The organism is Ideonella flava, assembly GCF_051857595.1.
GTDB lineage: Bacteria > Pseudomonadota > Gammaproteobacteria > Burkholderiales > Burkholderiaceae_C > Ideonella.
On sequence record NZ_JBPZHD010000009.1, the window covers coordinates 227,335 to 285,005 of the forward strand.

Annotated in this window: 51 protein-coding genes, 1 tRNA gene and 1 other RNA gene (2 of these 53 only partly in view); 26 read left to right on the forward strand and 27 right to left on the reverse strand. The window is 65.6% G+C overall.

Going from position 1 to position 57,671, the window contains the following annotated elements; all coding sequences use genetic code 11:
- Positions 1-750: the 3' portion of a hypothetical protein gene (locus tag ACS5PM_RS20655; RefSeq protein ID WP_439389568.1), read on the forward strand. It extends 444 nt beyond the left edge of the window; only the last 750 of its 1,194 coding nucleotides appear in the window; its start codon lies off the left edge, out of view; the stop codon is at positions 748-750.
- A gap of 58 nt (positions 751-808) precedes the next feature.
- Here ACS5PM_RS20655 and ACS5PM_RS20660 read toward each other — a convergent pair whose 3' ends face one another.
- The 3 genes from ACS5PM_RS20660 to ACS5PM_RS20670 form a co-directional block, all read right to left on the reverse strand.
- Positions 809-1,465 (reverse strand): hypothetical protein, encoded by a 657-nt coding sequence (locus ACS5PM_RS20660; protein WP_439389569.1) that lies wholly within the window; start codon positions 1,463-1,465, stop codon positions 809-811.
- Between the two features lie 322 nt (positions 1,466-1,787).
- Positions 1,788-4,931 carry a DEAD/DEAH box helicase gene (locus tag ACS5PM_RS20665; protein WP_439389570.1) on the reverse strand — a complete coding sequence of 1,048 codons (3,144 nt, stop codon included), beginning with the start codon at positions 4,929-4,931 and terminating at the stop codon, positions 1,788-1,790.
- 12 nt (positions 4,932-4,943) lie between these two features.
- Positions 4,944-5,825, reverse strand: a complete 882-nt coding sequence (locus tag ACS5PM_RS20670) for a restriction endonuclease (RefSeq protein WP_439389571.1) — start codon at positions 5,823-5,825, stop codon at positions 4,944-4,946.
- 234 nt (positions 5,826-6,059) lie between these two features.
- On the opposite strand from ACS5PM_RS20670, the gene ACS5PM_RS20675 reads away from it, so the two are divergent.
- The 8 genes from ACS5PM_RS20675 (at position 6,060) to ACS5PM_RS20710 (ending at position 17,282) form a co-directional block, all read left to right on the forward strand.
- On the forward strand, positions 6,060-7,208 hold the full coding sequence (locus ACS5PM_RS20675; RefSeq protein WP_439389573.1) for a hypothetical protein: 1,149 nt from the start codon (positions 6,060-6,062) through the stop codon (positions 7,206-7,208).
- A gap of 194 nt (positions 7,209-7,402) precedes the next feature.
- A complete protein-coding gene (locus ACS5PM_RS20680) occupies positions 7,403-7,753 on the forward strand; it encodes a nucleotide pyrophosphohydrolase (RefSeq protein WP_439389574.1) in 351 nt (116 codons plus the stop codon).
- Between the two features lie 13 nt (positions 7,754-7,766).
- Complete coding sequence (locus ACS5PM_RS20685; protein ID WP_439389575.1) at positions 7,767-10,208, forward strand: DNA/RNA helicase domain-containing protein; 2,442 nt, start codon at positions 7,767-7,769, stop codon at positions 10,206-10,208.
- A 646-nt stretch (positions 10,209-10,854) separates the two neighbouring features.
- A complete protein-coding gene (locus ACS5PM_RS20690) occupies positions 10,855-12,162 on the forward strand; it encodes a phosphoribosyltransferase-like protein (protein WP_439389576.1) in 1,308 nt (435 codons plus the stop codon).
- Between the two features lie 170 nt (positions 12,163-12,332).
- A complete protein-coding gene (locus tag ACS5PM_RS20695) occupies positions 12,333-13,502 on the forward strand; it encodes a reverse transcriptase family protein (protein WP_439389577.1) in 1,170 nt (389 codons plus the stop codon).
- 85 nt (positions 13,503-13,587) lie between these two features.
- Positions 13,588-14,535: a DUF4238 domain-containing protein gene (locus ACS5PM_RS20700; RefSeq protein ID WP_439389578.1), complete on the forward strand. Its 948-nt coding sequence runs from the start codon at positions 13,588-13,590 to the stop codon at positions 14,533-14,535.
- 297 nt (positions 14,536-14,832) lie between these two features.
- Entirely contained in the window at positions 14,833-16,209 is a 1,377-nt protein-coding gene (locus ACS5PM_RS20705; RefSeq protein WP_439389579.1) for an SIR2 family protein, read from the forward strand.
- Positions 16,206-17,282, forward strand: a complete 1,077-nt coding sequence (locus tag ACS5PM_RS20710; RefSeq protein WP_439389580.1) for a phosphomethylpyrimidine synthase ThiC — start codon at positions 16,206-16,208, stop codon at positions 17,280-17,282. Before ACS5PM_RS20705 ends, ACS5PM_RS20710 begins: the two co-directional genes overlap by 4 nt.
- Before the next feature lie 689 nt (positions 17,283-17,971).
- Here ACS5PM_RS20710 and ACS5PM_RS20715 read toward each other — a convergent pair.
- From ACS5PM_RS20715 to ompA, 10 genes are all read right to left on the reverse strand, one after another.
- A complete protein-coding gene (locus tag ACS5PM_RS20715; RefSeq protein ID WP_439389581.1) occupies positions 17,972-20,893 on the reverse strand; it encodes a DUF927 domain-containing protein in 2,922 nt (973 codons plus the stop codon).
- Positions 20,894-21,059: 166 nt separating this feature from the next.
- Positions 21,060-21,311, reverse strand: a complete 252-nt coding sequence (locus ACS5PM_RS20720; protein ID WP_439389582.1) for a hypothetical protein — start codon at positions 21,309-21,311, stop codon at positions 21,060-21,062.
- Positions 21,308-21,598, reverse strand: coding sequence for a hypothetical protein (locus ACS5PM_RS20725; protein WP_439389583.1), 291 nt, complete (start codon positions 21,596-21,598; stop codon positions 21,308-21,310). The genes ACS5PM_RS20720 and ACS5PM_RS20725 overlap by 4 nt, the downstream gene beginning before the upstream one ends.
- A complete protein-coding gene (locus ACS5PM_RS20730) occupies positions 21,595-21,879 on the reverse strand; it encodes a helix-turn-helix transcriptional regulator (RefSeq protein WP_439389584.1) in 285 nt (94 codons plus the stop codon). The genes ACS5PM_RS20725 and ACS5PM_RS20730 overlap by 4 nt, the downstream gene beginning before the upstream one ends.
- A gap of 126 nt (positions 21,880-22,005) precedes the next feature.
- Positions 22,006-22,941: a hypothetical protein gene (locus tag ACS5PM_RS20735; RefSeq protein ID WP_439389585.1), complete on the reverse strand. Its 936-nt coding sequence runs from the start codon at positions 22,939-22,941 to the stop codon at positions 22,006-22,008.
- Positions 22,942-23,500: 559 nt separating this feature from the next.
- Positions 23,501-24,802 carry a tyrosine-type recombinase/integrase gene (locus tag ACS5PM_RS20740; protein ID WP_439389586.1) on the reverse strand — a complete coding sequence of 434 codons (1,302 nt, stop codon included), beginning with the start codon at positions 24,800-24,802 and terminating at the stop codon, positions 23,501-23,503.
- A gap of 171 nt (positions 24,803-24,973) precedes the next feature.
- Positions 24,974-25,345: a transfer-messenger RNA gene (gene ssrA, locus ACS5PM_RS20745) on the reverse strand.
- Positions 25,346-25,360: 15 nt separating this feature from the next.
- Complete coding sequence (locus tag ACS5PM_RS20750; protein WP_439389587.1) at positions 25,361-26,035, reverse strand: HAD-IA family hydrolase; 675 nt, start codon at positions 26,033-26,035, stop codon at positions 25,361-25,363.
- Complete coding sequence (gene ubiG / locus ACS5PM_RS20755) at positions 26,032-26,745, reverse strand: bifunctional 2-polyprenyl-6-hydroxyphenol methylase/3-demethylubiquinol 3-O-methyltransferase UbiG (RefSeq protein ID WP_439389588.1); 714 nt, start codon at positions 26,743-26,745, stop codon at positions 26,032-26,034. The genes ACS5PM_RS20750 and ubiG overlap by 4 nt, the downstream gene beginning before the upstream one ends.
- Positions 26,746-26,818: 73 nt before the next feature.
- On the reverse strand, positions 26,819-27,484 hold the full coding sequence (ompA, locus tag ACS5PM_RS20760) for an outer membrane protein OmpA (protein ID WP_439389748.1): 666 nt from the start codon (positions 27,482-27,484) through the stop codon (positions 26,819-26,821).
- A 284-nt stretch (positions 27,485-27,768) separates the two neighbouring features.
- On the opposite strand from ompA, the gene gyrA reads away from it, so the two are divergent.
- From gyrA to gmhB, 13 genes are all read left to right on the forward strand, one after another.
- On the forward strand, positions 27,769-30,396 hold the full coding sequence (gene gyrA, locus ACS5PM_RS20765) for a DNA gyrase subunit A (protein ID WP_439389589.1): 2,628 nt from the start codon (positions 27,769-27,771) through the stop codon (positions 30,394-30,396).
- Positions 30,393-31,010 (forward strand): DUF2059 domain-containing protein, encoded by a 618-nt coding sequence (locus ACS5PM_RS20770; protein WP_439389590.1) that lies wholly within the window; start codon positions 30,393-30,395, stop codon positions 31,008-31,010. The genes gyrA and ACS5PM_RS20770 overlap by 4 nt, the downstream gene beginning before the upstream one ends.
- Positions 31,011-31,024: 14 nt before the next feature.
- On the forward strand, positions 31,025-32,122 hold the full coding sequence (serC, locus tag ACS5PM_RS20775) for a 3-phosphoserine/phosphohydroxythreonine transaminase (protein ID WP_439389591.1): 1,098 nt from the start codon (positions 31,025-31,027) through the stop codon (positions 32,120-32,122).
- Positions 32,115-33,254, forward strand: a complete 1,140-nt coding sequence (gene pheA / locus ACS5PM_RS20780; RefSeq protein WP_439389592.1) for a prephenate dehydratase — start codon at positions 32,115-32,117, stop codon at positions 33,252-33,254. The genes serC and pheA overlap by 8 nt, the downstream gene beginning before the upstream one ends.
- 8 nt (positions 33,255-33,262) lie before the next feature.
- Positions 33,263-34,144, forward strand: a complete 882-nt coding sequence (locus ACS5PM_RS20785) for a prephenate dehydrogenase (protein WP_439389749.1) — start codon at positions 33,263-33,265, stop codon at positions 34,142-34,144.
- A 25-nt stretch (positions 34,145-34,169) separates the two neighbouring features.
- Positions 34,170-36,185 carry a bifunctional 3-phosphoshikimate 1-carboxyvinyltransferase/cytidylate kinase gene (locus ACS5PM_RS20790; RefSeq protein ID WP_439389593.1) on the forward strand — a complete coding sequence of 672 codons (2,016 nt, stop codon included), beginning with the start codon at positions 34,170-34,172 and terminating at the stop codon, positions 36,183-36,185.
- A 191-nt stretch (positions 36,186-36,376) separates the two neighbouring features.
- Complete coding sequence (rpsA, locus tag ACS5PM_RS20795) at positions 36,377-38,098, forward strand: 30S ribosomal protein S1 (protein ID WP_439389594.1); 1,722 nt, start codon at positions 36,377-36,379, stop codon at positions 38,096-38,098.
- Between the two features lie 120 nt (positions 38,099-38,218).
- Positions 38,219-38,548, forward strand: coding sequence for an integration host factor subunit beta (locus ACS5PM_RS20800; RefSeq protein WP_439389595.1), 330 nt, complete (start codon positions 38,219-38,221; stop codon positions 38,546-38,548).
- 97 nt (positions 38,549-38,645) lie between these two features.
- Positions 38,646-38,954 (forward strand): LapA family protein, encoded by a 309-nt coding sequence (locus ACS5PM_RS20805; RefSeq protein WP_439389596.1) that lies wholly within the window; start codon positions 38,646-38,648, stop codon positions 38,952-38,954.
- Entirely contained in the window at positions 38,944-40,095 is a 1,152-nt protein-coding gene (gene lapB / locus ACS5PM_RS20810) for a lipopolysaccharide assembly protein LapB (protein ID WP_439389597.1), read from the forward strand. Before ACS5PM_RS20805 ends, lapB begins: the two co-directional genes overlap by 11 nt.
- 74 nt (positions 40,096-40,169) lie before the next feature.
- The gene (gene gmhA / locus ACS5PM_RS20815; RefSeq protein WP_439389750.1) at positions 40,170-40,676 is read left to right on the forward strand and encodes a D-sedoheptulose 7-phosphate isomerase; all 507 of its coding nucleotides are present in this window, start codon (positions 40,170-40,172) and stop codon (positions 40,674-40,676) included.
- Positions 40,673-41,617 (forward strand): D-glycero-beta-D-manno-heptose-7-phosphate kinase, encoded by a 945-nt coding sequence (gene rfaE1 / locus ACS5PM_RS20820; RefSeq protein WP_439389598.1) that lies wholly within the window; start codon positions 40,673-40,675, stop codon positions 41,615-41,617. Before gmhA ends, rfaE1 begins: the two co-directional genes overlap by 4 nt.
- Before the next feature lie 5 nt (positions 41,618-41,622).
- Complete coding sequence (gmhB, locus tag ACS5PM_RS20825) at positions 41,623-42,180, forward strand: D-glycero-beta-D-manno-heptose 1,7-bisphosphate 7-phosphatase (RefSeq protein ID WP_439389599.1); 558 nt, start codon at positions 41,623-41,625, stop codon at positions 42,178-42,180.
- Here the strand turns inward: gmhB and pseI are convergent.
- Genes pseI through ACS5PM_RS20865 form a run of 8 tightly spaced genes read right to left on the reverse strand, consistent with a single transcriptional unit; the run spans position 42,177 to position 50,836 of the window.
- Complete coding sequence (gene pseI, locus ACS5PM_RS20830; protein ID WP_439389600.1) at positions 42,177-43,244, reverse strand: pseudaminic acid synthase; 1,068 nt, start codon at positions 43,242-43,244, stop codon at positions 42,177-42,179. The two genes, gmhB and pseI, sit on opposite strands and share 4 nt — an antisense overlap.
- The gene (gene pseG, locus ACS5PM_RS20835; protein WP_439389601.1) at positions 43,241-44,779 is read right to left on the reverse strand and encodes a UDP-2,4-diacetamido-2,4,6-trideoxy-beta-L-altropyranose hydrolase; all 1,539 of its coding nucleotides are present in this window, start codon (positions 44,777-44,779) and stop codon (positions 43,241-43,243) included. Before pseG ends, pseI begins: the two co-directional genes overlap by 4 nt.
- A complete protein-coding gene (gene pseF / locus ACS5PM_RS20840) occupies positions 44,776-45,456 on the reverse strand; it encodes a pseudaminic acid cytidylyltransferase (protein WP_439389602.1) in 681 nt (226 codons plus the stop codon). The genes pseG and pseF overlap by 4 nt, the downstream gene beginning before the upstream one ends.
- A gap of 27 nt (positions 45,457-45,483) precedes the next feature.
- Complete coding sequence (gene pseC, locus ACS5PM_RS20845) at positions 45,484-46,644, reverse strand: UDP-4-amino-4,6-dideoxy-N-acetyl-beta-L-altrosamine transaminase (RefSeq protein ID WP_439389603.1); 1,161 nt, start codon at positions 46,642-46,644, stop codon at positions 45,484-45,486.
- The gene (pseB, locus tag ACS5PM_RS20850; protein WP_439389604.1) at positions 46,641-47,657 is read right to left on the reverse strand and encodes a UDP-N-acetylglucosamine 4,6-dehydratase (inverting); all 1,017 of its coding nucleotides are present in this window, start codon (positions 47,655-47,657) and stop codon (positions 46,641-46,643) included. The genes pseC and pseB overlap by 4 nt, the downstream gene beginning before the upstream one ends.
- 4 nt (positions 47,658-47,661) lie before the next feature.
- Positions 47,662-48,681, reverse strand: coding sequence for a polysialyltransferase family glycosyltransferase (locus tag ACS5PM_RS20855; protein WP_439389605.1), 1,020 nt, complete (start codon positions 48,679-48,681; stop codon positions 47,662-47,664).
- Complete coding sequence (locus tag ACS5PM_RS20860; RefSeq protein WP_439389606.1) at positions 48,678-49,778, reverse strand: glycosyltransferase; 1,101 nt, start codon at positions 49,776-49,778, stop codon at positions 48,678-48,680. The genes ACS5PM_RS20855 and ACS5PM_RS20860 overlap by 4 nt, the downstream gene beginning before the upstream one ends.
- A complete protein-coding gene (locus ACS5PM_RS20865; RefSeq protein WP_439389607.1) occupies positions 49,775-50,836 on the reverse strand; it encodes a glycosyltransferase family 9 protein in 1,062 nt (353 codons plus the stop codon). The genes ACS5PM_RS20860 and ACS5PM_RS20865 overlap by 4 nt, the downstream gene beginning before the upstream one ends.
- Before the next feature lie 278 nt (positions 50,837-51,114).
- Here ACS5PM_RS20865 and ACS5PM_RS20870 point away from each other — a divergent pair, with 278 nt between their 5' ends.
- The 4 genes from ACS5PM_RS20870 (at position 51,115) to ACS5PM_RS20885 (ending at position 53,696) form a co-directional block, all read left to right on the forward strand.
- On the forward strand, positions 51,115-51,345 hold the full coding sequence (locus ACS5PM_RS20870) for a hypothetical protein (protein ID WP_439389751.1): 231 nt from the start codon (positions 51,115-51,117) through the stop codon (positions 51,343-51,345).
- A gap of 96 nt (positions 51,346-51,441) precedes the next feature.
- Positions 51,442-51,813 (forward strand): H-NS histone family protein, encoded by a 372-nt coding sequence (locus tag ACS5PM_RS20875; protein WP_439389608.1) that lies wholly within the window; start codon positions 51,442-51,444, stop codon positions 51,811-51,813.
- 97 nt (positions 51,814-51,910) lie between these two features.
- On the forward strand, positions 51,911-53,449 hold the full coding sequence (locus ACS5PM_RS20880; RefSeq protein ID WP_439389609.1) for a hypothetical protein: 1,539 nt from the start codon (positions 51,911-51,913) through the stop codon (positions 53,447-53,449).
- Positions 53,424-53,696 (forward strand): hypothetical protein, encoded by a 273-nt coding sequence (locus ACS5PM_RS20885; protein WP_439389610.1) that lies wholly within the window; start codon positions 53,424-53,426, stop codon positions 53,694-53,696. The genes ACS5PM_RS20880 and ACS5PM_RS20885 overlap by 26 nt, the downstream gene beginning before the upstream one ends.
- Before the next feature lie 7 nt (positions 53,697-53,703).
- On the opposite strand, the gene queE is transcribed toward ACS5PM_RS20885, so the two are convergent.
- The 6 genes from queE to pheT form a co-directional block, all read right to left on the reverse strand.
- A complete protein-coding gene (gene queE, locus ACS5PM_RS20890) occupies positions 53,704-54,345 on the reverse strand; it encodes a 7-carboxy-7-deazaguanine synthase (protein ID WP_439389611.1) in 642 nt (213 codons plus the stop codon).
- Between the two features lie 10 nt (positions 54,346-54,355).
- Positions 54,356-55,276 carry a 6-pyruvoyl trahydropterin synthase family protein gene (locus tag ACS5PM_RS20895; protein WP_439389612.1) on the reverse strand — a complete coding sequence of 307 codons (921 nt, stop codon included), beginning with the start codon at positions 55,274-55,276 and terminating at the stop codon, positions 54,356-54,358.
- Between the two features lie 233 nt (positions 55,277-55,509).
- Positions 55,510-55,586: transfer RNA gene (locus ACS5PM_RS20900), tRNA-Pro, on the reverse strand.
- A gap of 30 nt (positions 55,587-55,616) precedes the next feature.
- Complete coding sequence (locus ACS5PM_RS20905; RefSeq protein ID WP_439389613.1) at positions 55,617-56,066, reverse strand: MerR family transcriptional regulator; 450 nt, start codon at positions 56,064-56,066, stop codon at positions 55,617-55,619.
- A gap of 47 nt (positions 56,067-56,113) precedes the next feature.
- Complete coding sequence (locus tag ACS5PM_RS20910; protein ID WP_439389614.1) at positions 56,114-56,455, reverse strand: integration host factor subunit alpha; 342 nt, start codon at positions 56,453-56,455, stop codon at positions 56,114-56,116.
- A 77-nt stretch (positions 56,456-56,532) separates the two neighbouring features.
- Positions 56,533-57,671, reverse strand: the end of a protein-coding gene (gene pheT, locus ACS5PM_RS20915; RefSeq protein WP_439389615.1) for a phenylalanine--tRNA ligase subunit beta. The gene runs 1,285 nt beyond the window's last position; only the last 1,139 of its 2,424 coding nucleotides appear in the window; the start codon falls outside the window, past its right edge; the stop codon is at positions 56,533-56,535.

Consider the following 57,671-nt stretch of genomic DNA (forward strand, 5'->3'; position numbering starts at 1 on the left):
TTCCATGACATGCTCTCATTCGCAAGCGTGGCATTCATAGATCTTGAGCATGGCGCGATCGGTGAGTGTTTAGGTATCACTCGGCGCTGGTACTTCAAGATCAAGTTCAAGACCGATGCAAAGCGCTACAACGAGGTGGCTGATGTCTACGAGCTAGCTTCATCCTTTTCGACCTCCCTGCTTGATCAGGTGTGCAATTCATACGCGGCCGCCTTGAACATCAAGTTCGACCACTCGTTCGCGCAGAAACTCGATGCTCACAACTCCATCAATACGCTGCTCGAACTGGACCTTTTCCCAAGTTTGTTCTCGGAATGGTGGGAAGAAGAGTGCGAACCCTTGAACTTCGGCGTCTGCGCGGCACTCTTGGAAGGAAGGCGCCATTCTTCATACGATGCCTTTCACCAATGGGCATTTGGCAACCTCACGCCAGACGTTGCCACCTACAAATCTTCCCTTGAACGTTTTGCTGCTTTGGAGCCAGCGGAAATTCTCGAAGGGAACAACGTCGCAGACTTCATGTCGTTCGTGCTCATCAACCACTGGCACTTCAAGAAGGCCTTCGGCAACGGCTTCAACAAGTCTGCGGTAACCCCGTCGGACGTAATGAGCCTTCAGCGTGACGGCAACCTATTGGTTGGGGAGCTGCGGAAGGAGAAGCCTTGCACGGTCGCTTCGGCCAAACAGAGGTTGGATGATCGCATTCGATCGATCCTGGCAAAACTCGAAACCGAGCAACCCGAAGAGTGAAGTAGCGGGGGGGGGGCATAAGGATCCAGCTGACGGAGTCGCCGCCTCTGTCGATGACCTATCGCTCAAGTGACACTCCAGTGAGGTCGAGGGGCGGGCCTTCTATAGACATTGCCTTCTCGTAGGCCTCTTTCTTGGCCTCCATGGTCCCGATGATCTCCTTGAAGTCGCGGTCCCTGTGTTCGGACCCTTTCTCGATCGGTAGGTTGGCGTGCTTCCGCAGCTTTCTCGCGATCACAGACACGTCCAAGCCAAGTCGCGCATAGGTAAGCTGTCTCTCGAATATGTAGTCCGAGCCATCATGATCGCCGTGCTCGGCAAAGCCGACAAGGTAGCTCTGCAACCGCTCGCGCCGATCCGGAATCTCTAGGATGGAGTACATGAGATCCGAGGGCAGCACCTTCCACTCGACCTTTATGTCCAAAGGAAGGAATTCTGGTGCCTTCACCGTCGTCGCAAAGTACTCACCATCATTGCCTGCAGGCCGCCCATACTCAGTTCCGTCGTCCCGCGCAACGAGTTCACAGTCGTTTGCGAACCGATCAAGGTGGGAGACGACAAGGATCGCCAAGTAGGTGAGGTCCTTGGCTTCTTGTTGGCGGCGAACTCGCTTCTCCTTTACGGCCACGAACGTATTGCCTACCAACACCCCGACGATGCCCGCGGCTGCAGAGATGATGGCGGAGATGTGGGCTGAGATTTGCGTTGCGTCCAAGGCTTCCTCCGGTACCTTGAAGGATCCTAGCGCACTGAGTAGACATGCCGCCTCATTAGCACAGCGGCCGAGTGCTTGCGCGATCGCGAGTGACTGGTTCCGAGGTCAGCTGTCATTCAGGCGCCAAAGTCAAGAGACGGCATCCAGTCTTGGCTTGACGTTCGTCGCGGTTGCCTGTCGCCTTCGCGAAAGGCTTCAGCTTTGAGAAGTCATCTTCCTACTGGCGCCGCAGCAGGCGGACATGCTGCCACCTCCGACATTTCTGGTCTGGACCTGAAGAACGTGTTCAAGGCGCCGGCGCGGCAAGTGCCGTAGCCCCCCCCTACACGCCGCGCAGTACGCTGAACTCTCGGAATAGCCTGGCCGGAAGCGGCCGGGCGAAGCGCCAGACGAGCGTCATGGGGCGGTCGCCCTCGGCCGACTCAAGCACGACCGGCCCGCACGCGCGATAGGCCTCGCCCTTGCGAGCGCGGACAAAGAGCTGGAACTGCCATCCCTCCTGCCTGCCCTGCAGATACCGGCGCCCGGCAGGCGTATCCGGCCCGGCACTGTTCTGGGATTGCCAGTGGAAGCGCTCGGTGCTGATCGCGTAGTCGTGGTAGGCGATGCGATCGTGATAGCCCTCGCTCTTGTCCAAAGTGACGAACAGCAGTTCCGTCTTCCGGGACTGCAGGGCCAGCACGCCGGCCTGAAAGGGTGTCCGCCGCTCGGCCGTGAGCCAGCCCACGGCCGTCAACACCTCGCGGATGCCATAGCTTGCATGCAGGACCAGCGGGGTGTCTTCGAGGCCCGGCAGCGGCGTGCCGGGCAAGGTGGTCAGCGCTTGTAGCAAGCCCGTCAGTTCTCGAAACTCGTCTGCGATGCCGGGATGGGCATGCAGGCGCTCGACAAACGCAGCCGCAGTCCCCTTCTGCTCATGCCGGCCGTCGATCTGATAAGCCAGCATCTGCAGTGCCATGGCCGCCTCCGCGGGCGCGCGATACGCCAAGGTGGGATCCTGCGCCACGGCCTCCCAGACCACCAGGCGAGCTTCATCGTCCACATGCAGCAGGTCCGCGAAGCGTCGGCTGAAGTACTCCTCCTCAGGGCCGGGCTCGGCTACCAACAGGCCTGCTTCTCGCTTCAAGGTGGTCCAGCCGCTTCGACCCGACCCGGTGGCAGACCGATAGATATCGTCCAGCTCCAAAGCTTGGTCATGCAGAAAGCCGGCCAGGCTGACCGACGTCCGACCGCGAAGAGCGACATAGGCCTGCAGTTCGGTCTTCATGCGGCGCCAGTTCTGACCCGTGAATGCCCTCAATCCCTGCAAGACCTGCTCGCGCGTCTGGCGCTGCAACTGAATGTGGCATCCGGGGGGCAGGCTGCCGAATCCATGCTCCACGCCCGACAACAGCTCTCGCCGAGACAAGCCAGTCAAGGCGGACAGCATCCGATCGAAGCGGAACTCCGCGCGGTGCTGGCCCACGAAATCCAGCACGAGGCAGCTCTCCTTGCCCGGCGCAAGCCGCAAGCCACGGCCAATCTGCTGCTGAAACAGCACGGCGCTTTGCGTTGGGCGCAGCAGCAGCAAGGTGTCCACAGCCGGCAGGTCCACACCCTCGTTGAAGAGATCCACCGTGACCAACGCGCACAGTTCCCCACTGGCAAGGCGCTGAGGTGCGCGCCGCCTTTCCTCGGCCAGGGTGTCGCCGACGACACAAGCCGCCGGCAGCCCGACGTGATTCAACCAGTCAGTCATGAACTGGGCATGGGCGACGGACACGCAGAACACCAGCGCACGGCTGCGTCTCGCATCCGAGGCCAAGCGGCGCCATTCATTCACCACCAGCCGCGCCCGAATGTCGTTCCCCGTCACCAGCTGATCGATGGCCTCGCGCTCCCCGGGCCGATCCCAGGGCACTGCAGAGAAGTCGGTGGCGTCATCGCAGGCGTAGTACTCAAACGGGGCCAGAAGCTGCAGGTCCAGCGCATGCCACAGCCGAAGCTCGACCGCGGGCGCGCCGTCGGGGCGCATGTCGAAGTACGGCGCGATCGCCTGGCCATCGCTGCGCTCGGGCGTGGCCGTCAAGCCAAGCAGCACGCTGGGCCGCACCTGGCTGGCAAATGCGTGGAAGCGGTCTGCGGCCAGCCGGTGGCACTCGTCGATGACCACCGTATGCCAGTGATCGTGCCCCAGTTGATTCAACAGCTTCCGGCTCGTGATGCTGTCAATCGTGGCGAACAGATGGTCGTGCCGTTCGGGCTCGGTGCCACCAGCGAGCAGCTCGCCGAATTCCGGGTCGCGGAGCACTTCGCGGTAGGTCCTCAATGCCTGGCGCAGGATCTCCTCACGGTGCGCCACAAAAAGCAGCTTCGGCCGGCCGCCCTCGTCCGCGCAGATTCGGCGGTAGTCGAAAGCCGCCACCACCGTCTTGCCGGTGCCGGTGGCGGCCACCAAGAGGTTGCGGCGCCGCCCATGCGCGCGCTCCATGGCCAGCTGCTCGAGCATGTCCTGCTGGTACGTCTTCGGCTGCAAGTCAAAGAACGACAGGGCCATCAGCCCCTCGCCGCCCCACGATTCCCGGCCGAGCGCGTCGGCCAGCGCACGGCGATGGTCGGCATCGTCGGGGTCATAGCGCTGGAATTCGCTGTCGGCCCACAAGGTCTCGAAGTGGGCCGATGCCCGGTCGAAGAGCGCTTGCTGGGCACGCTGAGTCAGCTTGACCGTCCATTCAAGCCCGCCGGTCAAGGCGGCACCTGACAGGTTGGCGCTGCCGACATAGGCCGAGCCAAACCCGCTGCGACGGTGGAACAACCACGCCTTGGCGTGCAGCCGAGTGCGCCGGCCGTCGAGCGAGACCCGAACCTCGCATCTCGGCAAGCGCGCCAGTTCCTCCAACGCGCGCGCCTCGGTGGCGCCGGTGTAGGTGGTGGTCAGGATGCGCAGCTGCGTCGCCACGGCGCCGTCGCCACCGCGGGCGGTGATCTGCTGCAGCACGTCCTGCAGCTTGCGCACACCCGACACCGTGATGAAGCTGACGAGGATGTCCACGCGGTCGGCCGAAGCCAGCTCCTTGCGGATCTCCTGCAAGAGCGAAGGCGATCCTTTGCCCGCCGTGAACAACCAGGGCGCCGCGAGCCCCAAGTCCGGCGCTTCCGGAAACTGACGGTCCCCTCGGATGGAGCGCAGTACCTGCGGAGGCGTGGCAATGAGATCAACCGCGTCCGTCGTCCCCCACTGCAGCCTCTGGAGCCACTGACGCAGCGACACGAGCAGCGTATTGATGATCTCGACCTGGCGCAGAGGTGCATCAGCCTCGCCTCCTTCCACATCGGCCAGGGCACCCGACAACTGGCGGGTCAGCGCGTCCAGCAGCAGTTCCGATCGGTCGCCGCTGAAGGCGGCCAGCTCGGTCCGATCGCGGTCCAGCCCGGCCAGCAACTGCTCGGTCAGCAGGAGGTCGTACAGGCCGTCGGGCAGTGCCACAGTGCCCGATCCTCAGTTGAGGGCCCGCGTACCGCGGCAGGTCGGATAGCCGGAACAGCCCCAGAACTGAGCGCCGGCATTGGCGCCGCGTTTGGCAGTTCGCATCACCATGGGTTGGGTGCAGAGCGGGCAACTGGGAACGCTCGGCGCGGTGGTAGTCGCTGGACCCGCATCGCTTGGCAAGGCTGCAGCAGCGATCACAGGCGTCGCTGACTTCGGCGAGTCGCCACGCGCTGACTGAATCAAGTCCCGCAAACGCGGGCCGTCGATCAACTGCACGTTCCTGCCTTTCGCGAACGCCGCAGCATCTGCAGTGAATCGGCCCGATGTCACGACAAATCCGCCCGCTGCCCCGCGCGCTGCCATTACGCCGTAGAGCTCTCGAACGATCTCCACACCCACCTTGAAAGACCGCCACTGCTTGCATTGAACCAGGAACTTCTCCGAGCCCTTGGCAAGCACCAGGTCGACCCCGCCATCGGCTCCGCCACCGCCGGTCTCCGCGACGCGATAGCCCTGAAGTCGGAAGCCCTCACCCACCAATTTCTCGAACTGCCGCCAGCTCATCCCGTCCAGCACATCGGCCGAGCGGGCATCAGCAACCGTGGCGACGAGCTGGCGGCGCTCCCTCCGGCGCCACGCCGAGGCGCCAGCACCAGCCAGGCAGATTAGCGGCACGATGTACTGCCCGAAGCTCGCCAGCGTGCGCCACAGCGTCTGGGCGACCATCGATCCCAACTGGCCCGGCTGCGCACTGGCGGTCACGGGCTGCAAGGCCAAACGATGGAGCAGAAAGTAGCTGACCACGGCAAGGGCAACGCCCGTCCACCACGGCATCAGCGAAATGATCTCCAGCAAGCCCTCTGCGGGGCTCGCCTTGCGGCGCCTGGTCACGGCTCTCTCCCTCTTGGTACGCGCGAGCCTAACATCGTCGCCCCGCGGTGGGGCCGGTTGACAACCTCCGCGACTGGCCTTCAGACTTGCAGAACGGCGCCCGCCCTGCCTCCACGCGAGCAGAAACAGGCACACCTCATCGTTATGTCATGGCCGACCCCTGGTCCGAAGGACGTCGGGCTTCAAACGCGTGGGTTTGTCCGACGTGCTTCGCACACCATGGAGCGTCGCCACATGACCATCAAGAAGATTGCGTTTGAAGTCCAGTGCGGCTTGCGCCAGGCCCACGGCATCGACATCAAGCGCTCCCACGCCCACGAAGTGCTCGCCGCGCTGTTCGGCTACGCGAGTTATGCCGCGTTGACCACTCAGCAATTGCTCGCGCAGCACGACGGTCAGGCCCCTGCCCCGTCGCTTGACCTCGCCCAAGCCGCAGCGCGTGCGTTCGCGCTGGGCTATGAACCGCCATCGCCACCAATCATCGCGGCCGAAGCGGCCCGAGCCACAGAGTCTGCGCGACTGATGGTTGTGTCGCCCAACGAGCTGCTCGCGAAGCTCGGAGTCGACTACGAGCACCCTCAAGCCAACAAGTCCGAAGCGCCAACCGATAAGGCCACTGCGCAGGACGACCGCGATGCGGACCAGGATTGGGAAGGGAATCTCGATGAGCCAGGGGCGCGCCTTGACCTGGCGTCACCGGTACTGCGCGAAAGCCTGCTTCGCATGGCGGACGCAGGCAGTGCGTTGGCGCATCTGGCGCTGGCACAGCTCGACGAAGAGTCGATCGACTCCGAGCCAAGCGGCATCAACGACGGCAGGTACTGGTTCGAGCAGCAACAGTCGGGCCGCGTGCTGACAGGTGTCGAACTCGAGTGGGCCGAAGCTTATCGGGACAGGAGCGGAGACCGACACTCTCGCGATCATCACTGGCGACGCGCCGCCGCGCTGGGCAGTGCCGAAGCTGCGCTGCGAATCGCAGAGGAAATGCCCAGCGACGACAACTTCGAGCTGGCGGCTCGTGTGGCAGGCGCCCGGCATGCCAATCGGCTGGGCCAACTCGCGCTCCGCTGTGAACGCCTGGACGACGCCAGGAAGTGGTTCCGGGTCGCAGCAGAGAGCGGCAACACCGATGCCATGAAGCTCCTAGCGTCGGAGCTCGAGACCGACCTCAAGGAGGCGTGGACCTGGGTTCACCTGGCCGAGCTGCTGAGTGTCAATGTGATGGAATATCACGCCGTCGGAGAAGTGGGGCTGCCTGCAGACTCAGACGAGGCCGGCCCTATCTACGCCGCGGGAGGGTTTGAGCTTGATCGACTTCCAGACGACGTCGACGAAGCCGCCAAGCGCCGTGCCCGCGAGCTGTACAAAGCGATCCGTGCGTGACGGCATGAGCTCAATTGGGGCAGCGCTTGGTTTGCGTTGCCCCTTGTCTTGCCAGATCCGTCCGCGCGGAAGACTTGGGCTTCGATTCAGCACCATCACGGCGCGAGTACGATGGCTCAGCCCTCTGTTGAAGCCAGTATCCTCGACCCGACTGGCATGCATTTGCCAACGCTGTGACCCGCACTTTGATAAGCATGACTGATTCCCTCCACACCTTGACAGCACAGGTTGACCAGTTCGCCAAGGAGCGGGACTGGCAGCAATTCCACTCCCCGAAGAACCTGGCCTCGGCGCTAGTCGTTGAAGCAGGGGAACTGCTGGAGCACTTCCAATGGCTCACGGAAGAACAGAGCCGCACCCTGTCGCCTGAGAAGCGCGACGCCGTGGGCGCCGAAGTGGCGGACGTCCTGCTGTACTTGATCCAGCTTGCCGGCGCGCTCGGCATCGACCCAATTGAGGCGGCCCAGGCAAAGCTGAAGGTCAACGCGCAGAAGTATCCGATCGACCTGGCACGCGGCAGCAGCGCGAAGTACGACCAACTCTAAACCCAGCAGCACGGTGATCATCTACCAGGCCAGCAAGAGTCAGTTCCTGCATCACGCGCTGCGCGACGACATCGAAGACGTCGTGTCGCGGCAATACCGAAGCGCGACGGGCCATGGGGCCGGCCCGTCAGAAATCCAGGCCTGGAAGCACTCATTGCTGGAAATGGCCAAGGTGCTGGGCGACGACGAGATCCCCGACGACGCGGGAGTGGCCATCGAGTATCAGCTACCGCAGAGTTCCAAGCGCATCGATTTCGTGATCACCGGCGAGGATGCGTCGGCGCGGACCAAAGTCATCATCGTCGAGCTCAAGCAGTGGTCGGAGTCTCGCCGAAGCGAGAAGGACGCCATCGTTTGGGCGCGCCGCGGGGGCCGCGCTGGCGAACGTGAGGGAACGCACCCTTCGTACCAGGCCTGGTCCTACGCCGCCTACCTGCAGGACTTCAATGCCGCCGTGCAGGATGGGGCAATGGCGCTGCAGCCCTGCGCCTACCTGCACAACCACCCGCGCGACGGCGAGATCGACCATCCCCACTACCGCGCCCACATAGAGCGCGCGCCGCTCTTCCTGGCCCGCGAACGCGCCAAGCTGCAGGCCTTCATCCGCGAACACGTGCGCCATGGCGACCGCAAGGGTGCCCTCTATGCCATCGAGAACGGGCGCATCAGACCGTCCAAGCTGCTGATCGACAGCGTGGCCGGCCTGCTGCAGGGCAAACCCGAGTTCGTGTTGATCGACGACCAGAAGGTGGCCCACGAGAGCATCCTCGAGGCCGACGCCCGCGCGGCGCGCAAGAAGCAGGTCGTGATCGTTCAAGGCGGGCCGGGGACGGGCAAGTCGGTGATCGCCATCAACCTGCTCGGGGCGCTGATCGCACGCAAGCGCAACGCGCGCTACGTGTCCAAGAACGCGGCGCCGCGGGCTGTCTACGAGGCCAAGCTGTCCGGTACGTTCACGAAGACGCGCATCAGCAACCTGTTCTGCGGCTCGGGCGCCTTCGTAAACGATGAAGCCGACAGCTACGACACCTTGATCGTGGACGAGGCGCACCGCCTCAACGAGAAGAGCGGCTTGTACCGCAACTTGGGCGACAACCAGGTGAAGGAGTTGATCCGGTCCGCTCGGTGCACTGTGTTCTTCGTCGACGACGACCAGCGGGTGACGCTGCTTGACATCGGCCACACCGAAGAGCTTCGGCGCCACGCCCGCGAGATGGGGGCCGAGGTGACCGAACTGGAGCTCTCATCGCAGTTCCGCTGCAACGGCTCTGATGGTTATCTCGCTTGGCTGGACCGCACGCTGGACATTCGCGAGACGGCGAACCCGACGCTGGACACGGCCGAGTACGACTTCCGCATCTTCGACAACCCGGCCGACCTGCACGCGCTGGTCGAACTGAAGAACCGTGCCAACAATCGGTCGCGCGTGGTCGCTGGCTACTGCTGGAAGTGGCCGAGCAAGAAAGACCCGACAGCCTGGGACATCGAGATGCCAGCTTTTGGCTACCAGCGCCGATGGAACCTGGACAAGGATGGCAGCCTGTGGATCGTGACGCCGGGCTCCGTGGAGCAAGTCGGGTGCATCCACACCTGCCAGGGGCTGGAACTGGACTACGTAGGCGTCATCATCGGCCCGGACCTCGCCTACCGCGACGGGCGCATCGTGACAGACGCGACGAAGCGCGCGTCTTCAGACCAGTCCGTCAAGGGCCTGAAGGCGATGCTGAAGTCGGAGCCCGAGCACGCCCGTGCCCTGGCGGATGCCATCGTCAAGAACACCTACCGGACTCTGATGACCCGGGGCATGAAGGGCTGCTACGTTTACTGCACCGATGCGCCGCTGGCTGAGTACCTGCGGTCCCGACTGCGCATGGCTCCCGAGATGGCTGATGCCCGCGACGGGGAGACCGGCTCTTCCGTGACGGCCCCTGTGCCGTCAAATGTCGTCCCCTTGCGACGGGTTACGAAAGAAGAACGCGACGCGGGGGTTGCGGCCGCACCGGTCGTCGACCTACGGTTCGCGGCTGGAGGCTTCTCGGATACGCAGACCCTGGAGGACGGAGCAGACGACTGGGTGGCCCTGCCCGATTGGGTGCGCCCCCAGCCAGGCTTGTTCGTGGCCCAGGTGGTGGGCGAATCGATGAACCGCCGCATTCCCAACGGCGCGTGGTGCCTCTTCCGAGCGAATCCGGTCGGCACGCGCCAGGGCAAGGTGGTCGTCGTTCAGCACCGCAGCATCGACGACCCCGAGACCGGGGGACGATATACGGTCAAGCTTTACGCGAGCGAGAAGGTGGTGGCAGAAGACGGCGGCTGGCGGCACGAACGCATCGCCCTGCACCCAGACTCGGACCGCCCTGGATTCGAGCCGATCGAAATCAGTGTGCGCGAGGGTGAGGACAGCTTCTTGGTTGTTGCCGAGATGCTGACTGTCTTAACGGCAAGAGATGGCTGACGGACTGCTACGCAGCGATTGCTGTCGCTCACCAGCGTCAAGCGCACTCAAGCTACGTGCTTGTCAAGCAGACGGTCATCCAAAGCGTCAGCGGCGCGCACCAGACCGCTGTATGAATTGCACGAGTCGTAGCGGCTGCGGCGCGCTTCGTGTCGCCAGAAACAGCTTCGCTTCGGCTCGAATTCACAGTGCCGACCCAAAGCGATCCTTCTGCCTACTTACTTCAGTGCCTGTGCTTCGGCGCCAACTGCGACTACACGCTGAGGCGCCGCGACAGATGCCCGTCTTTTGTTCGGCGAGTCGTCGGCCGCCGCCGCCCAGCTCGGCCATGAGCGTTAGGACTTGAAAAATCCTCCGGTGGCGCAGTAGCATTGCTTTAGGGGGACGAGCTCGCTGGACGCAAGCACGCCGCATCGGCAATGGCAGTGGCAGTGGCAAAGAAGGGCGGTCTCGAACGCTACTGAGTGGATAGACCGTCGAGAGATACGGCGCATCGCCGGACGGGTCAAACGGCAAGCGATCGTTCTTGGCAGCGGCGTCTCCATGCCATGCTTGTCGAATCTCGCGAGGCGGTCCCTCCACCAAGGTCCGAGGATCCCGCGTTTGAGCTGTGGGCGCGCCCGCGTCCTGACCGATCGAGGTGCCCATGTCATCCAAAGCGCCACATGCCGTTCTTGAATCGGAACAAACCAAGGCTTGGCTGCGGCAGTTCGCGTTGGGCGATCAGCACCTAGCCGCTGAACTACTCAAGCACTTTGTGCTCGTGTCCCGCGACGAATTTGCCACAGGCTTGCGCCGCCTGGTGCTCCGTGAAGCGTCGCTGGTTCCAGGGCCTATCGCGCTATACGCTGAGCGCGAGTTGCCACATCGGTATGGCGTTCCCCATCGGCTTTTTCGAGAAGGTCGACGGAAGGTCCGGAGGGCGGAAGGCCGTGGTCCACAACCTGTGATGCCGACAAGGAATTACGACCCTTCAGTGGGAAGCGAAGGGTTGGTCGCGCAACTCATCACAGAGTTGTGCCGAGAGCGGCCCATGGACTTCTTAAACCACCCGGGGCCGAACTCCATTCGCAAGCACAAGGTTCGAAGACTGTGGATCCTTACTGACCTGATTGGCAGTGGTACACGTGCCGAACGGTACCTCACGGCAGCCTGGCGTGTCCGCTCCGTACGAAGCTGGTGGTCTGGCCATTTCATTCGCCTCGGCGTCGTTGCCTATGCCTGTACTGAGGCTGGGGAGCGGCACGTCCGGCGGCACCACTCGAAGCCTGATGTTCGCTATCTGGTTCCGTGCCCCACCATAACGAGCACATTTGGTCGAGAAGCAGCCAAGGCGTACTACCGGCTCTGCAGCGCCTACGACCCATTGGAACAGGATTCGAACCCACCATGGATTGAGGAGAGTCTTGGGTTTGGCGGCACCGGCGCGCTCATTGCCTTCAGTCACGGCGCCCCGAACAACACTCCCCGAATATTCCACAAGAGCGGTAAAGGTGAAGGTGGGTGGACCCCACTCTTTCCCGCGAGGGTTACAGCAGGCCTCCCGTTGGAAGCGTTCGGTCGAAGTATGGGGAAGGAGGCGATAGCGCAACGACTTCGTGACCTCGGGCAAAAGGTGCTCGCCAAGTCGCCCGCCACACTCGACTCGTCCATTGAAGTGAAGAAGAGGTTCTTAGTGCTCGCCGCTTTGTCACGTCGTCCACGCTTTACTGCCGCGCTTGCAACACGGACAGGCCTCACAACAATGGAAGTGGTGGACGTTTGTGATGAGCTCTTCAGGCTTGGCTGGATCGATTCTCAGAAACATCTGACGGATAGCGGCTGCGGCGAGCTTCAGCACGCGAAGCGCAGGGTGGCCAAGGAGCGACAGCGGGCGCATAGATTGTTGGAGCCGCCACCGAAATCGCCGTACTATCCGTCCTCGTTGAGGTCACCAACTCCGCCGTCTAGATGAAACCCCAGCCCTTCGAGGCCTCGGGGACCTGCTGTACTTCGGTACGGGACGCAGACTACTGTTGTCCTATGAACAAGCCTTCGCTTGCGGCCAAGTTCTCCCGCCACAAAGTTCCGTGGCGAGGTCTTCGGTTTGCGGCGGGAGATCTCACCCTTCGGGTGTCAAAGTAGATGGCAAGTTGGCGACCTCAACCCTATCGCGCCGCGGGGAAGCTTCTGGGAGTTCCATCAGAAGTTCTTGATGCCGCTGTAGATGCGGGGCTGGCGGTGCAAAGGGTGAATTCATCACTCCCGCCGATATTCACCTTAAGACATCTCGCGCATCTAACCGACGCTGACTACGGACTTCTGCGAAGCATTGTCAGGAGGGCAGAAGAAGATCCTTATCGCGTCTTCCTCATTCGAAAACGACCGGCGAGAGACGGTGCGCGACGCTTCCGAGTCATATGCTCACCCGATCCAACGCTACTTCGGGTTCAACGTTGGCTGGCGCGAAACGTGCTTGCTCATTCGAAAAGCCTGGTGCATCCATCGAGCACCGCCTATGCGCCGAAATGCCGCCTTGTAGACGCCGCGAGTCCACATTGCGGGTCTCGTTGGCTTATCAAGGTCGACATCCGGAGTTTCTTTGAATCCGTATCCGAGGTGTCGGCTTACCGATCATTTCGAGCTCTCGGCTACCAACCGCTGGTAGCATTCGAACTCGGTCGCCTTTGTACGCGAATGGGCACGCTCACCAAGCGTCGAATGCGAAAACAATGGTGGCGACATTCGTATCTGAGCCCTTACCGAATTTCCGCTTACGAAAGTCGTCGCCTGGGTCACCTCCCGCAAGGCGCTCCCACGAGCCCGATGTTGGCCAACATGGCGATGGTTGAAGCAGATGCTCAACTGGAAAGGCTAGCTCAAGCCAACGGCCTGACCTACACACGGTACGCGGATGACCTGACGTTCTCGACTGCCGAGCGGACTTTCGACCGCCTTCACGCACGGAGCGTGATTTCCGGCATCTACCAAATTCTAGGCAGACATGGCTTCTCGCCGAACAGTTCAAAAACAGCAGTCGTCTCACCGGGTGGAAGGAAGATAGTTCTCGGACTCCTGGTGGACGGGCCCAGCCCCCGACTAACGCGCGCATTCAAGGCGAGTCTGAGGATGCACCTGCACTATTTGAGAGCCGAAGGGTTCGGCCCAACAGCACATGCTGCAAGGCGAGGTTTCTCTGCGGTCGCCGGTCTCCGAAATCACTTGGTTGGCCTTGCGGCATATGCGGCGCAGATTGAACCGGAATACGGTGCAAAGGTTCTTCGCGAACTGAATGCAATCGCGTGGCCGTCCTAGGCTTAGCAACGCAAACTACTTGCTTCGGAAAAGCGGTGATTGCGCAACTCCGAGGCTTTAGCGCAGTGTACAGGGAATTCTTGACGTGAAGAAGCTGAAATCTGAACGGCATCATTGGTGGCCCGAGTGTCTGTCCAAGCATTGGGCAGCCGAGGACGGGAAAACCGGGTGGTTGAAACCAAACGGCAATTGCGTCCGGCTTCCACCGGCCAACCTTGGCGTTATCCGCGACGGCCACCACATCAAGATGGGGGGAACTGGCTCGCGATCGGCTTGGGGTGAGAGTTTCGAAGATGCGTTCGACAAGGCGGACTCCAGTTTCCCTGACTTGATCGAATGGCTAGAAGGGCTCGAACGCAAACATGTCCATGACGTTCCGGAATTGAGGCACCGCTTCATAGCCCAACCATGTACGGAAGATCGGCTACTTCTTATGACCGAGTGTGCGGTGTCTCTCGCGGTCCGCGGACCGTTGAATCGGGAGGCTTCGGTGGCACCGGCGGAGCACTTTTGTGGGCCGCTTAGATCCGCTGAACGCGCCACACTCATTGGACTGAACATGTGGAACTCTCAACGGGTCGTCGCCGACAGCATCGGCGCGGAGGGCAAGTTCGTTGCCGTCTACTCGCAGGATAGAGAGTTCATCTTTGGCGATGGCTTCTTCCACAATGTCGCAAACGCGCAGATGGCACCGCACTCGCCAAAAATGTTTGTCCCAATCACCCCGCACATCTGCATCCTCGTCTGTCGGCCATGGAGCTACATGCCCGAACCTAAATTTTCAACGCTTGTGCTTGAGGATGACGAGGTCGATATCTGCAACCACGCCGTACAGGCCTACTCTAGGAACGCGATCTTCTTTCGCTGCCAGCAACCTCAGATTCATGAAGCGTTTCGCCGTGGAGAGCATCTGCGTTACGACCATCCCGGCAATCCGATAGATAGCCTCATCCACAGCATTCCCGGAGTTCATAAGCGTGACACATCACTCGACCACTTTTTCGATCGGAAGGCAAAAAGCGGTTTGGATTAGTGGTGGCTTGTGAAGCAGCGGCTGCAGAGAAGAAAATGCCGCTGACTCGCGCCGCAGCGTCCCATGCCTCATCAGCCAGGTCGGGGAGTGGGCCTCGAACCTGCGGAAGCGGCCATGAAGAGCGTTACGCATATCGGAAAACAGGCGACTCCGCTGCGAGGCAGATCAAGTGTCACGTATCGAGCGATCGCACCAAGCCGTGGCGCTATGCTGCTAGAGCGAGCAAGGACTCGTTGAGCCTGTTGTGCTGCGGGCAGCGGAGAACGGGTACACCAAAAATGACTTGGGAAGGCTGACGTGCTGCAACCTCGCGACGTGATCAACGAGTTCTCAAAGGCTTTAGTAGAGGGCCGCGGCGCTGTGTTCGTTGGGTCGGGGATATCGACCCCTTCAGGCGTGCCAGGGTGGGCGGACCTGCTTCGAGACATGGCCGAAACGCGGCTGAGAATCCAGCTGAGATCTGACGACGATCTCCCGTTGATCGCGCAGCACATCGTCAATCGCACGAACAATCGGGCGCCCCTCATCGCCCACTTTCGTGACGTGCTGCAGAAGACCTACGCGCACAACACGTATCACGCCATCCTGGCGAAGACCAACGTTAAGTGCCTGTGGACCACGAACTACGACACCTTGCTTGAGGAAGCGTTTCGCTCCCATTTCAAGGTGACGGTGCGAGCGTCCGACGAGTCCATCTCCCGCGGTGGAAGGACTTCGGACATCGAGGTGGTCAAGATGCACGGCTGCATTGAGCAGTCCGGAGCCAGCGACTTGGTGGTCACGCAGGAGGACTACGACGACTTCTTCGAGCAGCGGCCCGCGACCGCGCATCGACTCAGACAGGATCTGGTCGACAGGCAGTTTCTCTTCGTCGGCTACTCTTACGCAGACAGCAACATCAGGAATATTGTTGTCGAGGCGCGCAGGTTGGGAAAGCGAGCTCTTCGCCAACACTACATCGTCCTTCGACGGGAAAAGGTTGGCACGAACGAGGAGATTGCTGCGAAGCAGGCGCGCCAGGATCTCTGGTTAAGTGATCTATCCCGCGTAGGCATCGCCGCGTGCCAGATCGATGACTTCTCGGAGCTGGAGAGCATCCTGCAAGGGATTGCGCTTCGCTCAAGGGGCAAGACTGTCTTCGTTACCGGCTCGCATGAGCGAGACGTCACCAGTGCGACGAGCCACCCGAGAGCCGTAGGCGAGTTGCTGGCCGAAGAGAGGGGGCTCGTCCTTCTTGATGGCCAGTCAACGGGCACAGGGCGGGAAGTGACGTCGGCCTACATGGAGAGGTGCCTACACAAAGGAGCCGACGTCCTTCCCCGCTTGCGACTGTTCTCGAACCCGTATGCGGCGAATCCCAGGTTCTCGAACGACCCGTCGCTTCTGCCGGCGCTTCAGGAGTGGCGTGCTCCGCTGATGAGATCCGCTCAAGTCGCGATCGTGTACCACGGTGGCATGGGTACGGTGGCTGAGGTGGAGCTCGCGAAGGATGTCGGATGTCGCATCCTTCCGGTTCCCGAACGCGAGGGTGATCTGCCCACGCGCCTACTGGAGGACTCGAGGATCAGGGCGGCGCTCGAAGCTACGGATCCAGACTACGTCGCGAAGGCGCGCATGTACTCTGTGTCGCCGGAGGATGTCGTCGCGTGCGTCGTGAAAATGCTTGCGCAATGAGCGAGCGCTGCACCGTTCACATCCGCGCCCCGTCGCGTTCGTTCAGCGCCGGTCCCGGCTGCCGCACTCTGGTGATGGCGCTTGTTGGCGCGAGCCATTCAAGGCAGATAGAGGAGCAGGCACGGAAGATCCGAACGCTTTCTGACCTGCCCCATGGACCGGAAATCATCAGCGACCTGAGCCTCATCACGCCTGACGATGGACCACCGCTGTGGCAGCGCGTGCTGCGGGAAACATCCGCAGCAGCAGCCTGCCTACCTGTCTATACCGTGGCGCGGACTGGCGAAGGGCGGATCGATCCCAGCGAACTGCTCGATGTGGCAGTCGAGCAAATGGAAGGTGGCGTGGGCCTGCTCACTATTCATCCAACGCCGAGCAGAGAGATTCAGGAGCTGGCGGCCGGACGCCTTGTTCCCTGCACATCGCGCGGCGGAGGGTTGGTCATCGCAGACGCGGAGAGTCGGGGCTGGAAAGAAGAAAACGCATACCTCCAGATCCTTCCCCAACTAACGGTGCACGCCAGACGAAACCGGACCGTGTTGAGCTTGGGAGCGTCGTACCGATCGGCGAACATCTTCGATTCCGGCGATGATGCCCAAGTCGCCGAGATTAGCGCGCAGGCGCGACTCGCGCGCGAGATTGGCAGTCAGGGAGTCGGCGTGATCATTGAGTCGCCAGGCCATGCGCGGCCGAAGGACATCAAGAGGCTCGCCGTGCTGTTGCGTGCCACCGGCGTTCCGATAATGCCCTTGGGCCCGATACCCACCGACACCGCCATAGGTCAGGACCACATCTCCAGTGCGATCGGGGCCACGTTACTTGGGCTGGAGGGCTGCGCTCACATTCTTGCAGCGGTCACGAGAGAGGAGCACACCGGGGGAATCCCCAGCGTAGAGTCGACCATCGAGGCGGTTGCCGCGGCGCGTGTGGCGGCTCGCGTCATCGACTTGGACCAACTGGATGACGACGAGCCGGATCTGACTGTAGCGACTGCTCGTTCAAGTGGGAGAACTTGCGTAGTAGGCAAGCGCAGCCGCGGCTGCGAGCGGTGTGCGAAAGCCTGTCCCCTTTGAGCCCGTTCGTGCCGACTACTTAGTTGGGTGTACACGTGAACCGGCCGTGTGCGCCTGAATGGGTCGGCAGTTCCAGTTCGCCTCAGGTCCAACCGGTCGTTCGCAGACGATCCCCGGCCACAGCACGGTCTCTGAGGCTAAGCGGTCATGCGCGCCGCTGACCGTCGAATGCCCGGTGATGATCTCCGCTGCCGCTCGTGCCCGTCGACCGCGAGTGACTCAGTCCAGTCTAAAGCTGAGACCGTACTGACCGCCGGCGGCATTGCAGCGTCTGAGGCGGTCGGAGAAGTGTCCTCAGGTCACGGTCTCAACCAGGTCTCGGGCATCATCGCGTTGCCCGTGTCGACCGCTCAGTGACCCGTTACGAAGGTTTGCCACATTGCCTTCAAGAAAAGCCCGCGACCATTACTGGCGGCGGGCTTTGACTTCCGGGCATCTGCGCTCGGTGCTTCCATCAGACTTCGACGGACCGAAACTCGGACGACGGTTTTCTAGCGCAGGGTCACGGGTTCCCGGGGCCTCTGGCCCGCTGCCGCCCAATGGATGCGGCCGGTTTCGCGCTTGGATGGACAGAATTCTACGGAGGCACTTGCCCGACGGCCTGGCGAATAGCAGCCCTTTCACCCGTCTGCTTCTTCCGCAGGCCGGTGTCAGCGCCAAATGACGCAGTAGAGCGCTGCCTTCGACGACTACATCTCATCTGAAAAGATGCTCGGCTTCACAAGGTACACCGGGGCCTTGTCCGTTCCAGGCAGGCGCTGCCGAATGGTCAGGCGCCCAGTTTCGTGCTTCAGATGCCCTCGCTTCCGAAGCAGGTCGGCAACGGCCTGCACGTCGAACCCCTTGGCAACCTCACGACGGAAAGCCTCGGGAAAGACCAGGTACTCGACGAGCGCATCCGTCCTCTCTCGCAGCTCGCCGCTTCTCTTCTCCACGTAGTCGGTCGCGGCGTCAATCTTGATCGGCGAGCCTTCCGCATCGACCATCCGTTTGAAGCCCGCGCGCAGTGGTGTATTGCCACGATGATCGTCCATGGCGCGATGTGTCCAGGTGAAGAGCGCGTCCCCGTTCTTCTCCAGAAAGGCGCGCACCTGGCGAAGCATCGCCGCCTCTTCGCCGTTGTCCATGTGGCCGCGGGCGGATAGCCAGGCATTGAAGCAGGCCCGTGCCGCTTCAGCGCCTTGACCAGGAGACCACGGGACGATACCCGCCTCGATCGCCAGTTCACCGGCGACAGCCACCAACGCAAAGCGCGCCCCCGCCCGGCGGACTTGCTCGCTCGCTGCATCAGGCACGATCAGTGCTCGCTGTTGATCGAGCAGCGGCCCGGTACGTTCCGAGACGCTAGCGTACCGCCCTGCGAGCCATTCCAGCCACGCACGCCCTGCGGTGCCGTAGTAGCGCGCGGCCGAGCTGGTGATGGCCTCCGCGAGGCCGCCCGGGCTGTCGTATCCATTCAGACATTCCAGACCGCCCATGCCGGCGCCGGCATCGAGCGGAATGTCGATCAAACGCACTTCCTGCCCTGCCATGACTCGCTTTCCGGCCTCCGCCATGTGGTCGGCCATGCTCTTCTCCCCCGAGGAGAGGAACAACAACCGCCAAGTGCGGCGTTTGCGCACCAGGCCGTTGCGGGTGGCGCGGCCCTTCTCCTGCTCGTTGGCCAGCAGATAGGCACAGTCACCGACCACCCGGCCGTCAACTTGGCCGATCTCATCAAGGATCAGCAGCCCATCGCAGTGCTGTACGGCGGTCGCTTCCAAGGCGTTGTCGGTAGTGCGCCAGCGTTGCATGTAAGTTGGCCGACCCCATACACTCGCGCTGATCTTGAGCGCGGTAGTCTTGCCCTTGCTGGAATCTCCTCGAAAGTGGAAGCCGCCGCTCTCCATGCCGGCCAGCCGAAGAAGCGGCCCGGCGAACGCGCAGCTGATGCCGAAGATCAGCCTGCTGTTGCCTGCGCAAGGGACGGCGACATGCTGCTGCCAGTCAGCCAGCGCTCCATGCTGCCGAAACGTGTCCTCCATGCCGCTCTCACTCTGGAACACGTATCGCCGTTCCTCAGTCGGCCCAATGCACTGCGACGGCAGAACGTAGATCCCACCCGCGTGCCACCCCACCCGGTCCGTGCACGTCACTCGCTCCGCCGGGTTGCGCGTATCGATGTATTGCGCCACCAAGTTGCGTGCTCGCGTCCCTGGCGCCATTGGCAAACCCATGTCGCGGAGCCTTGCAGCCCATTCGGACCCGTCGCCGCTCAAGAGCGACGACGGCATGGCCCATGCCTTCGCGTTGCCATCGAGATCGTGGAACTCCAGCAAGCTGCCCCATCCGTTCGCATCTTCGGCGCGCGTACGAGCGGTGACCCGTAGCGAAGCGCAGAGCCACGTCGGCGGCTTCTCGTTCCCGTCGGAATCGCGGGCGACGAAGTAGACGCCGTCTCGCGCCAGCTTGAACGGATCTCTCATCGGTGCCGAATGAGCGTCTCTTTGGTCCCTGCGGGATTGAGCGCATGCAACCGGTTCACTTCGGGCCTCAGACGCTGCTGCACCTGTGAGGTGCTTCGTTGAGGAAAGCGCCGCGACGGCACGCTCGATCTGAGCCCTCACCACCGTCGCTCCGGCGTGCGATGCCAGATCATTGAAGTCCGATGCGCCGAGCGGCAGGCCCTCCGGAAGGACGATGCCGGCAGGCGCGCCGCGGGTGGTGGCCTCCTGGGCGGCGCGCTCGGCCTTTTGGCGCCCGGCATTGGTCCCCGTACGAGCCTCGGTGTCGCGGTCATCATCCCCACACACGAGGATTGGTGCGTTCGGGAACAACCGTCGCAGCGCGGAAGCGACGTGCACCAGGTTGCCAGCATCGAAGGCCACGACGACGGGAAGTCCGGTCGCCTCGTGGATCGACGCAGCGGTGGCATAGCCTTCAGCCAACAACACGGTGGGCCATGGGGCCTGTGCAGGCGCCTGCACCGCGCCGATCAGATGCCAGAGGCCAGACTTCCTGCCGCCGGCCAAGAATCGCTTTTCGGTCGCACCAAGTTTCTGCTGCTCTGCAGTCGGCTTCTCAGGCGCGATGGATTGCAGGTTGTGCAGGCCCCCCGTTGAATCGCGCAACGGTACCAACAGCGTGCCGTCTGACAGATAGCGCACGCCATGACCCTGCACGCCCTTGCGCGCCAGGTAGGGCGAGTGGCCCGACTCGGCGGCACGACTCCAAATTTCTTGAGCCTCTCTTGCGGCCCGCTGAGCCCGCGCCTGGTCAGACGCCTCCTCGGATTCCTGCCGTCTCTTTCGCTCTTCTGTCAGGCGGACCCCGTCGATCTCGGCGCTCTTGCCATTCGGTGAGTCATCCGCGTCCGGGAACTGGAATCCGTGTTGCTTGGCGATGCTGAATACGGTGGCCACAGTGACCCCACCTCCCGCCTTGACACTGCGCCAGGCACTCCTCGCATCGCTTGCGTTGTAGCTCGCCCCTTGCTGGCTCCATTCGTCCCACACCTCGAAGCCAGCACTTCCCAGCTCGGACTTCACCGCCATGGCGACACGCACCCATGTCTCTCTGTCGATGTCCGGCGGGATGCAGGCGATGGCGGAGCGGATGAGGTCGACTGTCACGGGATGGCGATGGCCCCCTTGCCTCTTTCCAGGATTCGTCGGCATTGCGTACTGAATTGATTGCCCATGCCGCGGCGAGACGCACGCCTGGCGTGCGAAGTCGTCGCGAGGAAAAGTTGAAGCGGAAAGGCGGCGATGGCTTCACTCGGAAGCCGTACGCCCGCCTTCACGCGGCTGTGAAGCGATGAGTGTTGAGCTGGAACGGCTGGCCAGGCAGGCTGCTGGCGGCCAGCTCTCCCGTGTTGTGATCGAACACCTCAACCACTCCCGGCCAGGCGAACGTCGCCAGGAATCGGCGCTCGCCGTACCCACTTTGCCAGCAGAACAGGGCCTGTGTAGGCCGCTTGCCGCGCGACTCCAGTACACGGGCTGCCTGCCGCAGAACTTCCGATCGAACGGTAAGCGTCATCGCTTTCAATGGACGGCCTCCCCTTGCGACCCTGAGGGACGGCGGTGCCCGAACTCAGAGCCCAACGTGGCAATGACAACATGCACCGGGTTTGTCGCTTCGGGTTTGTCGAAGAGCGCGATGACGGCCAGGCCCTTCACAGCGTCGCCGCCTGGGCGCACGTTCAACCACCAAGTTCGGCCTGCATGCTCGAACGTGCGAGGAAACCTCGCATGGATTTCGCTGCACGCTTTGTCCAGGAGCTGCGCGAGTGCGGATTCAGGCGCCAGCTCTTCATCAAAGATGGATCCGTTCACTGCCACGTCTCCCTGGTCTGCCGGGCCTCAAGCCAGGCAACGACATCTCGTTCTCGCCACGCCACGCAGCGAGGCCCGATCACGACAGGTGCCGGAAAGCGCAGCGGCCCAGGATCCTTCATCCGGGCATAGATGGAACTCTTGCCGAGGGTCGTCAGCGCACAGACTTCACGCAGCCGCAAGAACCGCAGCGATGGCGGAGGCGGCGAAGTCGCCGGAATTCTTGCTCCAACTTGGGCGAGGGGTGCCGCATCAGACGACACGTTGACGGGAAGCTTCATGGATCGGCGGCCTCCAAGGCCGCAGTAGTTCGACACAGTCCCTATCGTGCCGAGCGCGTCCCTAAGCGTCAGGAACAGTTGACCGCTGCATTTCGGCCCCAACTGTTCAAAGTGACTACCTGCTGACTACCTCTGGCGGGCGCGCTTCACCTGATCCGGTTCGACCGGCTTGTCTGGCGGCCGGCGAAGCAGCACCGACAGCATGGAAGCGAACTGCTCGTCGGTGAGGGTGACGCGTGGCCAACTGTCCGGCTCCCCGCTCAAAAGGGCATCTATGACGCGCACCACGCCGGCCACTCCCACCGGCCCGCTATGGCGGACGGCCAGAGCATCTTCCTCGTCCTCAAACGCTTGTTCGCCGCAAAGCATCAGCTCGCCGAGTTCTCGGAGCAAGTCTGCAGTGTCGGGCCAGTACTTGGGGGCCCAATAGCGGTGACCCAGCCCCCACAACGGTCCCTTCACGGCGGATTTGAACAAGGGGTTGGTTTCACCGGCGCTCAGCAGAAGCAGGTCCGGTCTCGTGGCCTGCACCGGAAAGCCGTCGATCGCAAACTCGTTACGGAGCTTCTGCGCCTCATCGATCTGGTCGGCAAGTGCCGCCGACGTTTCGGCGATGGATTTGCGAAGCGCCGTCATTCGTCGAAACGCCCGACGTTTCTCGTCTTGGGCTTCCGGCCCTTGATAGACAGCCGCCTTCATGCAACTCTCGAAGAGCGGAATCGCCTCATCCTCGTACATCGAGTCCAACAGCGTACGCATGACTGGAGCAAGCTCCAGGCGTCGGCACAGCGCCTCACGGACGCAGTCTCGGTACGCGCCAGGAAGAAGCTCTTCGCTTTGCTTCTCCAGCCAGGAGAAGATGCGCTCGACGTCCTGTCGACGGCAAAACGCTCGCTTTGAAGCCTTGGTGAAATGAACGGGGCGTTCGAAACCCTTATATGCGCTCACCGTGGCGGCTTCTCGCGCCAGCACTGCGGCCTGATCTATTGACGTGCGGCCGAAAGTCGAATCCGTCAAACGTTCCCTCTGTTGAATTTGGATCGATGCCGATGATTCTGTCATGGCTCACGTCGTGAGCCACCCCAGCATCTTGCGCACGGGGCGGTGCCTCTTGAAATGTCGGCGTGCAGTGGGTCGTTCCGCAGTTCCACAGTGCAGATGCCCGCACACCACGGGAGACGAAGAGGCGCCAGGGAAGATCTTTGGCGCTGAATTTCCGTCGCTGTTCGCCAACTGACGAGCCGAGTTCATGACGGAAGGCCCACCTGACTGACTACCCGGATCGTTTAACGCGCTTGAACGACTACCCGAACGCTGACTACCCTGGCCTCAATCCTGAAACCACACGTCTTTCGCGCTCGCGAATGACCCGTGTGGGACGAACCCTGAGGGAGGACCCGTGGTCCAGTCCTTCGGCTCGGCGGCCTGGTGAGAAGACTGCGGAAAGCAATGAAGAAGAGAGAAGATCCTCTCCTTTCTCCAACTGTCCCCGTGTCCCTGCCTTGTCCCCGCGCTGTCCCCGTTCACGGCGCTGGGTGGCGGCCCACTCGATGAACACCGTGGAGATGCACTGTCCTTGGGCCTTGTCCCCGCCGTCCCGCGCTCAGACGATTTCGCAACCTTATGCGCCTGCCTGCGCTGATCGGAGCGGTACTACCTCGCCACCCCGGCGCAGGCGGTCAAGGTAGTCCGCCCACTTCGTCATCAGGTCGCGTCGTTGATCGAGGTACTGAGTACGGTTGTACGCACGTCCCAGCGGGTCGGGCACCGCGTGAGCCAGTTGCGCTTCGATCACCTCAGGGGCGATGCCCAGGCGTTCGGCGGCCATCGTGCGTGCCATGGCACGGAAGCCATGCGCCGACATGTCATCGTTGCCGTAGCCCATCCTACGCAGGGCGCTGCGCACCGTGTTGTCGCTCATGGGCCGGTCGCTGGTCAGCAGCGACGGGAAGACGTAGCGTCCCGCGCCCGTGAGCGGCTCCAACTCTTTCAAAAGGGAAATCGCCTGTGCTGCCAAAGGAACCAAGTGCGGGCTGCCTGTCGCCTTCTCGTCTTTGCGACGCTTCATCAGGGCCCCTGGAATGGTGATGACTGCGGCATCGAAGTCCACCCATGACCACTCCAGCTGGCGTAGTTCGCCAGGCCGCAGGAACAGCAACGCCGAAAGGGCCAGCGCAGTACGTGTCACCGGGTGCCCCTGGTACTCCGTCATGTCACGCAAAAGGGCTGCCACCCCTTTAGGTTCCACGATCGCGGCCAGGTGCCGGTTCGGAACCGGCGGCAGCGCGTCGCGCAGATCCGCGGCTGGGTTGCGCTTGCACATGCCAGCGGCGATGCCATAACGAAAGACTTGGCCGCAAGCATCCTTGGCGCGATGTGCCGTCTCAATGGCGCCGCGTTGAATGATGCGGCGCAAGCAGGCGAGCAACGCAGGCGGCTCGATCGCGTCCAGGGGCTGTCGTCCTACCCACGGAAAGATGTCCTGCTCCAGGCGAAGCCGGGTGCGCGTGGCGTGGCCTTCGCTGACCTTTGCCGCGTGAATCGTGTCCAGCCATTCTCGGGCTACGGCCTCGAACGAGCCAGCCGGGGCCAGGCCCTCGTCTTCTCGCTTCTTGGCTTCCCGTCGGCGCTCGGCCTCGGCCCTGGCAGCCTTGCGGCTGTCGCTCGGGTCCAGGCCTTCGCTGACAAGGCGGCGGGCTTCGTCGGCCTTCCTCCTGGCCAGCGCCAGGCCGGTATCCGGGTACGTTCCAAGGCTCAGCGTCTTGCGTACCCCGTTGACGGAGTAGTCCAACCGCCAGCCGTGCGAGCCGCCCTTGACGAACAACAGCAGGTACAGCCCCGCGCCGTCGCTGATGCGCTTTCGCGGATCGCCCGGCTTGATCGAGCGGATCGCGGTGTCGCCAGAGATGAGTTCACGGGGCATGCAGTAACTTCCGAGTCTTGACGTTCGGATTTTGCGGTTACTTCCCGGGTTACTGCAACCGGGGGTGGAAGTTGGCGGAAGTTACTGCACTTTGTCGGACAAAGAAAAAGGCCTAGAGCGTTGATTCTCTAGGCCTTTTTGCACTTTCGCGGACTTCCGCGAACTCTAAAATGGTGGAGCCGGGGGGAATTGAACCCCCGTCCGCAAGCCATCGCCGGGTAGATCTACATGTTTAGCTGACTGATTTGATTCTCACGAGCCCGGTCGCGCAGCAGCACGCTACCGGACTCGCCAGCCACTTGATCTCGCACCCCGGTCCGTGGCCAACCGGGGCGCCAGCCCATGAGAATGACCTCTCAGTGTCGGACCTTGCGGTCGTTCACCCGGCCCATGGGCCAGCCGTTGAGAGGCTCACCGGTGTTAAGCGGCGAGAGCGAAACGTTCGTCGTTCGCAGTTACATGTTTCCAGTGGTTTTACGAGCGAACTGGTGCTCGACATGCCCTATCCCGACTCCGCACCCACGTCGAAACCAGGTCGGCCCCAGGAAGCTCAGTAGTTTAGGCCAATCGCAGCCACTTCAAGAGGGCGCGCGGACTTTCGACAATCCCGTCGGCGCCCCAGGACTCGATGGGCTCGCCCTGCCCCAGATAGCCCCAGGCGGCGACCAGCGTGGACATGCCCGCCGCTTGGCCAGCTTGCACGTCGCGCAGGTCATCGCCGACGTACACGCAGTCAACCGGGTCGCGGCCGAGGCGGCGCGCTGCTTCCCACAGTGGTTCAGGGTGAGGTTTGGCCCGCGAGGTCGTGTCGCCGCAAACCAGTGCGCCGGCGCGTGGCGCCAGCCCGAGGCCCTCGGCCACCGGAACGGCAAATCGGGTCGCCTTGTTCGTCACGATGCCCCAAGGGATGCCAGCCTTTTCCAGCCCTGCCAGCAAGAGGCCTATGTCGTCGAACACGCGGGTGCGATCGAGCATCGACAGTTCATACAAGGCGAGAAAGGCGTCCCGCAGCGGCTCGAACCGCTCGTCTCCGGGCGCCACGCCGAAGGCGACACCGACCATGCCCCGCGCCCCCGTGCCGACCATGGGCCTCAGTTGCTCGTAGGGCAAGGGCTGCATGCCGTGCTCTGCGCGCAACGCGTTGGCAGCGCCGGCGAGATCGGGGGCGCTGTCGATCAGGGTCCCATCGAGGTCGAAGAGGACGGCACCCGGCGCTCCCGCGGCGGCCTTCATGCCGGCCTGCGGCACGCCAGCAGATAGTTCACGTCGGTCCGGGCCGATAGCCAATAGCGCCGGGTCAACGGGTTGTACTCCATGCCCTTCATCTGGTCGATCTCGAGGCCGGCATCGCGGCCATAGCGTGCGAGCTCGCTGGGCTTGATGAAGCGCGCGTACTCGTGGGTGCCCTTGGGCAGCAGGCCCAGCACATGCTCCGCGCCGACGATGGCGAAGAGGAAGGCCTTGGGGTTGCGGTTCAACGTCGAAAAAAAGACCCGTCCGCCCGGCTTGACCAGCTGCGCACACGCTCGTACGACCGACGCGGGCTCCGGCACGTGCTCGAGCATCTCCATGCAAGTCACGACGTCGAAGCTCGCCGGACGTTCCGAGGCGAGCTGCTCGACGGCCACCTCACGATAGGACAGGTTCTCCACCCCGGTTTCCAGCGCGTGCAACTGGGCCACCTTCAAAGGCTTGGTAGACAGGTCGATCCCGAGCACGCGGGCCCCACGTCGGGCCATGGACTCTGCCAGGATGCCCCCGCCGCAGCCGACATCGAGCACATCGGCGCCGGGCAGCTTTGCCAGGCCGGCGATCCAGTCCAGGCGCAAAGGGTTGATCTGGTGCAGGGGTCGGAATTCACCATCGGGATCCCACCAGCGGTGGGCCAGTTCACCGAACTTGGCAAGCTCCTGAGGGTCCGCATTGAGGGTGGTTTCGCTCATGCCCCGATGGTAATCAAGCGGAAAAGAAAAAACCCCGCCGAGGCGGGGTTTCGCAGCAGTGTCGCCGAAGCGATTACTGCTTGGCGCGGGTACCGACGACTTCGATTTCCACGCGACGGTTCTTCGCGCGGCCTTCGGCGGTCTTGTTGTCGGCGACGGGCTGCTTCTCGCCCTTGCCTTCGGTGTACACGCGGTTCTTCTCGATGCCCTTGGACACGATGTAGTCCTTGACGGCTTCCGAGCGCTTGATCGACAGCTTCTGGTTGTACGAATCGGAGCCCACGGCGTCGGTGTGGCCGACGGCGATGATGACTTCGAGGTTCACACCCTTGGTCTTGCCGATCAGGTCGTCGAGCTTGGCCTTCGCTTCGGGCTTCAGGACAGCCTTGTCGAAATCGAAGAACGCGTCAGCCGCGTACGTGACCTTCTCGCTCACCGGCACGGGCGGCGGCGGCGGCGGCGGCGGCGGCGGCGGGGGCGTCACAGCCGGAGCAGGAGCGGGCGCCGGAGCAGGCGGCGGGGGCGGCGGGGGCGGCTTCACCGCGCCATCGCAGTTCTCGGCGGCGGTGGCGGGCGTCCAGTTGGCGTCGCGCCAGCAAAGCTCGTTCGTGCCGTTCTTCCAGACCGTGCCATCCGCGGCTCGCCAGTTGTCCACAGACTTCTGGGCGAACGCGCTCGACATCGGCGCGGCAAGCGCGGCCGATGCAAAGAGCATCGCCACCTTGTTCAGTTTCTTCATTGATTCTCCTCTCGAGGAAAGCCGCAGTTGCCTGCGATACGTCCAAATCGGAAGCGCATTTTCAGGGCGAACACCCGCACGACGAGTGCTCACCACCGACGACTCATTGTGCCATCAGGGTGTCGGGTGAACCTCATTTTGGGCCGGGGCACCGGGCGAGGCGCGCACCATGTTGCGGCGCCACCACAAGACGCGGCCCGTAGAATCCGCGTTTTCGCCGTCGCTGCTGCGCATGTTTGTTCGTGCGCCGGCCCAGCCCCACCGGCCTTCGCTCTTCTCGTCCGATGACCCCATTCGCCAAGGAAACCCTGCCCATCAGCCTCGAAGAGGAGATGCGGCGCTCGTACCTCGACTACGCGATGAGCGTCATCGTCGGACGGGCCCTGCCCGACGCGCGTGACGGCTTGAAGCCGGTGCATCGGCGCGTTTTGTTCGCGATGCACGAGCTGAACAATGACTGGAACCGGCCGTACAAGAAGTCGGCCCGCATCGTCGGCGACGTCATCGGCAAGTACCACCCGCACGGCGACACGGCGGTGTACGACACCATCGTCCGCATGGCGCAGGATTTCTCGCTGCGCCACATGCTGGTCGACGGCCAGGGCAACTTCGGCTCGGTGGACGGCGACAACGCCGCCGCCATGCGATATACCGAAATCCGCCTGTCGAAGATCGCCCACGAGATGCTGGCCGACATCGACAAGGAGACGGTGGACTTCGGCCCCAACTATGACGGCTCCGAGAAGGAACCGCTGGTCCTGCCGACGCGCCTGCCCAACCTGCTCGTCAACGGCGCTGCGGGCATCGCGGTGGGCATGGCGACCAACATCCCGCCGCACAACCTGAACGAAGTCGTCGACGCCTGTCTGCACCTGCTGAAGGCGCCCGAGGCCACGATCGAAGAGCTGATGGAAATCATCCCGGCACCGGACTTCCCGACCGCTGGAATCATCTACGGGCTCAACGGGGTGCGCGAGGGTTATCGCACTGGCCGGGGCAAGGTGATCATGCGCGCGAAAGTGCACTTCGAGGACATCGACCGCGGCGCACGCCAGGCGATCATCGTCGACGAGATCCCCTACCAGGTCAACAAGAAGACGCTGCTCGAGCGCATCGCCGAGCTGGTGCACGAGAAGAAGATCGAAGGCATCAGCCACATCCAGGACGAGTCCGACAAGTCCGGCATGCGCGTGGTCATCGAACTCAAGCGCGGCGAAGTGCCGGAGGTGGTGCTGAACAACCTGTACAAGCAGACCCAGCTGCAGGACACCTTCGGCATCAACATGGTGGCGCTGATCGATGGCCAGCCGAAGCTGTGCAACATCAAGCAGCTGCTCGAGATCTTCCTCGAGCATCGGCGCGAGGTCGTCACACGCCGCACGGTCTACGAGCTGCGCAAGGCGCGCGAGCGCGGCCACGTCCTCGAGGGCCTGGCGGTCGCGCTGGCCAACATCGACGAATTCATCCGCATCATCAAGGAGTCGCCCACGCCGCCGGTCGCGAAGACGGCGCTGATGGCGCAGAGCTGGGATTCGTCGCTGGTGCGCGAGATGCTCTCCCGTGCCGAGGGGGACACCCCGGGCGGTCGCGACGCGTATCGCCCGGAGGGCCTGCCCGCGCACTACGGCATGCAGCCCGATGGCCTGTATCGCCTGTCCGACGACCAGGCCGGCGAGATCCTGCAGATGCGCCTGCAACGCCTGACCGGGCTGGAGCAGGACAAGATCATCGGCGAGTACAAGGAGGTGATGGCCGTCATCGCCGACCTGCTCGACATCCTCGCCAAGCCCTCGCGCGTGACGACGATCATCGGCGAGGAACTCACCGCGCTGCGCCAGGAATTCGGCCAGACCAAGCTCGGCGCCCGCCGCTCGGTGGTCGAGCACAACGTGCAGGAGCTCGGCACCGAGGACCTGATCACCCCGACCGACATGGTCGTGACGCTCAGCCACACCGGCTACATCAAGAGCCAGCCGCTGGCCGAGTACCGCGCGCAGCGCCGCGGGGGGCGCGGCAAGCAGGCCGCGCAGACGAAGGAAGACGACTGGATCGACCAGCTCTTCATCGCCAACACGCACGACTGGATCCTTTGCTTCTCCAACCGGGGCCGCGTCTACTGGCTGAAGGTCTGGGAGGTGCCGCAAGGCGGCCGCGCCTCGCGCGGCAAGCCCATCGTCAACATGTTCCCGCTGCAGCCGGAGGAGAAAATCACCGTCGTGCTGCCGCTGACGGGCGAGTTCCGCAGCTTCCCGGCCGACCACTACGTCTTCATGTCGACCGCGCTGGGCACCGTCAAGAAGACGACGCTCGACGAGTTCAGCAATCCGCGCAAGGCCGGCATCATCGCGGTCGACCTGGATGAAGGCGACTACCTGATCGGCGCCGCGCTGACCGACGGCAAGCACGACGTGATGCTGTTCAGCGATGGCGGCAAGGCCGTGCGCTTCGACGAGGAGGATGTCCGCCCGATGGGCCGCAATGCGCGCGGCGTGCGCGGCATGGCGATGGAAGCCGGACAAAGCGTGATCGCGATGCTGGTGGCCGAGGACGAGACGCAAAGCGTGCTCACCGCCACTGCCAACGGCTACGGCAAGCGCACCTCGATCGCCGAGTACACCCGCCACGGCCGCGGCACCAAGGGCATGATCGCCATCCAGCAGAGCGAGCGCAACGGCAAGGTGGTGGCCGCCACGCTGGTGCGTCCGAACGACGAGATCATGCTCATCACCGATCGCGGCGTGCTCGTGCGCACCCGGGTCAGCGAGATCCGCGAACTGGGACGCGCCACGCAAGGCGTGACCCTCATCGCGCTGGACGACGGGTCGACCCTGTCCGGCCTGCAGCGCATCGTCGAGAACGACGCGCAATCCGACAACGACACTGAGACGGCCGGCGAGGACGGCGAAGCATGACCCTTCCATATCGATGGGCCGCCTCAGCGCTGGCCGTGACCCTTCTGGCGGTAGCGCCCGCAACTTTCGCCCAGTCAAAAAAGGAGCTCGTCGCCAAGGTGATCCAGTTGCGCCAGCCCGCCGTCGAACGCCTGGCCCGGGCGATCGCGATGGAGCCGGCGCAGACCGCCCTGAATGCGGCCCGCCAGGTGATGCAGTTCGTGCCGGCTGACAAGCGTGAAGCGCTGGGCAAGCAGGTCCAGGCCGACGTCAAGTCCTTCTACGACGACACCGAGGCGCGCCTGCGCGAAAGCGGCGCGAAGAACGCGGCAGCGACCATCGGCCCCATCCTCGAGGAGAAGTTCACCGAGGACGAACTGAAGCTGATCGTCACCTGGCTCGAGTCCTCTGCCGCCAAGAAGTACGAGCAGCTCGAGCCCGACATGCAGGCCCAGCTGACCCGCAAGATGGTGGAGGACACCAAGCCCGCCGTCGAGCCCAAGCTTCGGGCGCTGGAAGACACGCTGAAGAAGCGCTTCGCGGTCTACGCGCCACCGCCCGGCGCCTCCGCGCCTGCACGGCCCGCCTCGGCACCCACGGCCGCCTCGGCACCCAAGGCTCCAGTCAAGAAGTAGCCCTTCCCGCTCGCATGACCCATCGTCCCTACAACTTCTCTGCCGGCCCGGCGACGCTGCCAGAGCCGGTGCTGAGACAGGCCGCCGAGGAGATGCTCGACTGGCATGGGTCGGGCATGGGCGTGATGGAGATGAGCCACCGCGGCAAGGAGTTCGTCTCGATCTACGAGCAGGCGGAGTCGACCTTGCGCGAGCTGCTGTCCGTGCCGGCCCACTTCCGGATCTTGTTCATGCAGGGCGGAGGCCTGGGCGAGAACGCGATCGTGCCGATGAACCTGTCGCGCGGCGGAATGGTCGACATCGTCGTGACCGGGGCCTGGAGCCAGAAGTCGCTCCAGGAAGCACAGCGCTACGCCGATGCGAAGCCGGCTGCGAGCAACGCAGCGGATGGCCACACCAGCCTGCCGCCCGCATCGAGCTGGGCTTTGCGCGATGCCGCCAGCTACGTGCACATCTGCTCCAACGAGACCATCCACGGCGTCGAGATGGCCGCCCTGCCAGACCTCGCCGCGCTGGGCAGCCGGGCGCCGCTGGTCGTGGACTGCTCCTCTCACGTGCTGTCCCGGGCCATCGACTGGTCGCGAGTCGGCGTCGCCTTCGCCGGTGCCCAGAAGAACATCGGTCCGGCGGGGCTGACGCTGGTCTTCGTGCGCGACGACCTGCTCGGTCGCGCGCTGCCGATCTGCCCCTCGGCCTTCGACTATTCCATCGTCGCGGCGCACCAGTCGATGTACAACACGCCGCCCACCTACGGCATCTACATGGCCGGCCTGGTCTTCCAGTGGGTGAAGGCGCAAGGGGGCGTGGCCGAGATGGACCGCCGTGCCTCCGAGAAGGCCGCCCTCCTCTACGGCTGTCTGGACAGCTCCGGCGGCTTCTATCGAACCAGGGTCGACCACAGTGCCCGTTCGCGAATGAACGTGCCCTTCTTCCTCGCCGACGAATCACTCAACGAAGCCTTCCTCGCCGGCGCACGCGAAGCCGGCTTGCTGCAGCTCAAGGGCCACAAGTCCGTCGGCGGCATGCGGGCCTCCCTCTACAACGCGATGCCGCTGGACGGGGTGCAGGCCCTGGTCGGCTACATGCAGGACTTTGCCCGCCGCCATGGCTGAACAACCCGCGCCGCCGCCGGCCGCGCCCGGTGCCACCGAGATCAACATCCAGCCCGAGCTGCTGGGCTTGCGACAGCAGATCGACGCGATCGACCGCGCCCTGCTCGATCTGTTGAACAAGCGCGCGAGCCTGGCGCTGGCCGTCGGCGCGCTGAAGAAGAAGGAAGGCTCCGTCGTCTTTCGCCCTGAGCGCGAGGCGCAGGTGATCGATGGCCTGAAGGGGGTCAATGCCGGCCCGCTGGGCACGGAGAGCGTCGCGCCGATCTGGCGAGAGATCATGTCCGCGTGCCGCGCGCTCGAGACGCCGACGCGCGTCGCCTACCTGGGCCCGGCCGGCACCTTCAGCGAGGAAGCGGCGCTGGGTTTCTTCGGCTCGTCGCTCGTGCGCGTGCTTTGCGCCAGCATCGACGAAGTCTTCGCCATGACGTCCGCCGGCGCGGCGGATTTCGGCGTGGTGCCGGTCGAGAATTCCAACGAGGGCGTCGTCGCGCGCTCGCTCGACATCCTGCTCACGACGCCTTTGTTCATCATCGGCGAGACCAGTCTTTTCGTGCGCCAGAACCTGCTGCGCAAGGAGAACTCGCTAGCCGGCATCGAGGTCGTGTGCGCCCATCCCCAAGCGCTGGCGCAATGCCACGGATGGCTGTCGAACCACCTGCCGCAGGCCGAGCGTCGGCCGGTTGCCAGCAACGCCGAAGGGGCGCGCCAGGCTGCGCAGGATCCGAAGATGGCAGCCATCGCCAGCGTGCGGGCCAGCAGCGAATATGGCCTGCACGTGGTGGCACCGGCGATCCAGGACGATCCGCACAACCGGACCCGCTTCGCCATCGTCACCGACCCCCATCGCCACCCGGCCCCCAAGGCCTCGGGCCATGACTGCACCAGCCTGATCGTCTCGGTGACCAACCGGCCGGGGGCGGTGCACGACATGCTCGTGCCCTTGAAGAAGCACGGCGTGTCGATGAGCCGCTTCGAGTCGCGCCCGGCGCGCTCGGGCCAGTGGGAGTACTACTTCTACATCGACCTCCAGGGCCACCCCGACGATCCCCACGTCAGCACCGCGCTGAAGGAACTGCGCGACGCCTGCGCCTTCTTCAAGGTGCTCGGCACTTATCCCCTGGACGTGCACTGATGGCGACGATGTTCAAGCAGCTGGGGCTGATCGGCTGCGGGCTGATGGGAGGCTCCTTCGCGCTGGCCATGAAGCAGGCCGGCCTCGTCGAGCGCGTCATCGGCTACTCCAAGTCCCCGTCGACCACCGAGCGGGCCCGCCAGCTGGGCGTGATCGATCAGGCGGCCGAATCGGCGCTGCTCGCCGTCTCCGGCTCGGACATCGTGCTGCTGGCCGTGCCGGTCGCGGCCACCGACATCACCTTCCGCGCCATCCGCCACCTGGTGAATCCCGACGTCCTGTTCATGGACGTCGGCAGCACCAAGCGGGACGTCGTCGATGCAGCCCGGCGCGTGCTGAAGGAGCGGGTCGCCGCCTTCGTCCCGGCCCATCCCATCACCGGCAAGGAGCTGGCGGGCGTGCAGAACGCCGACGCAGAGCTGTACAAGGACCGGCAGGTCATCCTCACGCCCATTGCGCAGACCTCGCCGGTGCTGGTGGAGAAGGCGCAGGCCGTCTGGGCCGCGCTGGGATGCCATGTCCAGTCGATGTCGCCCGAGGTCCACGATGCGGCCTTCGCCGCCGTCAGCCATCTGCCGCACCTGCTGGCGTTCGCCTACTTCACCGGCATCCTGCAGCAGAAGGAGTGCGAGCAGTTCCTGTCGCTGGCCGGCCCGGGGTTCCGCGATTTCACCCGCATCGCCGCCAGCGATCCGGCCATCTGGCGCGACATCCTCATCGCCAATCGCGAAGAGATCCTGAAGCAGAGCGAACGGTTTCGCGGTGCCCTGGGCGTGCTGGAGCAGGTGCTGCGAGATTGCCAGGGTGAAGCGCTCGAAGCACTGATCACCGGCGTCTCGCACACCCGCAGCCACTGGCGCATGGGCACCGGCCGCCCCTCCAAGAAGTAACCGGCGCCGCAGCCGCCGGCCACGCATGTACAGCACCGCGTTCCTCGACCTCCCCCCGTTTGTTCGTGCCAGTGGCACCGTGCGCCTGCCCGGGTCGAAGAGCATCTCGAACCGCGTGCTTTTGCTGGCGGGCCTCGCCGCCGGCACGACGGCGGTCCACGACCTGCTCGACTCCGATGACACCAGCGTCATGCTGGATGCGCTGCAGGCGCTGGGCTGTGGCCTGCGGCGCGAAGGCGCTGTCCTGCACGTCACGGGCCTGGGGGGCCGGCTGGATGCCCGCGAGGCGCAGCTCTTCCTCGGCAACGCCGGGACCGCCATGCGGCCGCTCACCGCGGCCCTGGCCGTGCTGGCGGCCACCCAGGCCGGGCGCTTCGAGCTGTCTGGCGTGGCGCGCATGCATGAACGGCCCATCGGCGACCTGGTCGATGCGCTGCGGCAACTGGGTTGCCCCGTGGCCGACCTCGGTCGGGCCGGCTATCCGCCGCTGCGCGTAGGCGACGGGGCAGTGCATGCCTTGCGCACCGACGCGCCCATCCGGGTGCGTGGAGACGTCTCGAGCCAATTCCTCACCGCCCTGTTGCTCGCCCTGCCGCTCGTGGCCACGCAGGCAGAGGTCGCGATCGAGGTCGAGGGAGAACTCATCTCCAAGCCCTACATCGACATCACGCTGCGGCTGCTGGGACGCTTCGGGATCGAAGTCCAGCGCGACGGCTACGCCCGCTTCGTCATCCCCGGCGGCGCGCAATACCGCTCGCCCGGAAGCATCCACGTCGAGGGCGATGCCTCATCGGCCTCCTACTTCGTCGCACTCGGCGCCATCGCCGGCACCGAAGCACCGGTGCGAATCGAAGGCGTGGGCCTCGACTCCATCCAGGGGGACATCCGCTTCGTGGACGCGGCCCGCGCGATGGGGGCCGAAGTCGAAGGCGGGCCCGGCTGGCTTCAGGTGCGCCGGGGCGCCTGGCCTCTTCGCGCCCTCACGCTCGACTGCAACCACATCCCCGACGCGGCCATGACGCTGGCCATGATGGCGCTTTACGCCGACGGGACCAGCCGCCTCACCGGCATCGCCAGCTGGCGCGTGAAGGAAACCGACCGAATCGACGCCATGGCCGCCGAGCTGCGCAAGCTCGGAGCCAAGGTCGTGGACGGCGCCGACTTCATCGAGATCAGCCCGCCCAGGCGCTGGCAGGCCGCCGCGATCGAGACTTACGACGATCACCGCATGGCCATGTGCGGATCGCTCGCGGCGTTCAACCCACTGGCCGGGACCGGCGGGAGCGGGTGCCCGGTGCGGATCCTGGATCCCCGCTGCGTGGCCAAGACCTTTCCCGACTATTTCGAGGCCCTGTTCGACCTCGTCGCCGCCACACCAGGCGGCGTTCCAGTGATCACTGTCGACGGGCCCACCGCGTCCGGCAAGGGCACGCTCGCCGCCGAGGTGGCGTCCAGGCTCGGCTACCACCTGCTCGATTCCGGGGCGCTGTACCGCGCCACGGCGCTGGCTGCCCAGGACGCCGGCATCTCGCTGGAGGACGAAGCCGCCCTCGCCACCCTGGCGGGCCGGCTGGAGCTGCGGTTCACCGGCCACCATGTGTTTCTCAATGGGCGCGACATCACGGACCCGCTCCGGCTCGAATCCACCGGCGGCATGGCCTCGCGGGTGTCCGTCCATCCGGGCGTGCGCCAAGCCCTGCACGGGCTGCAGCTGAGCTTTCGCCGGGTCCCGGGGCTGGTCGCCGACGGGCGGGACATGGGCACCGTCGTCTTCCCGGATGCCGACCTCAAGGTCTTCCTCACCGCCAGCGTCGAAGCGCGCGCCCAGCGACGCCATAAGCAGTTGATTTCCAAGGGAAATCCGGCTAATATCGAAGACCTTCGCGCAGACATCCAGATGCGCGACGAGCGCGACAGAAGCCGCGCCGTCGCGCCCTTGAAGCCGGCAGAAGACGCGATGCTGCTGGACAACTCCAGTCTGTCGGTCGAAGACTCGATCGATCAGGTCTTGGGCTGGTGGCAGCAACGCAAGCCGTTCTGACCTGCCGGTCGGGACGGCAAGGCCGATCCGGTTGCAAGCCGGAAAGGCGTCAGGGCCCATCGCCCTTCCCTCCAGGCTCGCCTCCTTTCCAAATGGGCCGATCGAGGGCGGTGAACTCGTCAACCTAACCCCTGCGGTGTCACGCACCGCATGCAGCCGGCGCCTTGCAAGCCGGCCCCAAGGAAACCTCAATGTCCCAAACCCAAGTCGCCGACAGCAGCGGTGGTGAATCGTTCGCCGCCATGTTCGAGGAGAGCCTGCAGCGCTCCGAAATGCGCTCCGGCGAAGTCATCACCGCCGAGGTGGTGCGCATCGAGCACAGCTTCGTGGTCGTCAATGCCGGCCTGAAGAGCGAAGCCTATGTGCCGATCGATGAGTTCAAGACGGACACGGGCGAGATCGAAGTCCAGGTCGGCGACTTCGTCTCCGTGGCCATCGACGCCGTCGAGAACGGCTACGGCGACACCATCCTCTCGCGCGACAAGGCCAAGCGCCTGGCCTCGTGGCTGGCCCTGGAAACCGCGCTGGAATCCGGCGACTTCGTCACCGGCACCGTCTCCGGCAAGGTCAAGGGCGGCCTGACCGTCCTGGTCAACGGCATCCGCGCCTTCCTGCCCGGCTCGCTGCTCGACACGCGTCCTGTCAAGGACATGTCGCCGTTCGAGGGCAAGACCATGGAGTTCAAGGTCATCAAGCTCGACCGCAAGCGCAACAACGTCGTGTTGTCGCGTCGCGCCGTGGTCGAAGCCTCGATGGGCGAAGAACGCGCCAAGCTCCTCGAGACCCTGTCCGAAGGCGCCATCGTCCACGGCGTGGTCAAGAACATCACCGAATACGGTGCGTTCGTCGACCTGGGTGGCATCGACGGCCTGCTGCACATCACCGACATGGCCTGGCGCCGCGTGCGCCACCCGAGCGAGGTGGTGCAGGTCGGCCAGGAACTGACCGCGAAGGTCCTGAAGTTCGACGCCGAGAAGAACCGCGTCTCGCTGGGCCTGAAGCAGCTGGGCGACGATCCCTGGATGGGCGTGGCCCGCCGCTACCCGACGGGCACCCGCCTGTTCGGCAAGGTCACCAACATCGCCGACTACGGTGCCTTCGTCGAGATCGAGCCGGGCATCGAAGGCCTGGTGCACGTCTCCGAGATGGACTGGACCAACAAGAACGTCGCTCCGTCCAAGGTCGTGACCCTGGGCGAAGAAGTCGAAGTCATGGTCCTGGAGATCGACGAAGACAAGCGCCGCATCAGCCTCGGCATGAAGCAGTGCAAGGCCAACCCCTGGGAAGAGTTCTCGGCCACCGTCAAGCGCGGCGACAAGGTCAAGGGCCCGATCAAGTCGATCACCGACTTCGGCGTCTTCGTGGGCCTGGCCGCCGGCATCGACGGCCTGGTGCACCTGTCGGACCTCTCCTGGCACGAGCCGGGCGAGACCGCCGTGCGCAACTACAAGAAGGGCCAGGAAGTCGAGGCCGTGGTGCTGGGCATCGATGTCGAGCGCGAGCGCATCTCGCTGGGCATCAAGCAGCTGGATGGCGACCCGTTCGCGACCTTCACCTCGGTCAATGACCGCGGCATGCTGGTCACGGGCGTCGTCAAGACGGTCGATCCGCGCGGCGCCGAAGTGCAGCTCGCCGACGACGTCCTGGGCTACCTGCGGGCCTCCGAAATCAGCCGCGACCGCGTCGAAGATGCGCGCAACGTGCTGAAGGAAGGCGACGAGGTCTCGGTGATGATCGTCAACGTCGACCGCAAGACCCGCAACATCCAGCTGTCGATCAAGGCCAAGGACCAGGCGGACCAGCAGGAAGCCATGCAGCGCCTGTCGCAGGCCAACGAGCGCGAGACGGCCGGCACGACCAGCCTGGGCGCCCTGCTGCGCGCCAAGCTGGACAACCAGAAGGACAACGGCTGATCCACCGATGCGCCGCCACCATCCGTTGATGGCGCAGCGGGCCGGCCGCGGGGTCTCCCCCAGGCCGGCCCGCGTTCGCTCGGCGGAGCGTCCGGCGTCCTGGCCGGACGGGGGGCTCCCATGACCCGCTCGGATCTCGTGGCCAAGCTGGCCGATCGCTTCGCCCAGCTGACGCAACGCGACACCGAGTTCGCGGTCAAGACGATCCTCGATGCGATGTCCGACGCGCTGGCGCGCGGGCACCGCATCGAGATCCGTGGATTCGGCAGCTTCTCGATCAACCGCCGCCCGCCACGCGTGGGACGCAACCCGCGCAGCGGCGAGCAGGTGACGATCCCCGAGAAGCTGGTGCCTCACTTCAAGCCCGGCAAGGCACTGCGCGAAGGCGTGGATGCCAGCCTGCCGGTCGCCGAGGCCCCTGCAACGAAGGAAGAGGCGCCGAGCCCCTGATCCCAGACGCTGTCCAGGCAAAGAGGGCCCCACGGGGCCCTTTTTTCATGGGCGGACGGGCCAGCGCGGACACCTCGCCTCCTTAGAATCGGTCGTGATGCGATTTCTCGTCTGGCTGTTCCGGGCCTTCATCTTTTTCTCGTTGTTCGCCTTCTCGCTGCACAACCAGCAGCCGGCCTCGGTGAACTGGGCCTTCGGCTACGCCTGGAGCGCGCCGATGGTGATCATCGTGCTGGCCGCCTTCGCGGCGGGCACCGTCTTCGGGGTCCTGGCGATGACGCCCAGCTGGTGGCGCCACCGCCGCCTGGCCCGCAGGCACGCCCCCGAGGCGGCGAACACCCAGCCCATGCCCTTGCCGCCCAAGGCCGAGGAGTCCCGGCAGCCGGCGATTCCCGATGGAGTTTGACCTTCCCTACTGGTGGCTGCTGGCCGTGCCGGTGGCGTTCGCCTTCGGCTGGCTGGCCTCGCGGCTGGACCTGCGGCAGCTCAGGCGCGAGAACCGCGAATCGCCCAAGGCGTATTTCAAGGGCCTGAACCTGCTGCTCAACGAGCAGCAGGACAAGGCGATCGATGCCTTCATCGAGGCCGTGCAGCACGATCCCGAGACCTCCGAGCTGCACTTCGCCCTGGGCAATCTCTTCCGACGACGCGGCGAGTTCGAGCGGGCCGTCCGCGTCCACCAGCACCTGCTCGGTCGGGCCGATCTGGCCAGCAGCGAGCGTGATCGCGCCCAGCATGCGTTGGCGCAAGATTTCATGAAGGCGGGCCTGTTCGACCGCGCCGAGCAGGCCTATCGGGCGCTGCAGGGCACCGCCTTCGAGACCGAAGCCCGACTGGCCTTGCTGAACCTCTACGAGCGTTCGCGCGACTGGTCTGCCGCCGCCGAGACAGCCGCCGCGCTGGAGCGCAGCGGCACCGGATCCTTCGGCACCCGCATCGGCCACCACTGGTGCGAACTGGCCCAGGAGGCCGACGCCAAGGGCCAGACACAAGCCGCCGATGCCGCGCTCGCCAAGGCCCGTGCCGTTGCACCGCATGCACCGAGGCCCTTGCTGCTGATGGGCCAGCGGCTGGCCAAGGCCGGCCGCCACACCGAGGCGTTAGGCGCCTGGGACGACCTGAGGTTGAGAGACCTGCCCGCCTTCGCCCTGATCGCCAGCGACTACGCGGCCAGTGCCCGGGCTGCGGGTCACGCCGAAGTGGCTGGTCAGCACCTGCGCGCGGCCTACGAGCACGCGCCGGGTCTCGACCTGCTTCGCGCGCTGGCCCGCCTGGACGGCCACGAGCTGGCGGCCGAGCCCGGCTTGCTGCCCCACCTTCGCCAGCAGCCCACCCTGAGCGCGGCCCAGGCCGTGCTCTCGCGGCCCGTCGAGCAATGGAATTCCGAGGCGGCAGAGGCGGTGGGCGAGGCGATTGCCCGTGCCGCCAAGCCTCAGCAACGGTATCGATGCGCGGCCTGCGGTTTCGAGGCGCAGCGCTATTTCTGGCAATGCCCCGGCTGCCTGAGCTGGGACAGCTTCCCGCCGCGCCGCGTGGAGGAACTGTGAACACCACCGCCCCACCCAGTCTCTTTTCCGCCAACCTCGCCGAGCACCTTCAGCTCTTCCAGCAGCTCGGCTGCATAGAGGCGGACGTGTTGCGGGCCGGCACCCTCATCGCCGACACCCTGCGGGCCCACGGCAAGCTTCTCGCCTGCGGCAACGGCGGCTCGGCCGCGGATGCCCAGCACATCGCCTCCGAGCTCACCGGCCGCTTCATCCACGAGCGAAAACCGCTGGCCGGCATCGCCCTGACCACGGACACTTCGGCCCTGACCTGCATCGGCAACGACTACAGCTTCGAAGACATCTTCTCGCGCCAGCTGCTGGCCTTGGGTCGACCCGGTGATGCCCTGCTCGCCATCTCGACCTCGGGCCACTCGGCCAACGTCGTGAAGGCCGCCGAGGTCGCTCGCGATGCAGGCATCCGCGTCGTGGGGCTGCTCGGCCGCGACGGGGGCCGCCTGAAGGGTCTGTCGGATGTGGCGATCGTCGTGCCCAGCCGGGTCACTGCCCGCATCCAGGAAACCCACCTGCTGGTGATCCACACGCTTTGCGGGCTGATCGAGCAGCAGCTCGGACTGGCATGAACGCCCGCGTGGCCCTGCCCTCGCGCGAGCGGCTGGCGGCGTGTCGCGTGCTGGTCGTCGGCGACGTGATGCTGGACCGCTACTGGTTCGGCGCCGTCGACCGCATCTCGCCCGAGGCCCCGGTGCCCGTGGTGCGCGTCACTCGCGAGGAAGACCGCCTGGGGGGCGCCGCCAACGTGGCGGTCAACGCGCAGTCGCTCGGCTCTGCGGCCACCTTGCTGACGGTGGTCGGCGACGACGAACCCGCACGGAAGCTGGAACAACTGCTCGCCGAGCACCGCATCCGCAGCGCCATCGGCCAAGACCCACAGCTCAAGACCATCGTCAAGCTGCGCGTGATCGGCCGGTCGCAGCAGCTCATCCGGGTCGATTTCGAGAACTCGCCCGATCACGAGGTGCTGGCGCAGATGCTGAGCTCGTTCGAGGCCGAGCTGCCACGGCACGATGCCATCGTCTTCTCCGACTATGGCAAGGGCGGCCTGGCCCACATCCCGCGGATGATCGAACTCGCCCGGGCGGCCGGCAAGCCGGTCCTGGTCGATCCCAAGGGCCACGATTACCAGCGATACGCCGGCTCGACCCTGCTGACGCCCAATCGCGGCGAACTCGCCCAGATCACCGGGCCCTGGCGCGACGAGACGCAGCTGGCCGCGAAGGCGCAATCGATGCGCAGCGATCTCCATCTCGAAGCTCTGCTCCTGACGCGCTCCGAGGAGGGCATGACGCTGTTCGACGATGCCGGCGCCGCCCACGTGCCGGCCGAAGCCCGCGAGGTGTTCGACGTGACCGGCGCTGGAGACACGGTCATCGCGACGCTGGCGGCGTTGGTCGGCAGCGGTGTCAGCTTGCGCGATGCGGTGCCCTGGGCCAACCACGCCGCCAGCCTGGTGGTCGGCAAGTTCGGCACCGCCAGCATCAGCTACGACGAGCTGACCGCCTGACCGAGATGCCACGTCGCGCTGCCTTTCTCGACCGCGATGGCGTCATCAATCGCGACATCGGCTATCTGCACCGGTGGGAGGATTTCGAGTTCCTGCCTGGGGCGCTGGACGCCATGCGGCGGTTGCACGAAGCGGGCTATGCCTTGGTCATCGTGACCAACCAGTCGGGCATTGCAAGGGGGTACTACACCGAGGATGACTACCAGGCGTTGACGCGGGAGATGCGGAGGGCGATGGAGCGAGCCGGCTGTCCTCCTGCGGGCATCTTCCACTGCCCCCACCATCCCGGCGGCAGCGTGGGCGCCTATGCCATCGCATGCGAATGCCGCAAGCCGCAGCCCGGCATGCTGCTGCGAGCTGCGCGGGACCTGAACCTCGACCTGGCCGCTTCGCTGATCGTCGGCGACAAGCTCGCCGACGCGCAAGCCGGCCGCAGCGCCGGCGTCGGGCGCGTCTACCTCGTCCGCTCCGGGCACGAACTCGAGGACGGCGCGGAAGTCGCGTCCGACGGCACCTTCGATGACCTGGCCGGCTGCGTCCACCAGGTGCTGAGTCGCCCTTAGTCGAGCAGGTCCCAGGACAAAGGCGTGCCTCTCTTGACGGCGTGCCGCACGTGCCGGCCGATCACCGCCTCCTGATGCTTCGGCGGCAGGCCAAAGCCGGGCCGGATTGCGCGCACCGCGTCCGCGGTCAGGACCTCGCCGGCGGCGAGATCGCGCACGACGTAGAGCGAACGGCGGAAGGCAAGCGACTTCTTCTCCTGCGCGGACTGGACTCCATAGCTCACCTGACCCAGCCCTTGCCACGCGCGCTCCGTCTCGACGACGAGCGCGGCCATCTCGGCCGGCTCGAGCGAGAAGCTCGAATCGACGCCGCCGTCGGCGCGTGCCAGCGTGAAATGCTTCTCCACCACCGTCGCCCCGAGCGCCACCGCCGCCACGGCCACGCCCACGCCCATCGTGTGGTCCGACAGGCCGACCTGGCAGCCGAACAGTTCCCGCATGTGGGGGATCGTGGCGACGTTGGTGCACTCGGGCGACGCGGGGTAGGTGCTGGTGCACTTGAGCAGCACGAAATCCTCGCAGCCGGCCCCGCGGATCGCCTCCACCGTCTCGGCCAGCTCGCCCACCGAAGCCATGCCGGTGGACACGATCATCGGCTTGCCTGTCTTGGCCACGCGGCGGATCAGCGGGAGGTCGGTGTTCTCGAACGACGCGATCTTGTAGCAGGGCACGCCCAGCGTCTCCAGGAAATCGACGGCGCTCTCGTCGAAGGGCGTGCTGAAGGCGAGCATGCCGCGCTGCCGGGCGCGCTCGAAGATCGGCTGGTGCCATTCCCACGGGGTGTGCGCCTCGTCGTAGAGCTTGTGCAGCGACTTGCCCTTCCAGAGGCTGCCCTGATCGGTGATGCGGAAGGCGTCGTCATCCACGTCCAGCGTCATCGTGTCGGCGGTGTAGGTCTGGATCTTCAGCGCATGCGCGCCCGCATTGGCGGCGGCGTCCACGATCGACAGTGCGCGCTCCAGCGACTGGTTGTGGTTGCCGGACATCTCGGCAATGACGAACGGGCGGTGCCCGGGGCCGACGACACGGTCGCCGATCCGGAGGGTGGCTTGGCTGCGGTTCATGGGTTCAGGCCCTTCTCGAAATGCTGCGAGCAGGCGGCATAGCCGTCCTGCTCGAAAAGATGGATGGACGCGCGGTTGCCGGAAAGAACCTCGGCCACCAGCGTTCGCACCTCGGGCCGCTCGCGGCGCAACCACGCCTCGGCGGCGCAGAGCAATTCGGGCCCCAGGCCGTGGCCCTCGCGGCCCGGTGCGAGATAGAGAGAGACCTCGGCACGCCGGCCGTCGGCGTCCAGGTCGTAACGCAATACCCCGACCGGCTCCTCGCCCAGGCAGCCGACGAGCAGCTCCCGGCGCCGATCCGCGAGCACCGAGTCGTACCAGCGCTGATGATCGACCCAGGCGATGGGCGTTGTGGAGCGCGATACGCGGCGCACGCTTTCCGCGTTGCGGCCCGAATGTACGAAGGCACTGTCGGCTGCCGTGGCCCGTCGCACGGTGAGTGCCGGGCGACACAAGTGCTGTGCGACGCGCCGCGCGCCAAGGCCGTCGACGAGCGCAACGCCGGCAGAGCCCACCCGCGCACGGCGCACAGGATCGAACCACAGGGCCTCGATCGGGATGCGCCAGGCGGCCACGCTGGCTTCGTCACGCAGCTGGGGGGCGCACAACAGGCCGGCGCGCGCGGCCGTGGCCACCTGCTCGACCTGGTTGTCGGCCTGAGCCACCGCGAGTGTCGGCAAGCCGAGCGCACACCGTTCCCAAGTGGCGCCACCGCCCGCGCCGACCGCCACATCGGCCCGCGCCATCAGCTCGGCCATGCGGTCGGTCTGCACATGGCAGGTCCATCCCTCGCGCCCGCGACAAAAGGCACTCAAGGCTTCGCGAGCCGGATGCAACGCGCCGATCACTGCATCGACGGCGAACGGCGCGATGCCGGATCGACGCAATTCGTCGAGCGCTTCGAGCACGCGGCCCGTCGCGTTGCGGGCGTCGAAACCGCCGAAGAAGACCAGCACCCGCTTCACCTCGTCGCCCCGCGGTGCCATGGCCTGGCGTGCTGCTGCGAACTCCGGTCGAAGCAACGCGAAGCGCGGGCCCAGCAACTGACGGGTGCCGGGGGGCACCAGGCCGACGTAGCGGTGCGCCATGTCGTCGTAGAGGTTCGGATCGAGCAGCAGGTCGACGTCGTGGGTCCGGTCCGCGAGGTCGTCGATCGCCAGCAGTCGCAGTGCGTTCGCGCGCAATCGGCGCTCCCAGCGTGCATCGAGCGCGTAGTGGTCCACCACCAATGCATCCCATCGCTCGTCCCCGAGCACTCGCGCCGTCTCCGCCGCGTCGGTCTGCCAGTCGGTGCCGAGCCAATGCGCATGACCGGGGTCGCCCGCCTCGGCCGAGCACGTCTTCGAGGCCGGCCCCAGATCCGCCCATGGCCACCCTTGGCTGGCCAGCCACTCGCCCCAAGCGGGCGGGAGGGCGCGGCACAGGAACAGGACCTCTGCACCCCGCTGCCGCAGCGCATCCGCCAGCGTCGCGCATCGCACCAGGTGGCCCGAGCCGATGCGCTCGCTCGCGTCGACGCGAAACGCGACCTTCATCCTTCGGCCTGCAGCACCTGGAACATCAACTCGGCCCGGCGCCAGTCCTCTTCGGTGTCGATGTCCTGCACGCGGTGGCGCGGCAACGGCACGGCGACGGCTGCGTTCGAATACAGCGGCACACCTGCGAGGAACGCTTCGGCCCGGCCCCAGTAGAACTGGCCGGCGTCATGCCAGGCATGCTCCAGATCCTGCGAGCGGGTCGCCATGTGCTCAGGCCACATCATGCCGACGCGGCCGTCGGCACCGAGCCGCAGCGCCCGCTGGATGGGGAAGGCGAAGCTCGTCACGCTGAAGGCGAAGTCGGCGCCGCTCGTGTCCAGCGATGCCAGTCCGGCAGCGAGGTCCGCCGCGCGCACGAATGGTGCGGTGGCATAAAGGCAGCACACCTGTTCGGGACTGGAGCGCCAGGCGGCCACCGCTTCGATCGCCTGCTTGACGACCGCCTGGGTGCCGGTGTGGTCGTCGGCGAGTGCTTTCGGACGCAGGAAGGGAACGTCCGCACCCTGGGCTCGCGCGACAGAGGCGATCTCCTCGTCGTCGGTCGAGACCAGCACCACGTCGAACAAGCCGCTGTCGCGCGCCGCCTGGATCGAGTGGGCGATGATCGGCCGGCCCGCGAACTCGCGCAGGTTCTTGCGCGGGATGCGCTTGCTGCCGCCTCGGGCGGGTATCACGGCCAACCGCTTCATCGCGCAAGGACCTCAGGCAGCCAGCGCCGCACGCACCGCGGCGACCACCTCGTCCTGGGCGGCTTCGCTCAGCAGCGGGAACATAGGCAGGCTGATGGCATCCGCGTAGTGCGCCTCGGCCTGCGGGAAGTCCCCGCGCCGGAAACCCAGCGCGCGGTAGTAAGGCTGCCAATGCACCGGGATGTAGTGCACGTTGACGCCGATGCCGGCCGCGCGGAGCCGGTCGAAGACCACGCGTCGGGGGGGCGCACCGGCGGCCTCGTCGACGCGGATCACGTACAGGTGCCAGGCCGAGCGCGTGTCCTGCCGCCGGCCCGGCCGCTTCAACGGCAGGCCGGCCAGCAGCTCGTCGTAGCGCTGCACGAGCTCGATCCGCCGCTCGACATACTCCTGCAGCCGGTCGAGCTGGCTGCGGCCCAGCGCCGCATGAAGGTCGGTCAGCCGGTAGTTGTAGCCGAGCTCGACTTGCTCGTACCACCAAGGCCCTTCGGATTCGCCATGCATCTGCGCCGCATCGCGCGTGATGCCGTGGGTGCGCAGTCGCTGCAGCGACTGGGCGAGGGAATCGTCCTGAGTCAATGCGGCACCGCCCTCGGCGGTGGTCACGATCTTGACGGGGTGGAAGCTCAGCACGGTGATGTCGCTGTAGCGGCAGTTGCCCACCGGCTCACCACGATAGCGACCGCCCACCGCGTGCGAAGCATCCTCGATGATGCGAAAGCCGTAGCGCTGCCCCAAGGCGTGGATGGCCGCCATGTCGCAGCTGTGGCCGGCGAAGTGCACAGGAACGACGACCTTGGGCAGGCGCCCGGCAGCGGCAGCTTGTTGGAGCTTCTCCTGCAGGGCCTCGGCGCTCATGTTGCCGGTCTCAGGCTCCACGTCGACGAAATCGACCTCGGCACCGCAATAGCGGCCACAGTTGGCGGAGGCGACAAAGGTGTTGGGCGACGTCCACAGCAGGTCTGCCGGCCCCAGGCCCAAGGCCATGCAGGCTATGTGCAGCGCCGAGGTGGCGCTGTTCACCGCGACGGCGTGTTTCGCACCACAGGCTTCGGCCAGCGCGGCCTCGAAGCGCGGAACCTCCGGGCCTTGCGTCAGGAAGTCGGAACGCAGCACTACGCTGACCGCGGCGATGTCGGCCTCGGTCACATCCTGCCGGCCATACGGGATCATGCACCCGCCTCCACGTTCATGGCCCGGATGCCCTCGACATCAAGGAAGTGCGCGTTGTTGCCCGAGTTGTATTCGAAGCCCATGGGCACCGGCGTGCCGGTCTCGCCGAGCCTGTTCGTGCTGTAGTCGATCTCGGCATCGTGAAAGCGGATGCTCGGACCGATGACGTAGTGGTCGGCGAACGCCAGCGTGAGGTGCGAGTCGTCGGCCGGGCACATGATCTCGTGCAGCTTCTCTCCGGGGCGGATCCCGATGACCCGGGTCGGGAGCTCGGGCGCGATCGCATGAGCCAGGTCGGTGATGCGGATCGAAGGGATGCGTGGGACGTAGATCTCGCCGCCGTGCATCCGGTGGAAGCATTTCAGCACCAGGTCCACCCCGCCCTGGAGCGTGATCCAGAAGCGGGTCATGTCAGGGTGCGTGATGGGCAGCTCCTTTGCGCCATCGGCCACCAGCTTGCGGAAGAACGGCACGACCGAGCCGCGCGAGCCGACCACGTTGCCATAGCGCACGACGGAAAAGCGCGTGCGCCTGTCCCCCACCATGTTGTTGGCGGCGACGAAGAGCTTGTCCGACGCGAGCTTGGTCGCGCCATACAGGTTGATCGGATTGGCTGCCTTGTCGGTCGACAGCGCGATGACCTTGTCGACGTTGTTCTCCAGTGCCGCGAGGATCACGTTCTCGGCGCCGTGCACGTTCGTCTTGATGCATTCCATCGGGTTGTACTCGGCTGCAGGCACCTGCTTCAGCGCGGCGGCGTGGATCACGACGTCTATGCCTCGCATCGCCTGCTTCATGCGCTCGGCGTCGCGCACATCGCCGAGGAACCACCTCATCTCCGGGGCGGTGAACTCCTGCTGCATCTCGAACTGCTTGAGCTCGTCGCGCGAATAGACGACGACGCGCTTGGGCCGATGGTGAGCGAGGATGGTGCGTACGTACTGCTTGCCGAACGAGCCGGTGCCGCCGGTGATGAGGATGGACTTGCCGTTCAGGCTGAACTGGTCGGTCATGGCTTCAATGGAGTTCGATGTCGAGCTGGCGCATCAGCGAAAGCGCATTGTCGCGCGCGTCAAGGGTCTTGAAGCGAACCTGCTCCACGCCGAAGGCGGCGATACGCGTGCCGGCGCCGCAGATCTGGCGCGCGGTGTACAGCGCCGTGGAGCAGCAGCCCACGACGACTGAGTAGGGCTCGCGGGCAAGATAGGCCTCGAGCGGCTCGTCGATGGACAGCGACTGATAGCGCGGACGCCTCAGCCCCCCCATCCCCGATTCACGCGGATGGGCCTTGTAATGCACCTCTGACAAGCCCATCCCGGCCAGCCACTCGTCGACACGCTCGGCCACGATGGCCCGCTCCGCCTCGCTCAGCAGCCCCACCGCCACCAGCGGCTGCCCCACCACGAGCGCGCGCCGCGGCGCGGCGCGGCCGGGGGCGCCCTGCACCAACGGAGCCAGCCGTATGGCCTTGGCCGGGTCGTAGGGATGCGGAAACGCGTCGAGCACGTAGACGCGGTCGACAAAGGGCGCATCGGCGCCGATGCGATCGCCGCCGAATGGCGTGTAGCGCAGCAGCGGGCTGGCCAGGCGGCGCAGGCCACGCACATGTTGAGCGAGTCGCTTGACGAAGCTCAGCGGATGGCGTTGCAGGTTCAGCAAGCCGTCGGGGAGGATACGCGCGCGCCAGCGCGCCGCGCCGGTCAACCGCGGCAAGGCATGGAGAAAGTAGTTGATCGCCTCGGTGTCGTAGACCGGGCTGTGCAGGTGCAGCGAGTCCGCAGGACCAACGGCCCGTGCCACCTCGGACAGGTTGGCCAAGGTCCGCCGAAGGCGGCCGAACGCGCCGGGCAGCGGATCGAAGCGTGGCCACGGCATGAGAACCACCGCGTCCCAGTCTTCCCGCCGGATCATGTTCACCAGGCTCGGGCGATAGCACACCAATACCTGCCGCGCACCTGCCTCATGGTCCAGTGCGACTCGCCTCGCGGCCAGGTAGTGCAATGGCGACGCAACGAAGTAGACGGCCGCGTGGATCATCGCCGTCGCTCCAGCAACTCACGGTAGACGGCCAGGTTGCCCTCGACCATCGCGTCGATCGAGAAATGCCGCTCCACCCACTCGCGCCCGGCTGCACCCATGCGCGCACGCAGCACAGGGGAGTCGAGAAGCCTGTTCAGTGCCGTGGCCAGCCCGACCGCATCCCCCGGTTCGACCAGCTCTCCGTTGAGGCCCGGCTGAACGATCTCCGGTATGCCACCGGCCCGCCCGCCGACGATGGGCACGCCGCAGGCCGCGGCCTGCAGCAGCGCCACGCCCAGGCCCTCCATGAACGCCGGGTGGGCCAGGAGATCGAGCCCGGGCAGCAGGCGGTCGAGGTCGTCCCGGAAGCCCGTCAGCTGGACCCGCTCCCGCAGCGCAGGCTCGGCATCGATTCGAGCCCGCACCGACTCCACCAGCGGCCCCTGGCCGAACAGCAGCACGCGTGCCGACGGGTGCCTGGCGAACACCTCCGGCAGCGCATCCAGCAGGGTCGCGTGCCCCTTGCGTTCGATGAACTGGGCGGCCATGCCGATCACCAGGGCATCGGGCCGCAGGCCGAAGGCCTGAGCCAGCGCGGAGCGCGCCTCCTCGCGAGCCGGCCGGTACTGGGTCGTGTCGACCGCGCTCGGCACGCAACTGAGGCGGGCGGGCGGCACGCCTTCGGCGAGCAGCACGTCCCTGATGCCCTGCGAGATGGTGACGACGTGGCCGGGCAGCCGGTACTTCAGCGCCGCCCACCAGCGGGGCTCGGGGTTGTCCACGCGGCGGCTCAGCACGACCGGCACGCCATGCAGGCGGCCTGCGATCGCGCCCCAGGTGTCGCAGCCGCGCCGGCTGTGAAGATGCAACAGGTCCGGCTGAACGGTGCGGAGCAAGCGCTTGAGCCTCGGCACAAGGCCGACATCGGCGTCGCCCCGCATGGCAATCTCGTGCACCGGCAGTCGCAACTCGCGCACGGCCGAGGCGATGGCACTGTCGCGTGGGCAGGCCAGCGCCACGTCGACCCCTCGGGCGGCCAGTCCTCGCATCAGGAAGACGACCTGCAGGGCGCCGCCGTACAGGTGCATCCCGGCTTCGACGTGCAGGACTTTCATCTGCCGCCGGCGGCCGGGATCAGCCGACGCGCGGCCGCCATGACCAGATCCACCGTCCAATGACGCATGCAGTGATAGGCGCCACCGCAGGTCGGATGGCGCCTGCACGGCGAGCAATCCAGCGCCTGGTACAGGACGGCGGTGCGCGGGGACAAGGCGTCCAGGTAGGGGCGCGTGGAGCCGAAGAGAGCGACGGTCGGGACGTTCAGCGCCGTGCCCATGTGGGTCAAGCCGGTATCCACGCCCACGAGCAGGCAGGCATCCGCGATCGCCGCCACCGTCTCGTCCAGCTTGAGCCGGCCCGCCAGATTGACGATCGAAGGGTTCCCCGCCGCGATGCGCTCCGAGGCCTCGCGGTCGCCCGGCCCGCCCAGAAGCACGGGGATCAAGCCCTCCGCCCGAACGGCGCCCGCCAGGCCGGACCACCGGTCCTCGAACCAATGCTTCTGGGGCCGGGTGGTGAAAGGGGCCAGGACGACGTACCGGCCTGCCGGCGCGGCGGGAATGCCCGCCTCGGCCAGGGCGGCGCGGGCGACCTGGCGCGGCGCGTCCCCCACCGCAAGGGCCAGCCTGAAGCTGCCGGCGGGTGCGCCGAGGTAGTCCGCCAGGTCGCGGTACTCGTGACTCATCCGCGGGTCATCGCCCGGCGGCGCGCCGACACGCTCGGTCATCAGCCATTGGCTGCCTTCGCGCGACAGCAGGCCCACCCTTCGCGGTGCGCCCGTCATCCACGCCAGCAGTCCGCTCTTCAGCAGCCCCTGGGCGTCGAGCACGAGGTCGAAGCGGCGTCCCCGCAAGTCGGCACGAAAGCGCCGGATGGCACTCCACAACGAGGCCAGTCGCCTTTCACGCCAAAGACGCTGCCACTCGGCACGCGGCCAGGTGATGACCTCGTTCAGGTCCGGATGGTGGCGCAGCAAGGGCACCGTGGCCGGCTCGGTCAGCCAGTCGATCCGTGCCTGCGGCCACGCCGCGCGCAACGCCGGGATGAGCCCGGAGGCCATCACCACGTCGCCGATGGCGCTCAGGCGCACGACGAGGATGCGCTGCGGGCTCACGCGACCGCAGACCTCTGCACTTCGCAGGGCGAAACATGGTCAGCGGTCGTCTTGGACGGGCGGCGAGACATCGGCATGAGGTGGGGCAAACGGCGCATTATCTGCGCCCGATTCGTGGCCTTCGAGGGAAGGTGACACCTGGCCCAGCTCGGACTTGCCCGATCGGCGATAATGTCGCGTTGGCGGAGCCAACGCATCCCCCTCGGCGAATTCAAGACGATTCGAGGGAATGCGACACCCGCTCGTCGTTTTGATTCTGTCAGTCAAAGGAGCTTACCCTGGCCAAGGATGACCCCAAGACCTCCATCGACGCAGGAGGTTTGCGTTACCGCTCGAAAGTGGCGGGTTCGCCCTTTTCCGCGACAGGCGCCTTCGGCGCCGCCACCATGTCGTGTTTTCTCTGTGGCAAGCACCGCCCGCGCGCTCAGCTGAAGTCCCGCAAGCTGCTGGGCAAGGCACAGGCAGTGTGTTCGCCATCCTGCAAGGAATTGGACGCCACCCAGTCCTGATCCAAGGCCCGCGGCCGCCACCCCTGGCGGCCGCGGTCGTTTCGGGCCCTATGATCGTGCCAGGGGCTCCGCCATCGCGCCCTGCACTGGCCACCGATGCCTGACCAAGATCCCTCATCGAACGCACCCGAGGTTCCGGATGCCAACGAAATCTGGGCCGATTCGTCTGCCAGGCCTGCCGCATTGAGCAAGCGCGAGCGTGCGGCCGTATTGGCCCGAATCGAGGCCCTGATGGAATTCTGGGGCATCACGGTAGATGACCTCACGGCCCCGACGCCCGAGCCTGAGATACCTTCTCCACCGCTCGGTCCCTTGCCGGTCAAATACCGTCACCCCGTGTCGGGCGAAACCTGGGACGGACAGGGCGCGCACCCCGATTGGCTGCGCCACGCGCTGCTGAAGGAAGGGCTTCGTGTCGATGAACTCCGGCCCGCGGCCGGGCCCCCGGCCGGCACCGACGCCGCCTGACCGATCGCCTGGCGGCACATCACCTGACGCAAAGATTGCACGCCACGGGCCGCGACCCCCACAATCGACTTCCCTACCCCATGGCACGGAGGCTCCGATGGCGATCGACAAGGTCGTGCTCGCGATGCAGGCGGCTTTGCTGTCCAAGTATGGCGACGAGGGAATGGCACGGATCGCAAGAGCATTGCGCGCCCTCGTGTCTGCCGACAAGCGCCGGGGCCTCGCCACCGAGGTGATCCATCTGGACGCCGCGGCCGCCATGGCGCCCTATGGAGGCCCGGCGCCGGCGATACCCGATGCACGTGCCGTCAAGGCGGCCATCGATCGAATCGCCGCCGTGCTGCAGCCGCACTACATCGTCCTGCTGGGGGGGCCCGACGTGATGCCCATGGTTCCGATCGTCAATCCGGCCTACAGCGGAGCGGACGGCGATGGAGACCGCCACGTGCCCAGCGACCTGCCCTACGCCTGCGAGGCGCCCTACGGAACCGATGCCAATCGCTTCCTCGGCCCGACGCGCGTGGTCGGACGGCTGCCGGACCTGATAGGCGCCCGCCAGCCCATGCTGCTCACACGACTGATCAACGCGGCGGCCCGCGCCAAGCCTCGTCCCCGGGCCGACTACCAGGGCAGCTTCGGCCTGAGCGCCCAGGCGTGGGAGAAATCGACCGCCCTGAGCCTGACCAACACCTTCGGCCACGCGGACGACCTGCTGACCTCGCCGCCGCGCGGTCCGCGTTGGGGTGCTCGCCAGCTGGCGCCGCGAATCCACTTCATCAACTGCCACGGCGGCGACAGCGCGCCCGAGTACTACGGCCAGCCGCCCGATGTCGAGGAATTCCCGGTCGCCCATCGCGCCAGGCTGCTGGCCGGCAAGGTGAGCGCTGGCACCGTCGTCGCCGCCGAATGCTGTTATGGCGCGCAGTTGTACGACCCGGCCGATGCCGGCGGCGAAAAGGGCATCGCGCTGGCCTACCTGGAAGACGGTGCCGCCGGCGTGTTCGGCAGCACGACGATCGCGTATGGCCCCTGCGAAGGCAACGGGGCCGCCGACCTGATCTGCCAGTACTTCATCCAGCAGGTGCTGGGCGGCTCCTCGCTGGGCCGTGCCACGCTCGAGGCAAGGCAGAAGTTCGCCGGCGCCCGCACCCATCTCGACCCCTACGACCTCAAGACGCTGATGCAGTTCTACCTCCTGGGCGATCCGTCGGCCCAGCCGGTGGCCATGAGCGCCCATTCGCTGACCCAGACCAAGGCCTTCCGCAAGGCCTTCGCCGGCAGCCAGGATCGCACCGTGCGCAACCTGCGCCGTGAACGGCTGGAGCGCGAAGGGCGCAACCTCGGCAAGTCGCTGCCGGCGCTGAAGGCAAGCGATCGCGCTCCGGCCGACAAGGTCGCCTCCGTGCTCGAGGCGTTGAGACGCGAGTCGGGGCTGCGCGAAGATCTGGTCCACCTGAGTTTCGAGATCCGCCCGCGAGGACGCGATGCGTCATCGGGGCACGCACGCCGCGTGCACGTGATCAAGGGGCGCCGCCCGGTCATCGAGGCCGAGCAGCGCGTGGTTCGACTGGTGGCCATCGTGGCCACCGAGGAAGAAGGTCAATTGCTGCATGTGCGCCGCCTCCATTCCCGCTGATGACGACCGCGTGGTGCTCGAAGGCCGCGTCGAGAAACGCCCGCTCGGGCAAGGCAGCAAGAGCGCCCACGAAGGCATGGTGCTCGTGCTGGCCGACGGCAGCTATCGCGTCCTGCGGCGCCCAGGGGGCAATGCCATGCGGGATCCCGTGCTCGAGGCGCTCGAAGGTCAGCAGGTGCGCCTGCGCGGCCGCATCCGGCCGAACTTCTTCCTGCTGGACCCGATGGACGACGAGCCGAGCGACTGAGCCCGACTCAGTCGATGCCGACCACCTTGTGCGTCTGGATGCCCAGGCGCCACTGCGGGTGACTCATGCAGTAGTCGATCGCCAGCTGCGTGTTCTGCGCTCGCTGCGGCCCATCCATCGGTTGCAGGAAGAAGTGCCTGAACGCCATCTTCGAGAACCGCTCGGGCAAGGCCTGCGTCTGGGGATAGACCAGCTTCAGTTCATCGCCGGCCGTCAACACGAGTGGCGCGTCGGCCTTGGGACTGACGCAGATCCAGTCCAGGCCTTTCGGCGCCGGCTGGGTACCGTTGGTCTCGACGGCCACCTCGAAACCGTGCGCGTGGAAGGCGGCCACCAGCTCTTCATCCAGCTGCAGCAAGGGCTCGCCCCCGGTGCAGACCACCATCGGTCGGCCACCGGCATCCGGGGGCGCCCGCCAGGTCGACGCCACCGCGGCGGCCAGGGCTTCGGCGCTTTCGAATTTGCCACCGCCGATGCCATTGGTGCCGACGAAATCGGTGTCGCAGAAGCGGCAGGTCGCGCTGGCCCGATCGGCCTCGCGGCCGCTCCACAGGTTGCAGCCGGCAAAGCGGCAGAAGACGGCCGCGCGCCCGGTCTGGGCGCCCTCGCCTTGCAGCGTGTAGAAGATTTCCTTCACCGAGTAGGTCATCGCCGAATGCTCAAAGCCCGGGACGGGGAAGGACTTCACCGGCACACGCGATGGCGCCGACGCCGTTGCTGTCGAACAGGTCGACCCGATCGACGGCCGGCAGCACGGTGCGAGCCTGCGCCAGGACCCAGGACGAGACGGTGGCCGGATCGCAATCGGGCAGGTCGGGCAGGTGTTCGTGCAAGGCGTGGTGATCCAGCGCCTTGAACACCGGCCGGAACTTCTCCTTCACTTCGCCGAAGTCGAGCGCCCAGCCGCGCAACGCATCCAGCGGCGCACACACATGCAGGCGCAGCGTCCAGGTGTGGCCATGCAGACGCGCCAGCGGATGGCCCTCTGGGGCGTGGCGCAGCCGCAGGGCGCTGTCGATGTGGAAATCCTTCCAGATGCGATGGACCTGTCCATCGTAGTGCGCGCCGCATGAGGCAGTCTCGTAGACCTTGACCGAGGCCAGGCCTTGCACTGGTGTGCACAGGCGATCCCAGATCCAGCGCGAGAGGATCTCGCTCGTCGGGTTCTCCAACCCGGGCAGCTCATTCAGGCACGCATAGTTCAAGGCGTGATGCAGCGGCGCCCAGTGCTCGTCGAGCCGATCAGCGGCCAGGTGGGAAGACTCTCCATCACCCATGCGGGCCATCACCACCGCCTCGAAACCATGGCCGTGCATGCGGCCGCATTTGTGTCCCAGCGCGACGTATGGCAGGCGATGCGCAGACTGGAAGGCATAGCGGCGCCAGACCCAGGCCTCGCCCCCGGCCCCCAGCTCCACGCCGCTCGCGGAGCTGCTGCGAACACCCAGTTGTACAAGCGGTGGCAGTTCGGCTCTCGCGAGGATCCAGCGCCCCAGCGACACGTCGCCAGGATCGGCCACGCGGTCGTTCAGCAGCACCTTGTCCAGGGGAGCGACGGCCGCCCGGAGGTGTTCGGCCAACTCGTGGGACTCGGCCCCGGGAAATGAAGCCCACCCGGCCGGCAGAAGGGCTCGCACGTGCGCTCGAAAGCCATGGCCATGCAGGCCCCGACTGGGGTGGGCGAGCGGCAAGCCAGGGACGTGGCGCGCCGAATCGAAGCCTGACTCGGCGGTGATGAACTGGCGGCTCGTGAACATGCGCGGGAAAGACAAACGGGCTAGCAGCGCTTGGCTGCTAACCCGTTGTTGTTGGTTGGTCGGGGTGGCGGGATTCGAACTCGCGACCCCTTGCACCCCATGCAAGTGCGCTACCAGGCTGCGCTACACCCCGACGAAGCTCGCAGTATAGCCGCTGCCGGCGTCAGATCTCGAGCAGGTCGCGAATCGCCAACAATTCGTCGCGCATCTGCTCGACGCTAGGGTTGACGGGCAGCACCGGCAGGCGCAGCTCGGCCGTGGCGCCGTGATGGTTCAGTGCGGCCATCGCCACGGCCGCGTGAGGCGCTGGCGATGTGACAGGCTGGTCTTCGACGTGGATCTCCGGCGTCGGAGCTTCCGACAAGCGATTGCGAGCGCCACTGATGGTGAAACCCTGGTCGTACAGCAGATCGCGGATACGCCGGATCAGCAGGACCTCGTGGTGCTGGTAATAGCGCCGGTTGCCCCGGCGCTTCATGGGCTTGAGCTGGGTGAACTCCTGTTCCCAGTACCGCAGCACGTACGGCTTGACGCCGCACAGCTCGCTCACCTCACCGATCGTGAAGTAGCGCTTGGCGGGAATGGCGGGCAAACGGGAGGCCCCGGAGTCCATGGAATTCAGCCTGTGAAATCAAAGCGCTTCGGCGAAGTGCTCAGACTCTACTCGAACTCCTCCGCCGGGGGCACGTCGCCCTGAACAATTGCTTTCAACTTGTGACTTGCGTGGAAAGTCACGACGTTTCGTGCCTTGATCGGAATGGGTTCACCGGTGCGCGGATTGCGGCCGGGGCGCGGAGCCTTGCGGCGGATGGCGAAATTGCCGAAGCCCGAGAGCTTGACGTCGGTGCCTTGCACGAGCGCTGCGTTCACGATCTCGAAGAAGGCCTCGACCATGTCCTTGGACTCTCGCTTGTTGAGTCCCAGGCGCTCGAAGAGGAGTTCGGCCAGCTCGGCCTTCGTCAGCGTGGGCGTCTCGAGGGACGGCAGGATCACGCGGTCCAAGGCGGCCGAAGGCTCGGTCGACTCAACCGGCTCCGTCGGTTCGGCGGGAAGTTCGTGGGCCATGTTGGGTCCGGCGTTCATGCGCGCAGCCGCGCACCATGAGCGGACTGCGCACGCGCCACGGCCTGCGAGACCACGGATTCGATCCGTTCCTCGGTGAGCGTCGCCGCGTCGTCCAGCAGTTCCAGCCGTACCGCCATGCTGCGGTGGCCGGCTGGAATGTCGACCGTTTCAGCGGCGGGCCTGTAGATGTCGAACAGCGTCGCGCGACGCACGAGGCCGGCCTCATCGGCACTCAACGTGGCCATCAACTCTTCGTGCGTGACCCGCTCGGAGACCACCAGGGCGAGGTCACGATGAACTGCCTGCTGACGCGCCACGGGTTGCGCCAAAGGCACATCCCTGCGCTGCACCGCGGCCAGGTCGAGTTCGAACAGCATCGGAGCCTGCGGCAGTTCATAGGCCTGCCGCCACTTCGGGTGCAGTTCGCCCACATGCCCTATCACCTGCCCGTCCAGCTCGATTGCCGCGCAACGGCCCGGGTGCATCGCAGGGTGCTCGGCAGCCAGGTACCGCGCCCGACGCGGCGCCAGAAGCGCTTCGACGTCGCCCTTGATGTCGAAGAAGTCCGCCGGCTTGTCGCTCTGCCCCCATTGCAGGGTGGCGACCGGCCCGTATGCCAGGCCACCGACCCGCTGCGGCTGGGCAATGCCCTGGACCGTGCCGTCGTCCGCCGCCACGCTCGCATCGCGGCGGAACACCCGGCCGAGCTCGAAGACACGCACCCGTGCGGCCTTGCGCGAGAGGTTGTAGCGCAGCACGTTGATCAGGCTGCCGACGAGGCTGGAACGCATGACCGAAAGGGGCGCCGCGATCGGGTTCAGCACGCGAATCGGATCCGCGTTGCCCGCCAGTTCCTCCTCCCAGCGAGCCTCCACGAAACTGAAGTTGATCGTCTCCTGGTAGCCCAGGGCGGCGAGGGCGTGCCGCACTTGGTGAGGGCTGCGCTGGGCTTCCGACCGCACGCGCGCCCTCACGGGCGCCAGCGGCGGCGTCGAAGGCAGGCGTTCGTAGCCCAGCACCCGCGCCACCTCCTCGATCAGGTCTTCCTCGATCGCGATGTCGAAGCGCCAGCTCGGGGGCGTCACCGTCAGCACGCCCTCGCCTTCGGTGAACGCCAGACCCAGTCGGCGCAGCACGCCGGCGCATTCCTCCT

Coding starts and splice junctions, on each gene's coding strand:
- ACS5PM_RS20790 (WP_439389593.1), top strand. CDS start 34,170: ATGTACAGCACCGCGTTCCTCGACCTCCCCCCGTTTGTTCGTGCCAGT.
- ACS5PM_RS20860 (WP_439389606.1), bottom strand. CDS start 49,778: ATGAAAGTCCTGCACGTCGAAGCCGGGATGCACCTGTACGGCGGCGCC.
- ACS5PM_RS20680 (WP_439389574.1), top strand. CDS start 7,403: ATGACTGATTCCCTCCACACCTTGACAGCACAGGTTGACCAGTTCGCC.
- lapB (WP_439389597.1), top strand. CDS start 38,944: ATGGAGTTTGACCTTCCCTACTGGTGGCTGCTGGCCGTGCCGGTGGCG.
- ACS5PM_RS20695 (WP_439389577.1), top strand. CDS start 12,333: ATGGCAAGTTGGCGACCTCAACCCTATCGCGCCGCGGGGAAGCTTCTG.
- pseG (WP_439389601.1), bottom strand. CDS start 44,779: ATGAAGGTCGCGTTTCGCGTCGACGCGAGCGAGCGCATCGGCTCGGGC.
- pseB (WP_439389604.1), bottom strand. CDS start 47,657: ATGACCGACCAGTTCAGCCTGAACGGCAAGTCCATCCTCATCACCGGC.
- pseI (WP_439389600.1), bottom strand. CDS start 43,244: ATGAACCGCAGCCAAGCCACCCTCCGGATCGGCGACCGTGTCGTCGGC.
- ACS5PM_RS20885 (WP_439389610.1), top strand. CDS start 53,424: ATGTGCGCCGCCTCCATTCCCGCTGATGACGACCGCGTGGTGCTCGAA.
- ACS5PM_RS20880 (WP_439389609.1), top strand. CDS start 51,911: ATGGCGATCGACAAGGTCGTGCTCGCGATGCAGGCGGCTTTGCTGTCC.
- rpsA (WP_439389594.1), top strand. CDS start 36,377: ATGTCCCAAACCCAAGTCGCCGACAGCAGCGGTGGTGAATCGTTCGCC.
- ACS5PM_RS20750 (WP_439389587.1), bottom strand. CDS start 26,035: ATGAAGGCCGCCGCGGGAGCGCCGGGTGCCGTCCTCTTCGACCTCGAT.
- pseC (WP_439389603.1), bottom strand. CDS start 46,644: ATGATCCCGTATGGCCGGCAGGATGTGACCGAGGCCGACATCGCCGCG.
- ompA (WP_439389748.1), bottom strand. CDS start 27,484: ATGAAGAAACTGAACAAGGTGGCGATGCTCTTTGCATCGGCCGCGCTT.
- ACS5PM_RS20905 (WP_439389613.1), bottom strand. CDS start 56,066: ATGGACTCCGGGGCCTCCCGTTTGCCCGCCATTCCCGCCAAGCGCTAC.
- rfaE1 (WP_439389598.1), top strand. CDS start 40,673: ATGAACGCCCGCGTGGCCCTGCCCTCGCGCGAGCGGCTGGCGGCGTGT.
- ACS5PM_RS20740 (WP_439389586.1), bottom strand. CDS start 24,802: ATGCCCCGTGAACTCATCTCTGGCGACACCGCGATCCGCTCGATCAAG.
- ubiG (WP_439389588.1), bottom strand. CDS start 26,745: ATGAGCGAAACCACCCTCAATGCGGACCCTCAGGAGCTTGCCAAGTTC.
- ACS5PM_RS20800 (WP_439389595.1), top strand. CDS start 38,219: ATGACCCGCTCGGATCTCGTGGCCAAGCTGGCCGATCGCTTCGCCCAG.
- ACS5PM_RS20805 (WP_439389596.1), top strand. CDS start 38,646: ATGCGATTTCTCGTCTGGCTGTTCCGGGCCTTCATCTTTTTCTCGTTG.
- ACS5PM_RS20785 (WP_439389749.1), top strand. CDS start 33,263: ATGTTCAAGCAGCTGGGGCTGATCGGCTGCGGGCTGATGGGAGGCTCC.
- gyrA (WP_439389589.1), top strand. CDS start 27,769: ATGACCCCATTCGCCAAGGAAACCCTGCCCATCAGCCTCGAAGAGGAG.
- queE (WP_439389611.1), bottom strand. CDS start 54,345: ATGACCTACTCGGTGAAGGAAATCTTCTACACGCTGCAAGGCGAGGGC.
- ACS5PM_RS20735 (WP_439389585.1), bottom strand. CDS start 22,941: ATGACAGAATCATCGGCATCGATCCAAATTCAACAGAGGGAACGTTTG.
- gmhB (WP_439389599.1), top strand. CDS start 41,623: ATGCCACGTCGCGCTGCCTTTCTCGACCGCGATGGCGTCATCAATCGC.
- pheA (WP_439389592.1), top strand. CDS start 32,115: ATGGCTGAACAACCCGCGCCGCCGCCGGCCGCGCCCGGTGCCACCGAG.
- ACS5PM_RS20690 (WP_439389576.1), top strand. CDS start 10,855: ATGTCATCCAAAGCGCCACATGCCGTTCTTGAATCGGAACAAACCAAG.
- ACS5PM_RS20770 (WP_439389590.1), top strand. CDS start 30,393: ATGACCCTTCCATATCGATGGGCCGCCTCAGCGCTGGCCGTGACCCTT.
- ACS5PM_RS20855 (WP_439389605.1), bottom strand. CDS start 48,681: ATGATCCACGCGGCCGTCTACTTCGTTGCGTCGCCATTGCACTACCTG.
- ACS5PM_RS20675 (WP_439389573.1), top strand. CDS start 6,060: ATGACCATCAAGAAGATTGCGTTTGAAGTCCAGTGCGGCTTGCGCCAG.
- ACS5PM_RS20875 (WP_439389608.1), top strand. CDS start 51,442: ATGCCTGACCAAGATCCCTCATCGAACGCACCCGAGGTTCCGGATGCC.
- serC (WP_439389591.1), top strand. CDS start 31,025: ATGACCCATCGTCCCTACAACTTCTCTGCCGGCCCGGCGACGCTGCCA.
- ACS5PM_RS20730 (WP_439389584.1), bottom strand. CDS start 21,879: ATGAAGCTTCCCGTCAACGTGTCGTCTGATGCGGCACCCCTCGCCCAA.
- ACS5PM_RS20710 (WP_439389580.1), top strand. CDS start 16,206: ATGAGCGAGCGCTGCACCGTTCACATCCGCGCCCCGTCGCGTTCGTTC.